This window comes from Sphingomonas sp. VDB2 (assembly GCF_047946695.1).
Classification (GTDB): Bacteria; Pseudomonadota; Alphaproteobacteria; order Sphingomonadales; family Sphingomonadaceae; genus Sphingobium; species Sphingobium bisphenolicum.
Window position 1 is genome coordinate 791,371 of record NZ_CP159616.1, and the last position, 53,088, is coordinate 844,458.

Here is a 53,088-nt window from a genome sequence, read left to right on the forward strand (position 1 = left end):
ATCAAATGGTTCGCGGAAGAAGGCCGCCGCGTCGATGGCGGCATCGTGCCCGCGCCGGAGGCCAATCGCCGCATATTGGTCATGAAAGAGCCGGTGGGGGTATCGGCGGCGATCACGCCGTGGAATTTTCCCGCCGCGATGATTACCCGCAAATGCGCGCCGGCTTTGGCGACCGGTTGCCCGGTGGTGGTCAAGCCATCGGAGCTGACCCCCTTCACCGCGCTGGCGCTGGCGAAGCTGGCGGAGGAAGCCGGCATCCCGGCGGGTGTGTTCAATATCGTCACCGGCCTGCCGACGGCGATCGGCGGGGCGCTGACCGCCAGTCCGGTGGTGCGCAAATTGTCCTTCACCGGATCGACGCGGGTGGGGTCGCTGCTGATGCGGCAATGCGCCGACACGATCAAGCGGGTGAGCTTCGAGCTGGGTGGCAATGCCCCGTTGATCGTGTTCGACGATGCCGATGTGGACATCGCCGTCGCCAGTGCGATGGTCAGCAAATTCCGCAATGCAGGCCAGACCTGCGTATGCGCGAACCGCATATTGGTGCAGGACGGGGTCTACGACCAGTTCGCCGAGAAGCTGGCCAGGGCGGTGTCCGCGCTGAAGGTCGCGCCGGGCGACATGGCAGGCAGCACGATCGGCCCGCTGATCAACGTCGCCGCCGTCGAGAAGGTGCAGGCGCATGTCGAGGATGCGTTGTCGCATGGTGCGACTTTGTTCGCGCGGGCGGCCAATGATGCGACGGGTGCCCGGTTTGCGACGCCGGTCATCCTGACCGGGGCGACGCGGGACATGCGGCTGGCGCAGGAAGAGACGTTCGGGCCGGTCGCACCGCTGTTCCGCTTCACCCATGAGGAGGAAGGGATCGAGCTGGCCAACGCCACCAGCTATGGCCTGGCCGCCTATTTCTACACCGAAAATCTGCATCGCGCCTTCCGCGTGGCGGAGCGGCTGGAGGCCGGGATGGTCGCGCTCAACAGCGGGGCAATCGCCATGGAGGTCGCGCCGTTCGGCGGGGTCAAGATGTCGGGCCTGGGCCGCGAAGGCGCGCATGCGGGGATCGAGGAATATCTGGAAACCAAGGCGTTCCATATTGCGGGGCTTAAACTCTAAGCCCCGCCCAATTCATCATACAAAGCGCCCTTCGACATTCAAACGGGACAAGTGGCTCGTTTGAACAGGGCGAACGGAGTGATTATGTCCGCCATCAATCGCAACTATGCCATCTCCGTCATTCCCGGCGACGGGATCGGCAAGGAAGTCATGCCCGAGGGCATCCGCGTGCTGGAACGTGCGGCAAGCCTCTATGGCTTTTCGATCGAACAGAAATGGCAGGATTTCGCCTGCTGCGACTATTATGCCAAGCACGGCCAGATGATGCCCGACGACTGGAAGGCGCAGATCGGCAATCCCGACGCGATCTTCTTCGGCGCGGTCGGCTGGCCCGATACGGTGCCGGATCATGTCTCGCTCTGGGGATCGCTGCTCCAGTTCCGGCGCGAATATGATCAATATGTCAATTTGCGCCCCGTTCGGCTGATGCCAGGCGTCCCCTGCCCGCTGGTGGGGCGCGAGCCGGGCGACATCGATTTCTGGGTCGTGCGCGAAAATACCGAGGGCGAATATAGCTCGGTCGGCGGCAAGATGTTTCCCGGCACCGACCGGGAGATCGTGATCCAGGAGACGGTGATGACCCGGCACGGCACCGACCGGGTGCTGCGCTACGCCTTCGAACTGGCGGCGACGCGGGATCGCAAGCATGTCACGTCGGCGACCAAGTCCAACGGCATCGCCATCACCATGCCCTGGTGGGACGAGCGGGTGGAGGAGATGGCGAAACACTATCCGACCGTCACCCATGACAAATATCATATCGATATTTTGACCGCGCAGTTCGTGCTGAACCCGGACCGCTTCGACGTGGTGGTGGCGTCCAACCTGTTCGGCGACATCTTGTCCGACCTTGGCCCGGCCTGCACCGGCACGATCGGGGTGGCGCCGTCGGGCAATATCAATCCGGACCGCACCGCGCCCTCGCTGTTCGAACCGGTCCACGGCTCCGCGCCCGACATCGCCGGCAAGGGGATCGCCAATCCGGTCGGGCAAATCTGGTCGGCGGCGATGATGCTGGAGCATCTGGGCGAGGCGGACGCCGCCGCCGCGATCATGCGCGCAGTCGAGACGGTGCTGGCCGAGCCGGGCCTGCGCACCGGCGACCTGAAGGGCAAGGCGAATACCGAGCAGTGCGGCAGGGCTGTCGCCGACGCGCTGGCCTGACCGCTGCGAACGGACGCGGCAGAATATGCTGCGTCGGTTCCCGTTTAAAGCGGGCGAGGGTGCCTATTCGCCCCATATCGGGCTTTCGCCCTGCCGCATAAGGATAGGCTGAACTTCAGAACCACAATGGCGAGCCCCTAAGATGACGCTGCATTCCAATCGGTCCCTTCTGGACATCGACCGCGACCATCTGATCCATCCGGTCACTTCCTTCCGCGGGCATGAAGCGCATGGCGCGCTGCTGCTGGAAAGCGGCAAGGGGATGTGGCTGAAGGATATGGACGGCAAGGAGCTACTCGACGCCTTTGCCGGCCTGTGGTGCGTCAATGTTGGCTATGGCCAGGACAGCATCGCCGAGGTGGCGGCCGAGCAGATGCGGCGGCTGCCCTATGCGACGGGCTATTTCCATTTCGGCAGCGAGCCGGCGGTGCGGCTGGCGCAAAAGCTGGTGGACCTCAGTCCCGAGGGCCTGGACCATGTCTATTTCACGCTGGGCGGGTCGGACGCGGTGGATAGCGCGATCCGTTATATCACCCATTATTACAACGCGATCGGCAAGCCGGAGAAGAAGCAGTGCATCGCGCTGGAGCGCGGCTATCATGGGTCGAGCAGCACCGGCGCGGGACTGACGGCGCTGGCCAATTTCCACCGCGGGTTCGACCTGCCGCTGCGCTGGCAGCATCATATCGCGTCGCCCTACCCCTATCGCAGCGACTTGGAAGGCGACGATGCCGCGATCATCGCGCGGTCGGTGCAGGAGTTGAAGGACAAGGTCGCAGCGCTGGGCGCGGACAAGGTCGCCGCCTTCTTCTGCGAGCCGATCCAGGGATCGGGCGGCGTGATCGTGCCGCCGGTCGGCTGGCTCAAGGCGATGCGCGAGACCTGTACGCAGCTCGACATTCTCTTCGTCACGGACGAGGTCATCACCGGCTTTGGCCGCACCGGGCCGATGTTCGCGTGCGAGGCGGAGGGGGTGACGCCGGACCTGATGACTTTGGCCAAGGGGCTGACCGCCGGTTATGTGCCGATGGGCGCGCTGCTGATGTCGGGCAAGGTCTATGAGGGCATCGCCAATGGCGCGGCACCCGAGCTCGCGATCGGCCATGGCGCGACCTATTCGGGTCATCCGGTGAGCGCGGCAGTGGGGCTGGAAGTGCTGCGCCTCTATACAGATGGCGGCATATTGGCGAACGGGCAAAGGGTCGCCGCGCGCTTCGACGCGGGCATGGCGGGGTTGGTCGATCATCCGATGGTCGGCGATACGCGCGGACGGGGCCTGCTGGGCGCGATCGAACTGGTGGCGGACAAGGGGACGAAGGCGCGGTTCGATCCCGGCCTGAAACTGGCCGACCGGCTGTTCGCCAAAGCCTATGACAATGGCGTCATCTTCCGCGCCTTTGCCGACAATATCATCGGCCTGGCCCCTGCGCTGTGCGCGTCGGACGGCGAGATGGACGAGATATTCGCCCGCATCGCCAAGACGCTGGACGATCTGCTCGAAGAGGCGGATATTCGCGCGGCGCTGGGATAAGATAGACGGGGAGCAAGGCATATGTTGGGCGGACCCAGACTGGACAGGATCGACCTCAAGATCCTCACGCAGCTTCAGCAATCAGGCCGCATCACCAATGTCGAACTGGCCGATGCGGTCGGCCTGTCCCCCAGCCCCTGCCTGACCCGCGTCAAGCGGCTGGAGAAGGCCGGCTATATCACCGGCTATGGTGCGCATATCAATTTACACAAGCTGGGCGAATATCTGACCGTCTTTACCGAAGTGACGCTGACCGAGCATCGCGCGGGCGACTTTTCCCGGTTCGAGACGCGCATCCGCAAGCTGGACGAGATCGTCGAATGCCATCTGGTCAGCGGCGGCTATGACTATCTACTGAAATTCGTGACGCGCGGCGTGGCGCATTATCAGTCGATCATCGAGGGCATGCTGGAGAGCGACTACGGCATCGAGAAATATTTCAGCTATGTCGTCATCAAGTCGCCCTTCATCAAACATCATTATCCGATCCAGCATCTGTTCGGCGAGCAACGATAGGGCTAAGTTTCCAAGCATGACCGACATTGCCGACCTGATCGAACCGCTCGTCGCGTTCCGGCGCGACATTCACGCCCATCCCGAACTGGGTTTCTGCGAGCATCGCACCGCGGGTCGGATAGCCGAGCAACTGCGCGCGCTGGGGCTGGAGGTGCATGAAGGGATCGGCCGGACCGGCGTGGTCGGGGTGCTGCGCAACGGGACGTCTTCGCGCAATATCGGGCTGCGCGCGGACATGGACGCTTTGCCGATCCATGAACAGACCAACCTGCCCTATGCCAGCACGACGCCCGGCACCTTCCATGGCTGCGGCCATGACGGGCATGTCGCGATGCTGCTGGGGGCCGCGCAGCATCTGGCGCGGAGCCGCCATTTCGACGGCACGGTCAATTTCTTCTTCCAGCCGGCCGAGGAAGGCCAGGGCGGCGCGCGGGAGATGGTCAATGAAGGGCTGTTCGAGCGTTTCCCCTGCGACCGGGTGTTCGGGCTGCACAATTGGCCCGACCTGCCGGCCGGCACGATCGCAACGCGGCCCGGCCCGATCATGGGCGCGGCCGACAAGTTCGAGATTCGCCTGGAAGGGCGCGGTGGCCATGCCGCGATCCCGCAGGACACGCCGGACGCGATATTTGCTGCAGCAGCATTGGTGCAGCAATTGAACGCCATCGTGTCCCGCCGGATCGCGCCGACGGCGTCGGCCGTGCTGTCCATCACACAGATCCATGGCGGGCATACGCATAATGTGATCCCCGAACTGGTGACGGTTTCAGGCACCGTCCGCACATTCGATCCCGCGGTCCAGGATCGGATCGAGGATTCGATCCGACAGATCGTGGCGGGGGTGGCGCTGGCGGGCGAACTGACGGCGACGGTCGATTACCAGCGCTACTATCCCGCGACGATCAACGACGCGGAGGCCGCGCAGGAGGCGCTGGACGCCGCAGCGACGGTGGGCGTCGCGCAACTGGCGCCCGACCCGGCCTTCACCTCGGAGGATTTCGCCTTCATGCTCCAGGCGTGCAAGGGCGCCTATATCTGGCTTGGTCAGGCGAAGGTGGAGGGGTCCGCACCGCTGCATAATCCGCATTATGATTTCAATGACGACGTGTTGGAACTGGGTATCAGGCTGCATGTCGCGCTGGCGGAGCGGCATTTGGCGTTGGGTGACTAGAGCGCTGCGTGCCCCCGCGCAGGCGGGAACATCCGTAGACATTACAAGCTGAAGCCAAAGCCGATCACCGCCATGGTCGATTGCAGCGTATCGCCCTGAGCGCGAGCGAGGCGGCGGGTGCCGGCGAGCAGTCGTTCATGGACGACCGCCGTATAGATGTTGAGCTTGGGTGTCAGGCGGTAGCGCAGGCGCAGCGTCCCCTCCCCCTCCGTAAAGCCCGATTCCACGGCATCCACCGCTACCCCCTGCGCCGACCAGCCGACGCCGACGCGCGGTTCCAGATAGAGGCTGTCGGTGATCGGCAGTTGATAGACGATCTGCCCCTCGCCGGTCAGCCGGCCATTGTCCGACAGGAAGGCGTAGCTTTCCCAACTGAGGCGCGTGCCGACATTACCCTGTACGCCGATGATGGCGTGGAGGTCGCGCGGATGGGGGGTGAAATCCTTGCGCACGCCCACCAGCAGCGTCGCATTGCCGATAGTGCGGCCGTAGAAAAGCCGGGCCTGCACTTCGTCGATCTGGTTGCCGAGCGCCCCGCCGCCCTGCGTCACCAGCATCAACTGGTCGGTGGCGTTGCCGAGGGAGAAAGTGCCGTCCCACAGGAAAACATCGTCGCCCTTGCCGGCGCGCAATTCGATGAGATCGAAGCCGCCGCTGAGCGCCCATGCGCTGGTATCGTCCGCCTGCGCGGCGGCCGGCGACGCCATCACCAGCGCGCTCAGGAAGGACAAGCCCAGACAGGCGGTACGCAGCATCTACCCTTATCCGTTTTGCGGTATCGGGCAGAGACTAGACGGGCGGTACGGCGCGATTGCGCGAAGCGGGATGCCGGTCGCCGCGTTGATGACAAATTATTGCCGGGATGCGGCAGCTTATGCCGACATGACTTGCATTAGAACCAGAAGCGGATGCCCATCACCAGGCTGGTGGCGGACGCCCCCTCCCCCGCCGCGCGGGCGTAGCGCGCGGTGTCGCCAAGGCTGCGTTCCCAGTTGACGCCGATATAGGGCGCAAATTCGCGGGCGAATTCGTAGCGCAGGCGCAGGCCCAGTTCGATGGTCGAGAAGCCCGATCCGACGCCGAGTTCCGGCACGTCCTGCGCGGCGATATTCACTTCGGCGGCGGGTTGCAGGACGAGGCGCTGGGTGATGCGCTGGTCGTAGCTGCCCTCTACCCGCAGATAGGCGTCGCCCTTGTCGGAGAGGAAGGCCTGCGCTTCGACTTCGAACCAATAGGGGGCGAGGCCTTCTATGCCGATGGTGGCATAGGTGCGCTGGGGTTGGGGACGGAAATCCTGGCGGACGCCCGCGACGATATTCCACCAGGGATCGATCGCACGGCTATAGAGCGCCTGGAGTTCGGCCTGGTGCAGGCGGCCGCCGGCTTCACCCTCCCCTTCCGACTTGATGGCAAGGCGGTCGATGTCGCCGCCGATCCAGCCCTCGCCTTCCCAGGCATAGCCATCGCCGCCCTTTTGCGCGCGATATTCGAAGCGGTCGATCATGAGCTGGGAGAAAGTCATGCCGCCATTTTCCTTCGTCATGGCGGCGCGGGCGCGGGCCATGGTGGCGGGATCGTAGAGGGCATCGGCGGCGTGATCGGTGGGGACCGGAGGCGCGACGCCTTTGGGCACCGCGTCATCGGATGCGGGCATGGCGTGGCCGGCATGGGGGTTGGATGGTTCGGCTGGCGCAGGGGCGCTATGGCCGGCGTGCGGATCGGCGGGTTCTGCGGCGGCCGGTGCGTCTTCCGGCTGCGGCATCTGGTGCGCGCTATGGTCCATCTGGCTATGGTCCTGCGCGAAGGCGGGCGTAGCGGTGCTGGCGATCAGCAAGGTGGCGACGACCAGGGGCTTCATGCCGCATCCTCCGCGTGGCGAACGGTGACGACGCGCATCATCCCGGCGTGCATGTGCATCAGCATGTGGCAGTGGAAGGCCCAATCGCCCAGCGCATCGGCGGTGAGATCGAAGCTGACCTTGCCGCCGGGCAGGACGTTCACCGTATGCTTGCGCGGGTTGTGGAGCGGATCGTCGCCGGTCAGCAGTTGGAAGAAATGGCCGTGGATATGGATGGGGTGCGGCATCATCGTATCGTTGATGAGGGTGACGCGGACGCGCTCATTATGGCGGAAGGCGATCGGCTCAGCGCCGTCGGACAGCTTCACCCCGTCGAAGGACCACATATAGCGCTCCATGTTCGCGGTCAGGTGGATGTCGAGCGTGCGGGTGGGGGTGCGGACATCCTGATTGGGTTCCAGCGCGCGCAGATCCGCATAGGTGAGGACGCGATGGTTGACATCCTCCAGCCCCGTGGGCCGATCGGCGGTGCGATCGGCGGGCATGGCGGAAAGGGTCGCGACGCCCGGCCCCATCGGCACATCGGGCGCGACGGAGGGATCGAGCATCTTCATGGCGTGGCCGGACATGCTGTCATTGGCGGGCTGGCTGAGGTCGATCACGCCCCCCTGCCCCATGTCCATGCCCGCCATGTCCATGCCCATGTCCTTCATGGTCAGCAGCGGGCGTTTGCGCAGGTCCGGGATCGGCGCGACCATGCCCATTTGCGGCGCGAGGGTGGCGCGGACCAGGCCGGAGCGGTCGATCGCCTCGGCGATCAGGCCATAGGGTTTCGCTTCGGTCGGCTGGACGATGACGTCATAGGTTTCGGCGATGCCGATCTGGAACTCGTCGGTTTCGACCGGCTGGACATGCTGGCCGTCGCACTGGACCACGGTCATCGGCAGGCCAGGCAGACGGACGTTGAAATTGGTCATGGCAGACGCGTTGACGATGCGCAGGCGAACGCGCTCGCCCGGCGTGAACAGGCCGGTCCAGTTTTCCGGCGTGCCGTGACCGTTGATGAGGAAGCCGTAGGTGGAGCCGGTGACATCCGAAATGTCGGTGGGGTCCATACGCATCTTGCCCCAGTCCATCCGGTCCTTGAGGTTTTGATCCTTGCCCGCGAGCAGACCGGCGAGGGTCTGGCGCTGAAAATTATGATAGCCGCCCATCTGCTTGAGGCGTTTGAGCAGGACATGCGGATGGACCGGCGACCAGTCGGCCAGCACGATCACATGTTCACGCGTCGCCTGCACCGGATCGGGGCCGGCGGGGTCGATGACGATCGGCCCATAATGGCCCATCGCCTCCTGCATCCCCGAATGGCTGTGATACCAATAGGTGCCCGACTGACGGATGGGGAAATCGTAGGTGAAGGTTTCGCCCGGCCGGATGCCCGGGAAGCTGATGCCGGGAACGCCGTCCATCTGGAAGGGGACGATCAGGCCGTGCCAGTGGATCGACGTGTCTTCCTTGAGCGTGTTGGTCACCGCGAGCTGGACGCGCTGCCCTTCCTTCAGACGGATCAGCGGCGCGGGGACGGTGCCATTGATGGTGATCGCATGGGCGGAGCGGCCGCCGGTGCCGAAATGGCTTTCCCCCACGGTGAGCGCGATGCGGTCGCCCGACAAAATGCCGGGCGCGGGATGCAGGCCCGGCGTGCCACTGCGCGCCCAGGCGGGGAAAGCCCCCGCCAGGCTGAGCGCCGCGGCGCTTTTGAAAAGGGTGCGGCGATCGAGGGCGATGGATGTCGTCATGCCCTGTCATACGCGGACGGGGCGCTAAACCCTCAAAATTTCGGTCAGTTTCGCGCGGGCGCGATAGAGGCGGGTTTCGACCGCCTTTTCCGTGACGCCCAGCACCTGCGCCGCGTCCGCCTGGCTCATCTGCTCGATCGTGCGGAGGAGGAGGACGTCCCTGAGATTGGCGGGCAGGCCGGCGATGGCAGCGTTGATACGCGCGACTTCGCGATGGGAATGGGCGGCTTCCTCCGGCGTGGCGTCGGGCGCGGCGATATCGAGCGCGTCGTCGAGCGGTTTGGCGAAGGCGAAGAAGCGCCGCACCGTTCGGCGACGCGCCCAGTCGCGGCATTTGTTGAGCGCGATGCGCGCGATCCAGACGCGGAACGGGCGAGCGCCATCATAGCGGGCGAGCGCGGCGAAAGCGGCGACGAAGGTTTCCTGCGTGATGTCGAGCGCCTCATCGCCATCGCCGACATGGCCGCGAGCGAGGCGCCAGACGGCGTCGCGGTGGCGCGCCATCAACGCGCCATAGGCGGACTGATGCCCCGCCAGCGCGCGGGTAGCAAGCGTCCGGTCGTCGGGTTCGGAGTCGGCCGCACTCACCGGGCGGGCTGGGTCAGCGCCTTGACGATGGCGGCGTCGAATTGCGCCGCCTGATCGGGCCGCAGCACGCCGCGCATCGCGAAGATGTGCTGGAGCGTTTCCTTTTGCAGTTGCCCCATGACATGATGCGAGCGGTCGACCGCTTCCGCCACTTTGGGGCCATAGCCATGTTCGCCCTCGATCGCGGCGGCGAGCCGTTCATTGTCGGCGCGCATTTCCGCCTCCAGCGCTTCGCGCCGGGTAGCGAAGGCGGCTTCCAGTGCGTGAATGCGCTGTTCCTGCGCGGCGTCGAGCGTCATCCGCTGGTGCAGCAGGGCGTGGACTTCGCTTTCCACACGCGGCGTGGGTGCGAGCCAGGTGCGTGCGACCAGCACCGCCGCCAGCGCGGCGGCGAACGCGACCAGCGCGACCAGCGCATAGCGGCGGACGGTCACTGGCCGAGCAGGCGCGACGGCGCATAATCGGACATGCCGATCGGCATGGGTGCAGCCTGCGCCGGCGCAGCGGGCAGGATGCTGCCGGCCCAGCCGATGCCGATCGCGAGCAGGCCGGCGAGCGCCAGGCTGCGCCGCGCCGTCATCCGGTCGCGCCGTTCGGCAAGCCCGCCCATCACCGCGGCGTCCATGTCCGCAAGCCGCGCATCGGTCGGCATCGCGCGCACCGTGCCCAGCAACTGATCCAGATCGGTCATCATCATCTCCATCCTCATTCCCGCATACGCGCGGGGGACGTGCATCCCTCATGGCATGAGGCGTAAAAATTATGCGCATGGGGCGAGGGGTCCGGCAAGTCCATGCGTAAATCCCCCTGATACCCCCCTGTCCCACCCATCTGTTGGAGATGCCGATATGACCCGCCTGTTCCTGACCGCCGCCGCCGCTTTCGCCCTGACCCTGCCGGGCGTTGCGATCGCGCACAGCAAGCTTGTGTCGTCCACCCCCGCGGCCAATGCGACCGTGGCCAAGCCGACCAAGTTGAGCCTGACCTTTTCCGAAACCTTCCTGGCGCCGATGAGCGGCGCGGAACTCGTGATGACCGGGATGCCGGGCATGAGCGACCATCCCGCGATGCCGATCAAGGGTTTCAAGACCGCGGTCGACGGCAAGACCATGACCCTGACCTTCCCCCGCGCGCTGCCCGCCGGCAGCTATGACCTGAAATGGCATATCGTCGGCGCCGACCAGCATAAGATGGAAGGCGGCTACAGCTTCAAGGTCAAGTAAGCCGTCATGATCGAGGGGGTTTTGATCGGGGCGCGGCTTGCGCTGATGCTCGACCTTGCCCTGCTCATGGGCCTGCCGCTCTTCTGGTGGGTCATGGGCAGGGCGGGGCGGGGCGGGCTGTTGGTGGCGTTGGCCCTGGGCGGTATGGCGCTGTCTGCACTATGGCTGTTCGCCAGCGTCGCGGCGATGACCGGCGTGTCGATCCTGTCCCCCGATTGGCCGACGGCGGTCATATTGCTGACCATGACGCCGATCGGGCCGGTGCTGGCGGTGCGCGGTGGCGCGTTGCTGCTGGCGTTGTTGTTCGCAGCCGCCAGTCGCCCGCGTTTGACCGCGATCCCGGCAGCGGTAGCGGCCGCTACGCTGGCGTGGACCGGGCATGCCGGAGCGACGGAGGCGATGGCGGGGACGATCCATCGGGTCGCCGACGTGGCGCATATCTGGGCGGCGGCGGGATGGATCGGGGGGTTGGCGGTGCTGCTGCACGCCATTTTCACGCTGCGGCCGACCACGGCCGAGACGGCGCGCGTGGCCGCCATGCTGTCCCGCTTTGCCCTGATGGGGACGCTGATCGTCGCGACCTTGGTCGTGAGCGGTACGATCAATGGCGTGATGATCGTCGGCCTGGCGCAGTTGCCCGATCTGGTCGGGAGCCTTTATGGATGGCTGCTGGGCGCGAAGCTGGCGCTGTTCGCGCTGATGCTGGGGCTGGCGGCGGTCAATCGCTGGCGCCTGACGCCGGCGCTGGAGAGCGGGACGCCGCAGCGCGCGATCGCGCATCTGCGGCTGTCGCTGCTGATCGAAACAAGCGCGTCCATCGCCATTATCGGGCTTGTGGCCGTGCTGGGGACGCTCGATCCGATGGGGTGATCGCCATAGCACCGCGTATTCCCGCCTCCGCGGAAACAGCGGGCGCTTAAGGCTGCTCAGGCCGGGCGGTAGATGCAATAGACCTTCTTCACATGGACCTGGCTGTTCCAGCTACAGCTGGCGCCCTGTTCCACCAGAAAGATATCGCCCTTGACGAACGTGCCTTCCGCGCCGTCTTCGTCGACGAAGGTCACGCTGCCGTCGAGCAGATACATGAGTTCATAATGAGGGTAGAACATCGCGCGGCGATGATAGGGCGTGGAATCCCAGGTGCCGACCATGAATTCGCCGTCTTCCGATTTATAGTCGCCATGGTTGCGGCACTGCGGTGTCGGGCCGACAAGCAGTTCGGCGAGCGGCGCGCCCGACGGTTCGAGCGGCGCGTCGATATCGACCGGGATGATCGCGCCGTCGCCAGCAGGGCCGCCGGTGCGGCGCATGAACAGCAGGCGCGTCTCGGCGTCGGCCGTCCAGGTGCAAGCCGCGCCGTCGCGTAGGAGGAGGCTGTCGCCTTCGGCCAGAGCGATGGTCTTGTCTCCCTGTTCGATGCGCACCGCGCCCGACGCGACGATGATGAATTCTTCGGCCGGCATCTTTGCCACTTCGCCTGCCCCTTGCGGCAACGCGATGAGGCCCACGCTGATCGGTCCCTCCGCCAGCGACAGGTCGGTACGCGCGGTCAGGAAAGGATCGCCCGAAGTCGCGGCGGCGACGGTGTCGGCCGCCCAGGCGCGCAGGTCGATAAAGGAACGGGTGCGGGTCTGGGTTGCGGTGCTGGTCATGCCGGCCTTCCTTGGATGGGTCAGAAGGCGGCAGGATATCCGGTGTGCGCGGCACTATGCGCCAAGAGCGCGGCGCGTGGCCGTGCGCCCTGCCGTTTGCCGCGGGTTCGGCCGCTACAACTGCCGCAGAGCGCGCGCGGGGCGAACCGACATGAGCGGGATCGCGCCAGCGAGGCCAATGCCCAATGTCAGCAGCGCACCGCCGCCCAGCGTCGCCAGCACTATCGGCCAGTCGGGCGACCAGCTGAAGTCGAAGATGCGCACGATCACGAACCAGGCCGCGGTGGTACCGAGCGCCAGCGCAACCAGCGCCAGCATCGACGCGAGCAGGCCATATTCGAGCGCCTGTCCCGCCAATATCTGCCAGCGGGTCGCGCCCAGCGTCTTCAGGATGACGCTGTCATAGCTGCGGGCCTGGCGCGAGGCGGCGATCGCGCCGACCAGCACGGCGATGCCCGCGAGGATCGCGACCGAGGCGGCGGCAACGATCGCGCGCGACATCTGGGTCATGATCGTGCCGACCTGATCGATGACGTCGCCGACCGCGATCACCGATATGCCGGGGAAGGCCGACAGGAGCGCGCGGGTCATGCCGCCGTCGTGGCGCGCGTCCATGGTGATCGTCGCGGTCAGGCTGTGCGGCGCGGCGGCCAGCGCATTGGGCGAGAAGACGAGGACATAGTTGAAGCCCATCGTGTCCCAGTTGACCTTGCGCAGCGACGCGATACGCGCCGTGATCTCACGCCCCAATATGCTGACGGTCAGCGTGTCACCGATGCCGATATTCATGACCTTCGCCGCTTCCTCATCGAGCGAGACGAGCGGCGGGCCGGCATAGGCGCGCGGCCACCATTGGCCGGCGACCAGATCGCTACCCTGCGGCAGGGCGGTGCTGTAGGTGACGCCGCGTTCGCCGCGCAGGAACCAGGCGCCTTCGGGCAATGCCTTGAGGTCGGCGACCCGCTGGCCGCGATAGGCGACAATCGTGCCACGCAGCGATGGCACGATGTTGAGCTGCGCTTCGGGCGCCTGTTCGAGGGCGATGGCACGGAAGCGGTCGACCTGCGCCGACGGAATGTCGAGGATGAACTGGTTGGGCGCTTTTTCCGGCACGACATTACGGATTTCGCTGTCTAGGCTGGTCTGGATGCCCGCCAGCGTCACAAACAGGGTGAGGGCGAGGCCGAGCGCGACGATGAGCGCAGCGGTCTGCGCGCCGGGGCGGTGGAGATTGGCGACGGCAAGCCGCAGCAGCGGACGGCGCGGGCGCGGTGCCAGAAGGGCGAGGCGTCGCACCGCCCAGCCAAGACCAAGCAGCAGGAGCAGGACGGCTGCGGCGGCGCCCAGCACGGCAGCGGAGAAGAGCGGTTCGCGCGCGGTCAGCAGCGCGAGGGCGACGAGCAGCGCGCCAGCTCCGGCCATGGCGAGAAGACTGCGCCGATCGGTGCCACCGCGCATTTCGACGGCGCCGCGGAAGATGGCGGCGGCCGGCTGGGTGCGGGCGCGGCCGAGCGGCGGGACGGTGAAGAGGAAGGCGATGAGCAGGCCATAGGCGGCGCTGGTCAGTAGCGGCACAGGATGGAGGCGGAAGCCGGGGCTGACCGGCAGCACGTCGCCCGCCAGCGCGACGATCAGCGGCGGCAGCAGCGCGCCGACGATCAGGCCCGTCACGATGCCCAGCACAGCCACCGCGCCGACCTGCATCCGGTAGATGCGGCCGATGTCGGTCGAAGTCGCGCCCAGCACCTTCAAGGTGGCGATGCCGCCGCGCTTGGCCGCGAGATAGGAGGCGACGCCGTTGCTGACGCCGATGCCGGCAATGACCAGCGCGGCGAGGCCGATCAGCGACAGGAACTGCCCCATCCGATCGATGAAGCGGTTTGCGCCGGGCGCGGCGCGATCCCGGTCCTTGAAGGTCCAGCCGTCGGCATCGTGCGCCTTTTCCATGTCGGCGCGCACGGTCGGGGCGTCGAAACGGGGGGCGAGGCGGATGCGATATTTGGCGGAATAGAGGCTGCCGGGCTGGATCAGGCCGGTGCGGCGCAGGCCGTCGAGCGAGGCGATGGCGACGGGGCCGAGGGTGAATCCTTCGCCGAGGCGATCGGGTTCGTCGGCAATGATGCCGGCTATCGTGAAGCTGGCCGTGCCATAGCGCAACCGGTCGCCGGGGCGGACGTCCAGCCGATCCGCCAAGGCGTCGCCGATCAGGATCTGGTCGGGATCGAGCGGGCGGTACGTGGCATTGCGCAGGGTGAGCGCGCCATAGAGAGGATAGAGGGTATCGACGCCCTTGAGTTCAGTCAGGACGGCGGGCGGGGCGTTCCCCCTCCCCTGCCCGTCCCGCTGCGCCATGGCGCGCAGGCGGATGGTTTCGCTGAGCGTGCCAAGCTGGCGGAAGGCTTCCTTGTCGCCAAGGCGGGCTTCGCGCTGGGTCATGGCGATTTCGATGTCACCACCCAGCAGAGTGCGGCCTCGGTCGCTCAATTCCTGCGTGATCGCCGCAGTCAGGCTGCCGATCGCGGCGAGTGTCGCGACGCCCAGGAACAGGCAGAGGAAGAGCAGCCGCAGGCCGCGAAAGCCGATGTGCAGGTCGCGCCGGGCGATGCGCCAGCTTGCGCCCCAGCCGATGGCGTTCATGCGGCGCGATCCGACGCGATGAGGCCATCGCGCATCTCTACGATCCGGCCACAGCGCTGCGCCAACACCGGATCATGGGTGATGATGACCAGGGTCGCACCCGCCGCCTGCTGCCGTTCGAACAACAGGTCCATGATCGTCGCGCCGGTGGTGGCGTCGAGATTGCCGGTCGGTTCGTCGGCGAAGAGCAGGGTCGGGCGCGGCGCGACCGCGCGGGCGATGGCGACGCGCTGCTGCTCACCGCCCGACAGTTGCGCGGGATAATGGTCCAGCCGGTGGCCGAGGCCCACGGCGCGCAATTCGTCGGCTGCGCGATCGAAGGCATCGGCATGGCCCGCCAGTTCCAGCGGCACGGCGACATTTTCATGCGCCGTCATGGTGGGGAGCAGATGGAAGCTTTGCAGGATGATGCCGATGCGGCCGCGCCGGGCGCGGGCCAGCGCATCTTCGTCCAGCGCACCGAAATTGACGCCGCCCACGCTGACGCTGCCGCCGCTGGCGCGTTCGAGGCCCGACAGCACCGCCATCAGCGAGCTTTTGCCCGATCCTGATGCGCCCAGGATCGCCAGGCTTTCGCCGCGCAAGATGGTGAGATCGACACCCTTGAGGATCGCCACCGGCGCATCGCGCGTTCCAAGCGAAAGGGTGACATCCTGCGCGCGGATCGCGATAGTGGCGGGATCGATGGGCAAATGCATGAAGAAGGAGCGCTCCTTGGCGGGCAGGTGGATGCAATATGGGGCGTTGGCGTTGTTTGTCCAACTGGCGGTGGCCTGTTCGGACAAAACACCAGTCCCGCCCCCGGCGGGTAACGACCAGCCGGTCGCCAATGCCGCCGCCGCGGCGACACCGGCTGCCGATGAGCGGCTGATCGTCGCGTTCGGCGACAGCCTTTATGCCGGCTATAATCTGGATCAGGGCAAGGGATTGGCCCCGGTGCTGGAAGCGGCGCTCAAAGCGCGCGGGGTGAAGGCGCGGGTGGTCAATGCCGGCGTGTCGGGCGACACGACCGCGGCGGGCCTCACGCGGCTGGCCTTCACGCTCGACGGCCTGCCGCGCCAGCCCGACCTGGTGCTGGTCGGCCTGGGCGGCAACGATATGCTGCGCGGGCTTGCTCCCGCCGAGACGCGGACCAATCTGGACGCGATCCTGGCGGAACTGAAGAAGCGCGGCATCCCGGTGCTGCTGACGGGCATGATGGCGTCGCCCAATATGGGGCCGGACTATGCCGCAGCATTCAACCCCATTTTCCCCGATCTGGCGCGCAAATATGATGCGACGCTTTATCCCTTCATGCTGGACGGGGTGATCGGCGACCGGGCGCTGCAACTGCCCGACGGCATCCACCCCAATGACAAGGGCGTAACCGTCATCGTCGGCAAGCTGGCGCCGGTGGTTGCCGGGGCATTGCCATCGTGACGGAGCGGATCAGGGTCGGCCTGATCGGCTATGGCATGGCGGGGCGCGTCTTTCATGTGCCCCTGATCCGCGCCGCGCCCGCGCTGGAACTGGCGGCGATCGTCACCAGCCGGGCGGAAGAGGTCGCGGCGCTCGACCCGGCGATCCGTTGCATGGCGACGACGGGCGCGTTGCTGTCCGACCCGTCGATACAAGCGGTGGTGGTTGCGACACCGAGTGCAACACATGCCGCGATTGCAGCGGATGCGCTGCGGGCAGGCAAGCATGTGGTGGTGGACAAGCCCTTCGCCCTGTCGCTGGCCGAGGCGCGCGCGCTGGCGGCGCTGGCCCGGACGAGCGGGCGGCAATTGGCGGTGTTTCACAATCGCCGGTTCGACAGCGACTATCTGAGCGTCCGGGCCGCCATAGAAGAGGGCGCGATCGGGCGGGTGACGCATTGCGAATCCCATTTCGACCGTTTTCGGCCGGAGGTGCGGGATCGCTGGCGCGAGGATGGGTCGGCCGGATCGGGCGTATGGTTCGACCTGGGGCCGCATCTGGTCGATCAGGCGCTGGCGCTGTTCGGGCGTCCGCTGGCGGTGAGCGCCGACATCGTGGCGCTGCGCCCTGGATCGGTCGCGGACGATTGGGCGCAAGTGGTGTTGCGCTATGACGGGATGCGGGTCGTCCTGCACGCCAGCCTGCATGCGCCCGATGCCGCGGGCGGCGGCAGTCCGCGTTTCGCCGTGCATGGGGACAAGGGATCGCTGATCAAACGGCGGCTCGATCCGCAGGAGGGGCAGTTGATCGCCGGGATGCGGCCGGATGATGCCGGATGGGGCATCGACACCGATCCGGTCGAAGTGCATGACGGTGCCGGCGGGATGGCGCTGCGTCCGGCGGCGAGGGGATGCCAGGAACAATTTTATCGGCAGATGGCCGAGTCATGGGCGACTGGGAGCGCGCCGCCGATTTCGCTGGACGAGGCAGTGGCGGTGCAGGAAGTCATCGAGGCGGCGTTGTTGTCGGCGCGCGCGGAACGGGTGGTGACGCTGCCGCTGCCCTGAAGGACGGGAGAATAGAAATGGCTTTGCCCTTGCGAGTCGTGCTGTTGGCCGCTGCCCTGACGGCGCCTGTCGCCAGCGCGCGGTCGGACATGGCGCCAGTCGTCGCCATCGCGGATGGCGCGTTGCGCGGGGTGAACGAAGAGGGCGTTGTCGCCTTCAAGGGCATTCCCTTCGCTGCGCCGCCGGTGGGCGACCTGCGCTGGCGTGCGCCCCAGCCGGTCAAGCGCTGGCAGGGCGTGCGCGACGCCAGCCGCTATGGCCATGACTGTATGCAGCTCCCCTTCCCCAGCGACGCCGCGCCGCTCGGCACGCCACCGGCGGAGGATTGCCTTTTTATGAATCTGTGGAAGCCGCAGGGGCGGAGCGCCAAGCTGCCGGTGATGGTGTGGATCTATGGCGGAGGCTTCGTCAATGGCGGGTCGTCGCCGCCGACCTATGCGGGGGCGGCGCTGGCGCGGCAGGGCATCATGGTGGTGAGCTTCAACTATCGGCTCGGCCGCTTCGGCACCTTCGCTCATCCCGCGCTGACCAGGGCGGATGCGGACGGCGGACGGCAGGTCAATTATGGCTATATGGACCAGATCGCGGCGCTGCGCTGGGTGCGGGACAATATCGCGGCGTTCGGCGGCGACCCGGCCAATGTCACTATCATCGGCGAAAGCGCGGGCGGCATGTCGGTCCATGCGCTGTTGACGTCGCCGATGGCGCAGGGTCTGTTCCACAAGGCGGTGATCCAGTCGGGTGGTCCGATGCCGATGGGCGACGCCACGCTGGCGGGGGCCGAAGCGACCGGCGCTGCGTTCGGGCAGAAGAAGGGCATCGCGCCCAACGACCCGCAGGCGCTGGCGCAATTACGGGCGCTTCCCGCCGATGCCGTGGTCGACGGGCTGAATCTGGCCGCGCTTTTCGCGCCCGGCCCGCGAACCCATAGCAGTCCGATCGCCGACGGTCGGGTCGCGGTCGACAGCCTGGCTGCCTATCGAGCGGGCCGCTTCGCCAAAGTGCCGGTGATGATCGGCGCAACCAGCGACGATATTGGCGGGCCGACCGGGCCGATGGTGACGGGCGCCCGCACGATGGCGCGGATGTTCGCGCAACAAGGCGTGCCGACCTATCCTTACCGCTTTTCCTATGTCGCACAGGCGCTGCGGAACGCGGAGACGAAAGGCGCGGGCCATGCCAGCGAAATCCCCTATTTCTTCGATACGGTCGCGGTAAAATATGGGACCGCGACGACGGAGGCCGATCGGGGGATGGGGCGAATCGCCAGCCACTATCTGGTGAATTTCGTCCGCACGGGCGATCCCAATGGCGCCGGTCTGCCGCGCTGGCATCGTTACGATCCCGACACGCCGGCGATGATGGATATCGGCGCGCAGGATAGCGCCAAGGCGGTCACGAATCCTTGAGATCGAGGCGTACGCCAACGTGCTATCACAACCAATTGATCGTGCTTTCAGAATCCTTGCAGCGTGTTATCGGACTGTCATCAACGTGTGATCGGATTGCACGGCTTGTCTCCGACTCGTATCATTTAACGGCTTTTTTGCTCCGAACCGAGCGGCTAACCCCTCTAATCCCTCAATAAAATCCCTAAAGCCGCGTCGCCCCAAGGCCAACCCTATGGTTAGAGGTTTGATGGCTGCCAGCTGGCTCCAATCCGTTTCCCTTGCGGCATAGCCCATGGTTGTCTTTTGATGCACCGCCACAGAGGGAGGACGCCTCCTTCGCCATACTCTCTCCCCGGTTTGACTTTGACGAGCAATTGAGCGCATAAAACGCGAACCAATTTATCGTCATGATTCGGGTATGAGGGGCGCCATGTCGTTTACCGTGAACACGCTGCGCAACGTCACGACCGCTTGCCAGCAAATGCGCGATCATATCAAGACGATCGTGTTCCGTCCCGATGCGCACAAGACCCTCGATATCACCTTCGGCCCCACTGTGGCCGCGGAGCTGATCGGGCGCACGCCGGAGGCCCTGGCCAAGGCGGAAGCCAAGGGGCGCCTGCCGCAGCCCAAGCAGCTGCCCAATGGCCGCCGCTTCTACACGCTGGAAGACCTGACCCAGATTCGCGAAGCCCTGGGCATCCATGTCGGCAAGCAGCCGGACGAGGATGCGGTCGTGCTGGCGGTGCAGAATTTCAAGGGCGGCGTCGGCAAGAGCACGATCACCAAACATCTGGCCGATTATCTCGCGCTGCATGGCTATCGCGTGCTGGTGATCGACTGCGATCCGCAGGCATCGACCACAACCATGTTCGACATCCAGCCCGAAACGCTGATCGACGACGACCAGACGCTGGGCGCGTTTCTGTCCCCGCGCAGCACCTTCAGCAACTTCGCCGAAACCATCCGCGACACGCCCTGGCCGACGATCAAGATCGTGCCGTCCAGCCTGGGATTGCAGGATGCGGAATGGGATTTGACCTCCACCCTGCGCGAGGGCGGGCAGGCGGTACGTGAGAGTCTGCAGGCGCTGCGTATCGGCATCGCCAGCGTAACCAAGGATTTCGACGTCATCCTGCTTGATCCGCCGCCAGCCATGGGCTTCCTCGGCCTCAACGTTATGGCCGCCGCGACCGGGTTGCTGATCCCGGTGCCGGCGCGCCAGCTCGATTATCTGTCGACCATCCATTTCATGGACACGATCGCAGACAATATCGAAATCCTCGAACAAAATGGCACACCGGTCAATTACGGCTTCATCCGCGTAGTGTGTTCGACCTTTTCCCCCAGCAAGCCTGGCGAGAACGACATGTGGCGCATCATGCAGGCGACCTATGCCGGGCTGCTGCTGGGGCAACCGATCCTCGCGTCGGAAGAAATCAAGAATGCGACACAGGCGTTCCGTTCCATCTATGAATCCAGGCCGTCAGCCTCGCACCAGACCTATACGCGGTGCCGCGACAATCTGGACGCTGTGTTCGGTGAAGTCGAACAGCAGATTCGCCAGCAATGGTCGTCGACCAGCCTGACCGGCACCGACGCCGGTGTGAGTGTGGCGGCATGAGCCGGCGGTCCCTGATCAGCGAAGCGCTGGCCGCCGTCGCCAATGAACCGACTCCGCTCGCTCCTACCGAAGCGGACGCCACAGCGGCAGCGGCAGGGCGCGTCAATTTCACCAACAAGCGGCTGGAAGCCTTCGGTGAGGCGGCGCGGATCGTGAAGCGGCCGACCATAAGGTTGAAGCCGGCGGAATGTTCGATCTGGCCGGGCAATGCGCGCGACTACACGCTGCTGGACGAACATCGTCTGCGCAGCCTGATCGATTCGATTCTGGCGGAAGGCGGCAACCGTATTCCCGCGGTGGTGCGGCGCACGCCCAACGGCCCCCTGCCCTATGAGCTGGTCACGGGAACGCGGCGGCACTGGGCCATCAGCTGGCTCAACAGCAATCATTATCCCGATATCGATTTGATCGCGATCATCGAGGATCTGGACGATGAAGCGGCCTTCCGCCTCGCGGATATAGAAAATCGCGAGCGGGAGGATATTTCCGACCTGGAACGTGGCCTGAATTATAAGGCGGCGGTCGATCGCTTCTATGGCGGCGTCCAATTGCGGATGGCCGAGCGGCTGAAAATCTCCAAGTCGCAGCTATCGCGCTATATTGCGCTGACGGACATCCCGCCCTTCCTGGTGAGCGCCTTCCATTCGCCGATGGATTTGCAGGCCAAATATGGCGAGAAGCTTCTGCCGCTGCTGCGCGATCCGGCAAGCCGGACGAAGCTGGAGGCCGCGGCTGATCAGATCGCTTCCGAGCAGAGCTTCCGTCGATCGGGGGATGAGCAGCCGATCAGCGGCGTCGAAGTGATGGGACGGTTGCTCAAGGCCGTAACCGTGAAGGGCCGCGTGCAAAAGGCGTCCATTGCAGCCGGCAATGGCAAGGCGATCGGCGAGGTGGTGAAGGATCAGCAGAAGATATTGACCCTGTCGCTGACGCCATCCGATCTGTCGACCGATGCGATATTGGAAGCGTTGCGTCCTGTGATCGACGCGGCGCGCATCCGCAATGCGAAACGACGCTGAAAAGCTGGCCATATACGGACGAAAAGCTGAAAATAGAGGAATAATCTTTATATTTCAGAATGTTATGTTAATTTCCCCCCGGGGGGACAGCGGGAACGGGATGGCATGGTGGGGAATGAGGGCGAACTCAAGACGGCGCTGAGGGAGCGCAAGGTCCAGTTCGAAATGTTCTTCACCCTGCCCGATTTCAGCGATATTTCGCTGCGTGATTATCAGGAGACGATGCAGCGTCCCTTCTTCAGCCTGTCGAAGCGCAAGCGGGTGAAGCCGATCGAATATGTCAGTCCCGACAAGTCGGTGACCGTCCATGTCTCGGCCAATCCGACCTACGGCATGGCGACGATCTGGGACGCGGATATCATGATCTATCTGGCGTCGCATCTGAACGAGCTGCGCGAGCGGGGATTGAATGATCTGTCGCCCGTCATTCGCCTTCAGCCCGGCGACCTGCTCAAGCGCATCTGTTGGGGCACCAGCGGCCGGGCCTATGAGCGGTTGGTGAGTGCGCTCGACCGGTTGCAGGCGACGACGATCAAGACCAATATCCGGGCCAGCGCCAAGAGCCGGGAAACGACCTTCTCCTGGATCGACAGCTATACCCACCTGGTTGACGAGCGGACGGAACGATCGCTGGGTATGGAAATCACCCTGTCCAAATGGTTCTTCGACGGGGTGATGGACAAGCGCAATGTGCTGGCCATATCACCGCTCTATTTCGAGATCACCAGTGGGCTGGGCAAGTGGCTCTATCGTGCGTCGCGCAAACATGCCGGCGGTAACGGCGCCGACGGCTTCGTCATCGGCTTCGAAACCTTGCACCAGAAGAGTGGCAGTGAGAGCAGCTATCCGGTGTTCAAGCGCAAGCTGCTCGACCTCGCTCGCGCTAACGAATTGCCGGACATAAGCCTGGAAGTCGTCAATCCCGATAGCACGAAGCCCAAGATGCGGATGGTGATGCGCCGACATATGGCGGAACGGCTCCGTGCCGGACGCAACGGCCCCCTCCCCTCCCCGCCTGCGCCCGATACGGGCGACGGCGACGAGATGATCGATCCCCGCCAAGCCATGAAGCTGATCGCACAGGCGGCTGGCGGATTGCGCAGCCCCGGTGCGGACAAAAGCAAGGCGCGTCGCGCAGCGACTGCGAGCGGACGTGCCGGCGAGATATTGGACGCCGAGGTTCATGCGGCGATCCGCAGCGATTTCCCCGGCTGGGACTATGACGAGTTGATGCGGCGTTTCGATGCCTTTCTCGGCGCCAATCCGCATGAACTGCCACGCAATTATTCGAAGCGGTTCTACGGCTTCGTAAAGGAACATCATCGGCGCAACAAATATAAGCTGCGTTCCTGATTGTCGCCCGTCAACGTGTTTTCAGAATCATATATTCTTCGCATTTGATCCTCCAACGGTGTGGCGGCGCATTGGCCTGCCGGGGTCGACCTGGATCAATAATCCGAGGAAAAGCGTGCGTCCTGGCATAAGGCTAAACAGCAGCCGGACAGAGGCGCGTTGATGCGATCATCGATCTGCCCGTGATTCTGAAAACACGATGGTCGATTGATACGCACGCGAGAAGGCCCCTTCCCTGTCCGAGCGTTTCCGATGGGATCGACATTTTACGAACTTGCCAGGCATGAATATGGGTCTGTCCTAAGTGACAGATGTTCATCATGCCCCGACATGGCGTTCCGACGTGTTTCTGGATATGGATACCATCGACCGAGCAGGTGCAGCAACCTGCCGCCGCATCGATCCGTCGAGCAGGATCGAACGTTCCCGAAATTGGCCTGCGAATCGAAACCGTCCCGGGGGTGGAGGCAGCCTGTATATTTGGTGACAACCGCCCACGCCATCTAGAATTCGGCTCGGATGGAGAACAAAAACGGAAACTTCGAATGGTGGCCGTAGGAGCGGCTCTGGGCGCGATTCCGCTTCCGGCATATAATCCTATGCCTATGGCTGCAAATGGCGCTCAGCGGGCTTCTGGCGAGGTCGTTTTTTCAGACGTCCGACCAAAGATCCACGGCTTGCGGATCGGCCAGCGGATCCGGCGATGCTGCAGGGTGGCGAATATGGGTCACCGGGATGGCATAATGGCGGTAGCTGCTCTGCCCCGTGCGCTCCACGAGCAGTCCGGCGTCGGTCGCGATGCTCAGCAATTTGATCGCCCCGGCCGAGGTCACGCCGAGTTGGCGGATGACGAGCGTGCTGCTGACGACGGGCCGCGACATCGCAAGCATTAGCACCTCCTTCAGGCGACCGGGCCGACGGCGTGATGCGATATAGGTCGCAGCTCGCTCAGCATAGATACGCAGTCGCGCTTCCTGATCGAGATGGTTCCGGGCGCCCAGCGCAATGGCCTGGAGCCAAAGGCGGTCCAGTTGGGACTGCCCAGCGATTTTCCAGGCGGCGCCGCTGACTTGAAAGCCCAGCGCAACGAGGCCGCCGAAGGATGCATCCCACCGGCCCGGACCGTTGCGATCACCGATCAGGAAACTGGCGACAATATCCCCTCGACCGATCGGCGCGCGTCGCCGCCATGCCAGCGCCAGATGGGCGCTATGGATCAGAGGAGGGGCGGGGGGCAAGGCGGCCGCTTCCGCCTGCCATTGCGCCACGCGCGGCCGAATGTCCGCGATCGACAGGCCGGGCGTCGCCCATCGGCCGGCGCTGGCGGGCGCATCATCCACGCCCAGCCAATCGAGCAGGCCGATGCTGTCGGTGCGTAGCGTGTCGAGCGTCACCGGCGCGCCGACGGCCTGCCGCCAATGGGTAAGATCGAAGGGTGCGCCGCCGATGCTGCCACGGCCATCGACGGTGAATGCGTTTGCCTCAACCGATGTGGAGTCGATCCACGCCAGGGCCTGGCGTTCGGCAATGAAGCATCGTATCTTCCAAGGGCGGCGTACCGGACTGAGCCGCCGTCTCTCCTCGATCCGCGCCAGCGCAGCCTGGGCGTCGGCATAAAGGGATAGAAGAGGGGTATCGCTCTCCATCCCATGGTGGAGATATCTGTCAGACGACGATTCATCCATAAATATAGATATCCATAATATATTGATGCAAATCAATTACATAGCGGAATATATTAAACGATAATGGCGTTTAGGCTAGTCCAGTCCTACATTCGATCGGGGCGATCGCCAATCCTCCATCTTTCGAACAGATTGGCGCAGGCGCCCGACCCGCCTATGCCGGGGCATGTCCATCGCCATCCTTTTGGCCATTCTCTATGCCGCGCTGCTGTTCGGCGGCGCTGCATTGGCCCACCGCTATCGCGCCCGGTTGAGCGGATCGCGCTGGCGTATCCATGCCTATGGGCTGGCGCTGGCCGTCTATTGCACCAGCTGGACCTATTTCGGTGCGGTCGGGAGTGCGGCGACGGGCGGGTGGGACTATCTGCCCATCTATCTCGGACCGGTACTGGTGATGGCGCTGGGCGGGCGTTTCCTGCGCCGGCTGCATGTCGAGGTGCATCGCGACGGCGCAACCTCGATCTCCGACTTCATCGGGTCTCGCTTCGGCAAGAGCCGCGCGATCGCGGCGCTGGTCACGATCATCCTGCTGTTCGGCACCATTCCCTATGTCGCGCTGCAATTGCGGTCGGTCGCCTTCAGCTTTGCGCTGGTGTCGCATACGCCCGAGAGCACGGCGCCACTGATCGGCGCGTCGGCCGCGCTGGCGCTGTTCGCGATCCTGTTCGGCGCGCGCCGCTATCAGGTGGCGGGGCAGAATGAGGCGATCCTGTTCGCGGTGGCGACGGAGTCGGTGTTGAAACTGGTGGCGCTGTTGCTGGTGGCAGGTCTGGCCGGATGGCTGCTGTGGAGGATTCCGACAGCGCAAGTGGGAACGGGGATCGCCGTCTTTCGCAGCGGCTTTTCGCCGGGGCGGCTGGATGGCGATTTCATCGTCACGACGCTGCTGTCGATGCTCACGATCATCTGCATGCCGCGGCACTTCTTCGTCAGCATCATGGAGGCGCGGGGAGCCGACGACATATTGCGCGCGCGCTGGGGGTTCATCGCCTATCTGCTGGTGACGGTGCTGGCGGTGTTGCCGATCGCTGCCGCGGGCCTGGCCCTGTTAGGCGAAGGAAGCGCGCCGGATCTGTTCGTCCTCAGCCTGCCGCAGCATTTCGATTTTCTGGGGCTTGCGCTGCTGGTCTTCTTCGGTGGCCTCTCGGCGGCGATGGCGATGGTGGTGACGGAAGTCGTCGCGATCTCCAGCATGATCTCCAATGATCTGTTCGCGCCGATCCTGCTGCGTCGCGCCACCGGCCGCGCGCATATGGGCGAACGACTGCTGTGGATAAGGCGCAGCGCGATTGTCGCGCTGGTCGTCGCCGCCACCCTCTACGCCATGGCGACGCCGTCGACGACCCGGCTCGCTTCGGTCGGGCTGATCGCTTTCGTCGCGATCGCGCAATGCGCGCCCGCGCTGATCTTCGCCGTCTATCGGCCCCACAATGACGCGATGGCGGGCGGGGCCGGGTTGGCGACCGGCTTTGCGATCTGGATGGGAACATTGTTCCTGCCGGCCGTAGATCTGCTACCCAACTGGCTCGACCGCTGGAGCGGCGTGAACGCAGTCACGCTCGGCACGGTCATCAGCCTGGGTGGCAATCTCCTGGCCTATATGTTCGTGTCCGCGCGCGGAGTGGGCGCCGCCGCCTTGGTCCGGCAGCGGGGTATCGCACCGATCGGGACGATGGCGGCGCTGGGCGACCTCGTGACGCGCTTCGTCGGGAGCGAAGCGGTCGCCGACGCCTTTGGCGGCCAGCATCTGGAAGAACGGCCGATCGATCGCAGCAGCGCGCGCGCGGCCGAACGGTTGATCGGCAGCGTAGTGGGGGCGTCCTCCGCCCGCGCGATCATGGCATCGGCCATTTCAGGACAGGGCATGGGCTTTGCCGACGTGGCGCAGATGCTGGATGCGTCAGGCCAGTCGCTGCATTTCTCGCAGGGTCTGCTTGCCGCGACGTTGGAAAATATCGATGTCGGCGTCAGCGTGATAGACCGCGATCTCCGGCTGGTGGCGTGGAACAGCCGCTATCTCGACCTATTTCGTTACGAACATGGAATGATAAGAGTGGGGGTGCCGGTCGCAGAGCTGATCCGCTTCAATGCAGAACGGGGCGATTGCGGTCCCGGCGAGGTGGAAGATCATGTCACCCGGCGCCTCGGTCACATGCGCAGCCGCAAGCCGCATAGTTTCGAGCGGCACCGCACCGATGGTCGCGTCATCAAGACGGTCGGCGGGGCGATGCCCGATGGCGGCTATGTCATGAGCTTCACCGATATCACCATCGAGGCGCAGGCGCGGGCCGCGACCGAGACGGCGCGGCGTGATCTGGAACGGGCGGTAGCGCGGCGGACGGCGCAACTGTCCGACGTCAATGCTCAGCTGGCGGAGGCGATGGCGGACAAGACGCGATTCCTAGCGGCGGCGAGCCATGACCTGTTGCAGCCGCTCCATGCCGCGATGCTCTTTTCCGCCGCGTTGCGCCGACGGCTGGACGAGTTGGAACAGGCGATGCTGGCGCGGCTCGACCGATCGATCGAGGCCGCCAACGACCTGTTGCGCGCGCTGCTCGACATATCGAAGCTGGACGCGGGCGGGATCACGCCGCAACCGACTCGTTTCGCCGCGCGGACGATACTGGTCGATGTGGTCGAAAGCCTGCGGCCATTGGCGGCAGAGAAGGGGCTGTCGCTGCGTGTGGGGGCAGGGGATGGCTGGGTGGAGACGGACCGGTCGCTGCTGCGGTCGATCGTCCAGAATTTCGTAAGCAACGCGATCCGCTATACCGAACGAGGCGGCATCGTCGTCGCGGCGCGGCGACGCAGCGGGCATATGCGGATCGAGGTGCGCGACAGCGGCATCGGCATCGCGCCCGACAAGCTGGACATCATCTTCCGCGAATTCGAGCGGCTGGGGCGTGGGAGCGAGAATGGCATCGGCCTGGGGCTGGCGATCGTGGAGCGCTCCGCCGCGCTGATCGGCGCGAAGGTGGGCGTGTGGTCGCAGGAGGGCAGGGGGAGCTGTTTTGCGATCGGCCTGCCGCGGATCGAGGCAGTAGACGCGAGGCCATTGCCGCCCGAGGGAGCGGTGACGCGGGAAACGAAGTGCCTGCGGCTGTTGGTAGTGGATGACGACAGCGCCAATCGCGCGGCTATGCGCGCTGCCCTGGAGGCCATGGGCCACACATGCATGACGGCATCGGGATATGGCGAGGCGCTGGCCGTGACCGGGACCCTTGACGGCGCGCTGGTGGATTTTGCGTTGGGCGACGAGCGTGACGGGATCGCGCTGATCGAGGCGCTGCGCGGACAGCGCCGGAATCTGCAGGTAGCGCTGGTGACGGCGGAGCAGGGCGTACATATGCTGGAGCGGGCGCGGGAGCGGGGCATTGCGATATTGGCCAAGCCGCTGGGCGGGGCGGTGCTGGACCAGTGGATCGCCGGTCTGGGACAGGACGGACCAGGTTCAGTATGAACGGTCCTGTCAAAGACCGCGCCGAGCGACTTGATGCGCGACATAGACGGCAACGCCTGTCTTTGACGCCATAAAGAAGAAGGGGTGAACGGGAATGGAGGCGCTACCGGCCCGCACCCAGACCCAGCGCGCGCGCGGCCAGCGCTGCCTGGGTGCGGTTTTGCACGCCCAGTTTGGCGAGGATCGTGGTCATGTGCGACTTGATCGTGGATTCCGCGACGCCCAGATCAAAGGCGATCTGCTTGTTGAGACGACCATCGAGCACGCCCAGCAGGACGCGCAACTGGGTGGGGGTAAGCGCGGCGACCTTGTCGGCCATGGCGTCCGTTTCGCCGGCGGGCAGGGACGGCGGGCTTTGGCCGCCGAGCGCCGCGGCGATCGCTTCCTCCATGACCGATAGCGGCTGGTCCTTGCCGATGAAGCCGACCGCGCCATAGCGGCGGGCTTCGGGCGAGGCGATCTGCGCCTCCGCGCTGGAGATGACGAGAATGGGGACGGAGGGGCGTTCGGCATGGAGCAGGGCGACGCCCGAAAATCCGGCCGATCCAGGCATTTTGAGGTCGAGCAGGACGAGCAGCAGGTCGCTGGTCGCGATTGACACCTCGACGGCGCGGTCCAGCGTCGCGGCTTCGATGATGCGGGCCTTGGGCGCGACCGCTTCCACCGCCATGACCAGGGCCTGACGAAAGAGCGGATGATCGTCCGCCACCAATATCGCGCCGTTTGTCGTCAGCGTCGGGCTCCTCTCCGAGCGGCCATCTGGCCGATCTGCCACCGCCCGGAATAGGGACTTGCCCCCGAGCGGGGCAAGTTCTTTCGATCAGGCGTTGGCGAGTTGGCTGTCGGCGATCAGCTTGTCGACCACTGACGGATCGGCCAGAGTCGATATATCGCCCAATGCGCCGGTTTCCCCTTCCGCGATCTTGCGCAGGATTCGGCGCATGATCTTGCCCGATCGGGTCTTGGGCAGCCCTGGGGCGAACTGGATGATGTCGGGCGTGGCGATCGGTCCGATTTCGTTGCGGACCCAGGCGACCAGCAGCTTGCGCAATTCGTCCGACGGCTCCTCGTTCGCGTTGAGCGTCACATAGGCATAGATGCCCTGGCCCTTGATCGGGTGCGGCATCCCCACGACGGCGGCTTCGGCGACCTTGGCATGGGCGACCAGCGCGCTTTCAACCTCCGCCGTGCCCATACGGTGGCCCGACACGTTGATGACGTCATCCACCCGGCCGGTGATCCAATAATAGCCGTCCGCGTCGCGACGGGCGCCGTCGCCGGTGAAATAGCGGCCCGGATAGGTGGTGAAATAGGTCTGGAAGAAACGCGCATGGTCGCCATAGACGGTGCGCATCTGGCCTGGCCAGCTTTTGGCGATGCAGAGATTGCCTTCCGTCGCGCCCGCCAGCTCCTTGCCTTCGGCATCGACCAGCAGCGGGTGGACGCCGAACAGCGGCGTCGTGGCGGAGCCGGGCTTCAGGTCGGTCGCGCCGGGCAGGGGGGCGATCAATATGCCGCCGGTTTCCGTCTGCCACCAGGTGTCGACGATCGGGCAGCGGCCTTCGCCGACGATGCGATGATACCATTCCCAGGCTTCGGGATTGATCGGTTCGCCGACGCTGCCCAGGATGCGGAGGGACGCGCGGCTGGCGGCCTGCACATAGGCGTCGCCTTCGCGCATCAGCGCGCGGAGCGCAGTGGGGGCGGTGTAGAATATCGACACGTTCCACTTGTCGCATATCTGCCAGAAGCGGCTATGGTCCGGATAGTTGGGGACGCCTTCGAACATCAGGGTGGTCGCGCCATTGGCGAGCGGACCGTAGACGACATAGCTGTGGCCGGTGACCCAGCCGATGTCGGCGGTGCACCAATAGACCTCGCCGGGGCGATAGTCGAACACATGTTCGTGCGTCATCGACGCCCAGAGCAGATAGCCGCCGGTCGTGTGCAACACCCCCTTGGGCGTGCCGGTGGAGCCGGAGGTGTAGAGGATGAAGAGCGTGTCTTCGGCGCCCATGGCTTCGGGCGCATGGTCGGTGGCGGCGGCGTCGCGGGCGGGGCCGTAGAAGAGATCGCGGCCTTCCACCATATTGACGTCGGCGCCGGTGCGCTGGACGACGATGACCTTTTCGACCGAACTGCAATGGGCGAGCGCAGCATCGACATTGGCCTTGAGCGCCACCCGCTTGCCGCCGCGCAGCCCTTCGTCGGCGGTGACGACCAGGCGGGAGTTGCAGTCGCGAATGCGGCTGGCGAGACTGTCGGGGGAGAAGCCGGCGAAGACGATCGAATGAACCGCGCCGATGCGGGTGCAGGCCAGCATGGCGAAGGCGGCTTCGGGGATCATCGGCAGATAGAGGGTGACCCGGTCGCCGCGCCGGACGCCATGGCTTTTGAGCACATGGGCGAAGCGGCAGACTTCCTCATGCAGCTGGGCGTAGGTGATGACGCGGCTGTCGGCGGGATCATCCCCTTCCCAGATGATCGCGGGCTGATCGCCGCGTGTCGCCAGATGGCGGTCGATGCAGTTGGCGCTGACGTTGAGCTGGCCGTCGGCGAACCAGCTAATGCCGAAATCGGATTCGTTGAAGCTGCTCTCGTCGACTTTGGTGAAGGGCGTTATCCAGTCGAGCCGCTGTGCCTGTTGCCGCCAGAATGTGTCGGGATCGGACGCGGCCAGCGCATGCATGGCGGCGGCGGTCGAGGCGGTGATGCGGGCGTCGGCAACCAGGGCAGTGGGGACGGGGTATAGCGTTTCGCTCATTTGTCGAGAACCTCTCCAGCTCTTTGCCCTAGCGTAACGCATGAACACAGGACCGGCATCCTCGACCAAAGTCGGACGGCCTTCCCACCATGGTCCGCCTTCTCCGCGCCCCTGCATCGTCCGCATGATGCAGCCATGGCCGGATCGCCACCAACCCCGCAGAGACGGGTCGATCCGGCGGGAGAGGATATATGGCGCGACCCCCGTCGGCGCAGGCGATGATCGATGGATATTGGCGGCGTAGCGCTGCGATCGGCGCGTTGGCCGCCGCCATCGTCGCCTGGCCGGATGCCATGGCGCAAACCCGCGCGAGGCGGAACTGGAGGTGCGGTTGAACCAGCTGGAGGCAGCGGTGACGGCGCTGAAGACCGAATTGACGCGGGCGCGGACCGACCAGCAGGCGTCGGCGCACATGGCCCAAAAGGCCGACGATCGCGTCGCCGCGCTGGAGGATGAACCGGCGACGGACGGTTTTCAGGTCGGTGGCACGACTTTCAGGATCGGCGGATTCGTCAAGATGGTGGGCAGCGCCACCCGTTATGACGACGGCGCGGTGCCGGGCGGCGCGCTGGGCAAGGAATTCTACCTGCCGCAGCAGATTCCGGTGGGCGGCCGGAGCAGCCGCGACATGATCGGTCATGCGCGGCAGAGCCGCTTGTTCTTCGAGACGGAGACGGTGGTGGGCGCAAAGGCGCTCAAGAGTCATATCGAGTTCGACTTCGGACTGGCCACGGCGCCGGTCGGGGCGCAAAGGGCGACCAATCCCTATACGCCGACGCTGCGTCGCGCCTTCTTCACCTATGGCGACTGGCTGGTGGGACAGGAATGGACGGCTTTCCAGAATCCCGCGCTGCTGCCCGAAACGACCGATTATGTCGGGCCGATGGAAGGGACGGTCTTCGTCCGCCAGATGGTCGCGCAATATCGCCGGCCGCTGGGCGACGGCCTGTCGCTTACCCTGTCGGCGGAGAATCCCCAGACCGAAACCGTGACGCCGGCCGCCGCGGACCTGGTCGATCATGACAATGACAGGATGCCCGACCTGGTGGCCAAGCTCGCCTATAAGGGGGCGGGCGCGGAATGGCATGTCGCCGGTCTGATGCGGACGCTGTCGGTGGACGATGCGGGTGCGGGCGGCAGAGCGATGGGCTGGGGCGTCAGTGGTGGGGCGCGGATCGATTTCGGGCCGCAGGGGCGGCATGATCTGCGCGTTCTGGCGACCTATGGCCGGGGGATCGGCCGCTATCTGGGACTGGGTGCGGTGGCCGACGCGGTCCATGATCCGGGACAGGCCGGCAGGCTGGGGCTGGCCAAGAATTTGTCGGGCTATGCCGCGGTGAAACTGGGCTGGAGCGACGGTCTGCGCTCCACCTTCATGGCGGGCTACCATCGCGCTATCTATCCGTCCGATTTTGCGGTGCCGGGGTTGGCGGACCGGACGGCTTACAGCCTAGCCGGCAACCTGTTCTGGACACCGGTCGAGCATCTCGACCTCGGCATCGAATATCGCCATGCTCAGCGGGACGTCGTCAGTGGCCTCAGTGGCCAGATGGACCGGCTTGAGATGGCGGCCAAATATACATTCTGACTTAGGTTTACGCGATTTCACCTGACGGGAAATCGCTTTTGAAAGGAGAGGGGCTTATGGCGACGACCTGTGACGACGGTCAGCCGAAACATCATGCGGCGAGCCAGAACGAGAAACTCGTCATCGCGGCGTCCTCATTGGGGACGGTGTTCGAATGGTATGATTTCTATCTCTACGGGCTGCTGGCCACCTATATTTCCGCCCAGTTCTTTTCGGGCGTGAACGAGATGACCGGCTTCATCTTTGCGCTGGCGGCGTTCGCGGCGGGTTTTGCGGTACGGCCGTTCGGGGCGCTGGTGTTCGGGCGGATCGGCGATCTGGTCGGGCGCAAGAATACCTTCCTCGTCACCATGGGGATCATGGGCCTGTCGACTTTCGCGGTGGGCCTATTGCCCAGCTATGCCAGCATCGGCGTGGCGGCCCCCATCATCCTGCTCATCATGCGGCTGGCGCAGGGGCTGGCGCTGGGCGGCGAATATGGCGGGGCGGCGACCTATGTCGCGGAACATGCGCCGGAGGGGAAGCGCGGGCTTTATACCAGCTGGATCCAGACGACCGCGACCTTCGGCCTGTTCGCGGCGTTGCTGGTGGTGATCGGTTTCCGCTTTGCGTTGGGTGAAGAGGCGTTTGCGGCCTGGGGATGGCGTCTGCCGTTCCTGATTTCGATCCTGCTGCTGGGCGTGTCTATGTGGATACGCTTGCAGCTCAACGAAAGCCCGGTCTTCCAGAAGATGAAGGAGGAGGGCACGACGTCCAAGGCACCGCTGACCGAAGCGTTCGGGCAATGGGGCAATCTGCGCTGGGTCATCATCGCGCTGCTGGGCGCGGTCATGGGGCAGGCGGTGGTCTGGTATGCCGGGCAATTCTACGCGCTGTTCTTCCTGGAAAAGACGCTGCGGGTGGATGGGGCAACGGCCAATATCCTGATCGCCATCGCGCTGGCGCTCGCCACGCCCTTCTTCGTGTTCTTTGGCTGGCTGTCGGACAAGATCGGGCGCAAGCCGATCATCCTGGGCGGGTGCGCGCTGGCGGCGATCACCTATTTCCCGCTGTTCGGGGCGCTGACGAGCGCGGCCAACCCCGCCCTGGCGACGGCGCAGGCGTCCGCGCCGGTGACGATCCTGGTCGACCAGGCGCAATGTTCGTTCCAGTTCGATCCGGTGGGCAAGAACAAGTTCGACGGATCGAGCTGCGACATCGCCAAAACCTATATGGCCAAGACTGGGATTAGCTATGCCAATGTCGAGGCGCCTGCGGACACTCCGGCGGTTGTCAGGGTCGGCAGCGCCAGCTTTGCCGTGCCCGATCCCAAGGTGCTGGCGGGCGCGGAGAAGGGGGCGGCGATCGCGGCTTTCCAGGGCCAGTTGAAGGCGGGGCTGGCGCAGGCGGGCTATCCGGCCAAGGCGGACAGTGCGCAGATCAACAAGGTCGCGGTCGTGGCGATCCTGTGGGCGCTCGCGATGCTGGTGACGATGGTGTATGGCCCGATCGCGGCGATGCTGGTGGAGCTGTTCCCCAGCCGCATCCGTTACACGTCGATGTCGCTGCCCTATCATATCGGCAATGGCTGGTTCGGCGGCTTCCTGCCCACCACCGCCTTCGCCATGGTCGCGGCGACCGGGGATATCTATTACGGCCTCTGGTATCCGGTCGTCATCGCGGCGGCGACGGTGGTCATCGGGCTGTTGTTCCTGCCGGAAACCTTCCGCCGGAATATTGACGACTGAGACGGCGAGTTGGACAATTGAAATGAAAAGAGCGGCGCCCACAAGCGCCGCTCTTTTCATTATATATCAATTACTTATAATTCTTCCGGCCAATAGAGGCGCATCGGATTGTCGACCAGCAATTTGCGCTGAAGTTCGACGGTCGGCGCGATGCGCGGGATCATGTCGACCAGATGGCCGTCGTCCGGGATAGCGTCCTGCATATTGGGGTGCGGCCAGTCGGTGCCCCACAGGACGCGGTCCTGATAGTCGGCGACCAGCGGTGCGACCGCGTCGGCGAAGGCGTTCCAGGGATCGCCAGCAGGATCGAGCCGGTCGGGGCAGGTGGCCTTGAACCAGATGTCGTCGCGGCTTTGCAGGAAGGCGCGGAAGGCCTGCATGTCGGCGCCGTCCGGCCCCTGGGTCACATCGGGGCGGCCCATATGGTCGATGACGAGGGGGACGGGGATGGCGTCCATGAAGGGGCGTAGTTCTTCGAGGATGTCGGCTTCGAAATAGATGACCACGTGCCAGCCCGCAGGCAGGCGCTTGGCGACGTCGAGGAACTTGTCCTTGGGTGCGTCGTCGACCAGGCGCTTGAGGAAATTGAAGCGGATGCCGCGGATGCCGCCATCATGGAGGACGGCGAGATCGGCATCGGAAATGGCCGGATCGACCACGGCGACGCCGCGCGCCTTTCCGTTCGCCTTTGCGATGGCGTCCAAGGTCGCGCTATTGTCGGTGCCGTGGCAGCTCGCCTGGACGATGACATTGCGGGCGAAGCCCAGATGGTCGCGCAATGCGAACAACATGTCCGGGCCGGCATCTTCGGGCAGATATTTCGCCTTCGCGCTGAAGGGGAAGTCCGCCATCGGGCCAAAGACGTGACAATGGGCGTCGATCGCGCCGGCGGGGGGCGTATAGAGCGGCTTGGAGGGCGCGCCATGCCATGAGGTGATGCGGGTCATTGGTTCCAACTCCGTTCGCCCAGAACATACCGAAGGGCTTGTCTTATAAAAAAAGTGCCGCCCTTCGACAGGCTCAGGGCGAACGGCACTAGTGCGTTCAGGAAAAGACGATGCCGTCCATGAGTTTGCGGGCGGTGCGCAGCATGGCGGCGCTGGTGACGGTGCCGCTATCGTCCAGTTCCATGACGCAGGTCGTTTCGCCGGTCGGATGTTCGACCGAGAGCGTCTTGCGATTGCCGTCGGGGATCGATGCGACCTCGAAGGCGGGCGAGCCTTCGATCAGGCAGGCGGTGGCGACGCTGACCGCGCCCAATACGCCGATGGAGGCATGGGCGCGATGCGGGATGAAGCTGCGCACCGTGACCGCGCCGCCGTTGCGGGGCGGGGCGACCAGCATCATCTTGGGCACCGACTTGTCGGTTACGTCGCCCAGGTTCATGCGCTCGCCGACGGCAAGGCGGATTTTTTCGATCCGGGCTTTCAGCGCCGTATCATTGTCCAGCGTGTCACGGTCTTCGTAGCCGGTGATGCCGACATCTTCCGCTTTCATGACGACGCAGGGCATCCCGTTGTCGATCAGGGTTACGCGCACGCGCTCCACTTCGTCGAAGGCGTTGCCGGTGGGAAGAAGGGCGCCGCAGGAGGAGCCGGCGGTGTCGCGAAACTCCAGCGGGACGGGGGCGGCGCTGCCGGGGACGCCGTCTATCTTCGCATCGCCGTCATAGCGGACTTTGCCGTCGGGGGTTTGCACCGTGCCGATGGCGATCTGGCCGGTATTTTCCATGAAGATGGTGACGCGGGTTTCGCCCTGTTGCGCAGCGACGAGGCCCCGTTCGATCGCGAAGGGGCCGATGCCGGCGAGAATGTTGCCGCAATTCTGCGCGTCGCTGACCACCGCCTTGTCGACGAAGACCTGGAGGAAGAGATAATCGACATCGACGCCGTCGCGCTGTGACTTTTTCACGACCGCGACCTTGCTGGTCAGCGGATCGGCGCCGCCCATGCCGTCGATCTGGCGCGGGTCGGGCGAGCCCATGACGCGCAACAGGAAGGCGTCGCGGGCGGCGGTGTCGGCGGGCAGGTCCTGGGCGAGGAAATAGCCGCCCTTGGAGGTGCCGCCGCGCATCCATAGGACGGGGGCAGAGGGGAGGGCGCTCATTTACCACCCCCGTTCGGGCTGAGCGAAGTCGAAGCCGTCACCTGAGCGGAGCGAAGAGCTTCACTGCGTTCAGCCGAGCCCTTCGACAGGCTCAGGGCGAACGGGTTTGCATGCACTCTCTCGTCACACATATTTCAGGCCCATTTCTTCCAGACGCGGGCGCATATTGTAGATGTCCAGACCGAGTTCGCCGGCGGCCAGGCGGACGCGCTTGGCTTCTTCGGCGGCTTCGCGGGCCTGCGCCTTTTCGAGGACCGCAGCGGCGTCGGCGCGGGGTACGATGCACACGCCGTCATCGTCGGCGATCACCACGTCGCCCGGATTGACCAGCGCATTGGCGCAGATGACGGGGACGTTGACCGATCCGATCGTGTTCTTGACCGTGCCCTGGGCATGGACCGCCTTCGACCAGACCGGGAAGTTCATCTGGGTGAGGTCGCGCACATCGCGCACGCCCGCGTCGATGATAAGGCCACGGCAGCCGCGCGCCTGGGCCGAGGTAGCGAGCAGGTCGCCGAAATAACCGTCGGTGCAGGGGCTGGTGGGAGCAAGGAGGAGGACGTCGCCTTCCTTCAACTGCTCGATCGCGACATGGACCATCCAATTGTCGCCGGGCGCGGCGGAGATGGTGACGGCGTTGCCGGCGATGCGCGCGCCGGTGTAGATCGGGCGCATGTACGAGGCGAGCAGGCCGGTGCGGCCCTGCGCTTCATGGACGGTGGCGACGCCGCATTTGGCGAGGCCGTCGACGACGGAAAGGTCCGCCCGTTCGATATTCTGGACGACGATGCCGGACATGCTGACCTTCTCCTTATCATGGCGGCGCACGGACCAAGCTGATGGTAGGGCGGCGCGGGACAGGATGGTGGCTGGACCCGTTCGGGGAAAAGGGCAAAAAGGAAATCTGGCCAAGCCATTAGTTTTCACTAAATATGGCAATGTGGACTGGACCGACATCAACCTTCGTCACCTGCGCGCAACCGTGGAAATCGCGGAGCGCGGAACCATGAATGCGGCCGCCGCGGCGGTAAACCTGACCCAGCCGGCGATAACCCAGGCGCTGGCCCGATTCGAAGCCATGCTGGACGTGCCCTTGTTCGACCGGCGCCATGACGGGATGACGGTGACCGATGCGGGCGCGCTGCTGGTGCCGCGTTTCCACGCCGCGCTGGACCATATCGCCAGCCCGCATGTGACGATGGCGCGGTTCCGCGCGCTGATCGCGCTGGCGGATGCGGGCAGTTACCCTGCGGCGAGTGCCGCGACCGGCCTGTCGATTCCGTCGCTGCATCGGGCGGTCAACGATCTGGGGCTGTCGCTGCGGCGGCCTTTGGTGCGGCGGCGGGGCAAGGTGGTGATGCTGACCGATGCCGGTGTGCGGATGGCGCGCGCCTTTCGCCTGGCGCGGGTGGAGTTGATGGCGGCGCTGGCCGAACTGGCGGCGCTCAAGGGGCATGAGACGCGCAGCATCGTGATCGGCGCGATGCCCTTGTCGCGGGCGCGGGTGTTGCCCGCAGCGGTGTCCCGCTTCCTGCGGCGGCGGCCGGGGGTGCGGATCACCATATTGGAAGGATCGCGCACCGAGCTGGTCGAGCCGTTGCGCAACGGGGCGATCGACATGATGGTGGGGGCGTTGCGCCAGCCTTTGCTCGAGTCGGATTTCGAGCAGGCGGCATTGTTCGACGACCGGCCGGTGGTGATCGCGCGGGCGGGGCATCCGCTGGCAGGGACGCGGCCCAGCATGGCGGATCTGGCGCGCTATCCGTGGATCATCGCGGCGTCGGGCGCGCCGCTGCGCGAAAGCTGGGAGGCGTTGTTCAGCGAGCAGGGCATCGCCCTGCCGGTGGTGCCGATCGAGTCGGGATCGGTCATGACGATCCGGCAATTGCTGATCGACAATGATTTCCTGACCCTGTTGTCGCCCGACCAGGTGACGGTGGAACTGGAGGCGCGATGGCTGTGCCGGATCGACACGCCGGTCACGCCTGCCAGCCGATCCATCGGCGTCACCACGCGCGCATCCTGGCGCCCGACAGTGGTGCAGGGGGAGTTCATGGCCGATCTGGAAGCGGTGTCGCAGGGATAAGGTGGAAGGCATGTTTAGCGCCAGCTAATGGCCCTGTGGCTGTTCCGATTTGCGGTTGGGCGCTCTGGCGGGCAGGTTTTCGCGCATGACGACCGATATCATCCTGATCGGATTTGGCGAGGCGGGCAGTGTGTTCGCGGCGGCGGGGGATTGGCGGGCACGGGCCTGCGCCTATGATCGCGATCCGGCGCGGGGCGATGTCATGGCGCAACTGGGCGTCCGGTGCAGTGCCGGTCTGGGTGATGCGGTGCGGGACGCCGGGCTGGTCGTATCGCTGGTGACGGCGGACCAGGCGCTCAACGTTGCGCGCGATGTGGCGACGTTGCTGCCTGCGGGCGCGATCTTCTGCGACATGAACAGCGTCGCGCCGCAGACCAAGCAGGCGGCGGCGGCGCTGATCGAGGCGGCGGGCGGTCATTATGTCGATGTCGCGGTGATGGCGCCGGTCGATCCGGCGGGTGTGGATGTGCCGTTGCTGTTGAGTGGGTCGCTTGCCGGGGACGCGGAAGCGCGGCTGCGGGCGCTGGGCTTTGGCAGGACGCGCGTCGTGGGCGCGGATGTGGGACGGGCGTCGTCGATCAAGATGATCCGGTCGGTCATGGTCAAGGGGATCGAGGCGCTGACCGCCGAATGCGTGCTGGCGGCGGAAGCGGCCGATGTGCTGGACGAGGTGCTGGCGTCGCTGGATGCGAGCGAGAAGGCGAAGCCTTGGGACGTGCGGGCGGATTATAATCTCGACCGGATGCTGGTGCATGGCACGCGGCGCGCGGCGGAGATGGAGGAAGTGGTCAAGACGCTGGATGGCCTTGGCACGGGCGCTGCGATGACGCGCGGCACGGTGGCGCGGCAGGCGGCGATCGGCGCACTGGGCGTGAAGGCGCCGCCGGAAGGGTTAGACGCGAAGATCGGGGTGATTTCTTCCTCGGTCGTGCCAGCAGGGCGCGAGGCCGCGGAATAGGATGTTGTGCTCCCGTGCAGGCGGGAGCCTAGTCCCGCCGTCCGAACTAGGTTGAAACGAGGCACGTGCCTCGTTTCAACGCCTGCGCGGGAGCAGGTAGTGCTGGAGGTGGGGTGGATGGATTAGGACTGGAGATAAGAGCGGATGAGCCTGATTATCGATTGCCACGGTCATTATACCGTTCTGCCCAAGGGGCATGACGCCTGGCGCGAAGAGCAGAAGGCCGCGTTCAAGGCCGGGACGCCGTGCCCGCCCTATCCCGAGATCAGCGACGCGGAAATTCGCGAGACGATCGAGGCGAACCAGTTGCGTCTGATCAAGGAGCGCGGTGCGGACCTGACGATCTTTTCGCCGCGGGCTTCGGCAATGGCGCCGCATGTCGGGGATGAGGCGGTCGCGAAGGAATGGGCGATCCGCTGCAACGACCTGATCGCGCGCGTCGTCGGCCTGTTCCCCGAAACCTTCGTCGGCGTGTGCATGCTGCCCCAGTCGCCCAAGGCCGACATGAGCAACAGCATTGCGGAACTGGAGCGTTGCGTCACGGAGCTGGGCTTCATCGGCTGCAACCTCAATCCCGATCCGGGCGGCGGGCATTTCACCCATCCGCCGCTGACCGACAGATATTGGTATCCCTTCTACGAGAAGATGGTCGAGCTGGACGTGCCGGCGATGATCCATGTGTCGGGCAGCTGCAATCCGGCGATGCACGCGACCGGCGGCTATTATATCGCCGCCGACACCATCGCCTTCATGCAGCTCCTCGAAGGCGATCTGTTCAAGGATTTCCCGACGCTGCGCTTCATCATCCCGCATGGCGGCGGCGCGGTGCCCTATCATTGGGGGCGCTATCGCGGTCTGGCCGACATGCTCAAGAAGCCCGACCTGTCGACGCATCTGATGAACAATATCTTCTTCGACACCTGCGTCTATCACCAGCCGGGCGTGGACCTGCTGGCCGACGTGATCGAGAACAAGAACATATTGTTCGGGTCGGAAATGGTCGGCGCGGTGCGTGGTATCGACCCGACCACCGGCTTCTATTTCGACGACACCAAACGCTATGTCGACGCGTTGGAGATTAGTGACGAGGAACGCGCTGCGATCTTCGCGGGCAATGCCCGTCGCGTCTTCCCGCGCCTCGACGCCCAATTGAAGGAGAGGGGACTATGATAACAGAAGATCCCAAGCATCAGGATATTCACGAATATCTGGCCGAGATGGAGGATATTCCCGGCACCCGCGTGTTCACGGCGAAGCGCGCGCGGCAGGGCTATCATCTGAACCAGTTCGCGATGAGCCTGATGAAGGACGAGAATCGCGCGAAGTTCAAGGCGGACGAGCGCGCTTATCTGGACGAATGGCCGCTGACCGAGGCGCAGAAGCTGGGCGTGCTGGCGCGCGATTATAACAAGTGCCTGGACCTGGGCGGCAACGTCTATTTCCTGTCCAAGTTGTTTTCAACTGACGGGATTCCGTTCGCCGAAGCGGTCAGCACCATGACCGACATGAAATTCCCGGAATATCGCGAAATGATGATGCGGGGCGGCCGATCGCCCGAGGGCGTACGGTCGATCAAGGCCAATGAAGCGGCGGCTGCCGCCAAGAAAGAGGATCGCTGAGATGGCGCGGATTACTGCTGGCGTGGCGTCGAGCCATGTGCCGTTGCTGGGCGTGGCGTCCGACTTCAACAAGGATCGTGACGATTATTTCGGGCCGATCTTCGCCGGCTACGACTGGACCCGCGCATGGGAAGAGGCCGAAAAGCCCGATGTCGTCATCCTGGTGTATAACGATCATGCCTCCGCCTTCGACATGAAGATCATCCCGACCTTCGCGATCGGCTGTGGCGAACGCTACAAGTCGGCGGACGAGGGCTGGGGGCCGCGCGCGGTGCCGGACGTGGAGGGGCATCCAGACCTCGCCTGGCACATGGCGCAGAGCCTGATCCTGGACGAGTTCGACATGACCATCATCAACGAGATGGACGTCGATCATGGCCTGACCGTGCCGCTTTCCATGATGTTCGGCAAGCCCGACGCCTGGCCGTGCAAGGTCGTGCCGCTGGCGGTCAATGTCGTCACCTATCCGCCGCCATCGGGCAATCGCTGCTGGGCGCTGGGCGAGGCGGTGCGCAAGGCGGTCGAAAGTTTCCCCGAAGACCTCAACGTCCAGATCTGGGGCACGGGTGGCATGAGCCACCAGTTGCAGGGGCCGCGCGCGGGGCTGATCAACAAGGAATGGGACAATCGCTTCCTGGACGGGCTGGTCGGCGACAGTGACCATCTGCGCCGCATCCCGCATATCGAATATCTGCGCGAAACCGGCAGCGAAGGCATCGAAATGGTGATGTGGCTGGTGATGCGCGGGGCGCTGGGCAAGAAGACCCGCGCGCTGCATCGCCATTATCATGTGCCCTGCTCCAACACTGCGATCGGCCATATGGTGCTGCGCCCCGACAATGGCGAAGGGCTGGACATGACCGGCAGCGACGTGACGGCGATCGCGGCGGAATAGCTAAGTTAAGCCCTTCCCGTTGCGGGGAGAGGGCAGGGTAGGGCGATTGCGTCAACGATCGCTTCTGCCTTCGAAAATCGGGCGCGGCTCGCTTCGCTCGCACCCACCCTCGAACAGAGTCACGTGCCTCTGTTCAACCCGTCCCTTAAAAGGGAGGGGCTTATTATGGAGTAGTTTCCCATGCGTATTGCCCTGGCCGGTGCCGGCGCCTTTGGCGAAAAGCATCTCGACGGCCTCAAGAATATCGACGGCGTGACTGTCACCTCGATCATCGGTCGCGAGCTGGAAGCGACGAAGAAGGTCGCGGAAAAATATGGCATCGGCCATGTCACCACCGACCTCAATGAGACGCTGGCGCGTGACGATGTCGACGCGGTGATCCTTTGCACGCCCACCCAGATGCATGCGGCCCAGGCGATCGCCTGCATGGACGCGGGCAAGCATGTGGAGGTGGAGATTCCGCTGGCCGATAGTTGGGCCGATGCGCAGGCGGTACTCAAGAAGCAGGAGGAAACCGGCCTCGTCTGCATGGTCGGCCACACGCGCCGCTTCAATCCGTCGCACCAGTTCGTCCACAACCGTATCAAGGCGGGCGAATTCAATGTCCAGCAGATGGATGTGCAGACCTATTTCTTCCGCCGCAAGAATATCAATGCGAAGGGCGAGCCGCGGTCCTGGACCGACCATCTGCTGTGGCATCATGCCGCGCATACGGTCGACCTGTTCGCCTATCAGGCGGGCAAGATCGTGTCGGCGCACGCCTTGCAGGGGCCGATCCACCCGGACCTGGGCATCGCCATGGATATGTCGATCCAGTTGAAGAGCGAGACGGGCGCGATCTGCACCCTGTCGCTGTCGTTCAACAATGACGGGCCGCTCGGCACCTTCTTCCGCTATATCGGCGACACCGACACCTATATTGCGCGCTACGACGATCTGGTGAACGGCAAGGAAGAGACGATCGACGTCAGCCAGGTCGCGGTGTCGATGAACGGCATCGAATTGCAGGACCGCGAATTCATCAGCGCCATCCGCGAAGGCCGCGATCCCAATTCGAGCGTCGCCAAGGTGTTCGACTGCTATCGCGTGTTGGGCGAGCTGGAAACGCAGCTCGCGGGTTAATGCGGAATCCCTTCGGGGTCGCAAGGAAGGGCGCGGCGGGACAACCCGCTGCGCCTTTTTTGTGTCACGCCGTCAGCAGCGGATGCGCCATGCGCAGGTCGTCGAGCAGGCTTTCGATCAGCGCGATGTCCTGGAAGCTGCCGGTCGGCGTCGCGTTCCAGTTGCAATGGGGATGGGTAGCGGGACTGTAGAGCCGCAGCGGACCGATCGCCTTGCGCCAGTGATGCTTGCTCTTGCCATGGTCGCGCAGCAGCCGGGCCACCAGCAGGTCGATGAGCTTGTCCGCTGTCATGGCTGCGCATGTAGGGCCGCGGCCGGCCGCGTCAACCTGTCCGCGCAGCGCGATAGGCGCGGGGCGGCTGGCCGATATGGCGGGCGAAGAAGCGCGAGAAATAGGCCGGGTCTTCAAAACCGATGGCGTAGGCGATTTCGGCCACCGACAACTGGGAGTAGAGAAGCAGGCGGCGCGCCTCCAGCAGGGCGCGATCGTCGAGCATCTGCGCAGGAGAACTGCCCGCAACCCGCGCGCAGGCCTGCCGCAGCGCGGTGAGGCTGGCGCCGAGTGCTTTGGCATGATCCGATACGGGTTCGCGCTGGCGGAAGCGCTGCTCGATCCGTTCGCGCAGGCGCGCGACCAGCGCGGCCTGGCGCGCGGTGCCGGCTTGGGTCGTTTGCGCCAGTGTCGCGTGGCGTAGCGCGAATACCATCAGCGACAGCAGCGCGGATTCGACGGCGGCGCGCTGGCCGGGACCGGACCAGCCCAGTTCCTGCGCCATGCGGGTGATGCTATCCTGCGCGACGCCGCCGTCGCCGGTCGATAGGGGGACGGCATGGGGACGGGCGAAGAGCGGGGCGAGATCGGCATCGCGGGCGATCAGGTGGCGCAGATAGGAATCGGCGATGGTGGTGACATGGCCGCGCGATTCGCTGTGCCAGGTGAAGCCATGGACGATGCCGGCCGGGATCAGCAGCAGGCAGGGTGCGTCGAAGCTGACCTGCGCCGCTTCGGCCTGCATCGCGCCACCGCCCTGCGCGATCAGGATGATATGGTTGAGGTCGCGATGGACATGCGGGCGGATCGTCCATTCGCTGGGGCGGGATCGATCATCCAGGCTTTCGACATGGACGAAGCCCTCCGCCACGCTGCGCTGTGGTTCGCCGTAAAGATAGAAGCTGGGGACGGGGGCGGTCGTCATGATGGATCGTCCATCTATGCGCCCGGCCCCACCTGTCCGCAAGCCGTCAGGCCGGGCGCGGGCGCAGCATCGCCAGCAGCGCCGCCCCGACCAGCGAGCCGAGCGCCATGACGAGGGCGACGGCGGGCAAGCCGAAGTCGAGCGTGAACAGGAAGCCCGCCAGGATCGGTCCGAGCGCCGCGCCGCCCCGGCCGACGCCGATGACGATGCCGGTCCCGCCGGCGCGCACGGCGGTAGGGAAGGACTGGGCGACCAGCGCATAGAGGCCGACCACCGCGCCATTGGTGAAGAAGCCGGCGCAGGCGGCGACCAGGCTGAGACCGGCGAGCGTCGTCTGTCCCTGACCAAAGACCGTCACCAGACATGTGGAGGCGACCATCGCCACCATGACCAGCCCGCGGACCGGCAGCCGCCAGCTAAGCGCGCCGAGCAGCAGCGAGCCGGCAAGACCACCGACATTGGCCCAGACCAGCACGCCCCCCGCCGCCGATGGCGCAAAGCCCATGTCCACGACGATCTTGGGCACCCATTTCAGGATGAAGTAGAAGGTCATGATGTGACAGAAATAGGCGAGCGTCAGGAGAATGGTGGTGCGCGCCAGGCCGGGGGCGAACAGAGACGCGAAGGCCGGCCTGGTCGCGGTCGGATCGGGCGCGGGGAGGGCGGCGGCCGGGGCGTGGCCCATGCGGCCGAGCAGGCGGTTGATCCGCGCCAGCGCGTCTTGGGGCCGCTTCTGCAACAGGAAGCCGATCGATTCGGGCAGCAGCCAGAGCGAGACGGGCAGGAAGACCGCCGTGACGATGCCGCCGAACAGGAAGATGTCGCGCCAGTCGCCCGCGATCAGCAGGTGCGAGGCGACCGATCCGCCCAGGATCGCGCCGACCGGATAGCCCGCCGCCATGATCGCGACGGCCAGGCTGCGGGAGCGGGCGTTGGACAGTTCGGCGACCATGGCGTTGGTGCAGGCGAGCATCCCGCCGATGCCGAGACCGGTCAGAAGGCGGATGAACGAGAGCGACACCACATCCCACGCCTGGGTCGCGCCTGCCATGCCTGCGGCCATGACGACGAGGCAGCCCAATATGGTGGGGCGGCGACCGATGCGGTCGGCGACATTGCCGAGCAGAACCGATCCGACCGCCATGCCGATCAGTTCCATCGACAGGACGAGGCCCAGCGCGGCGCGATCGATCCCCCATTCCCTGGCGATGCCGGGCGAGGCGAAGCTGATCGCCAGCACATCGAACCCGTCAAGTGCGTTCAGCAGGATGCACAGGATGATCGCCGCGATCTGGAGCCGGCCCATGGGGGCTTCGTCCAGCCTGTGCCTGATGTCAGTCATGGGCGATCCTGTCCTGTCGTTTTTACGTTGGTGTCAGCCGACCGCGAAAATGTCTAGCGCGACATGATCCTTGTAGCGGGCGGCGGTGCAGAGGAAGACGGTGCGGCCGAGCCAGGCATGGGAGCCATCGCTCGCGACTTCGAAGCGCGGGGTGGTGCGAAAATAATAGAGGGCAGGGTCCACCACCTCCCCCGCCGCGATGCGGGCCAGCACCGGCGCGGGGCCGTGGCGATAGCCGGGATTGATGACCGAGATGATCGCGCCGTCGTCGGCCTGCAATGAATAGCGCGCCAGGATGTCGGCGGTGCCGTCCGCCCGGATCGATTGCCAGTCCGCGCCGCCGGGCAGCACCTTTCCGGTAAGGCGCGGCCCGTCCACGCTGCCGCCGGTGATGGGGATGACCCGTTTGCGCACGCCATCGACCATGCCCAGTTCCTGCGGCGCGCCGATGAGGACGCGCAGGCGCATGGCGAGGCTGAGCGGCGGGGTCGCGAGCGGGCCGGGTTCAGCCGCGGCAAGCGGGGTGGCGGCGCCGGCGAGGGCCAGGCCGGGCATGGCCTTGAGCAAGCCGCGGCGGTCCATGTCCCTTGTCATCCTCTTCTCCTGTTTCGTAGTGCGTGCCTGCCAGGGGGCTTGCCTGTTCGGATTGTGGCTGGTCCGGACGGGGATGTGGGAAGATGAGTGTCAGATCGGAAAGTGGCCGGGCTGGGTTTCCATCGTGATCCAGCGCAGGTCGGTGAAGCTGTCGACACCGGCGCGGCCGCCGAACTTGCCATAGCCCGACGCCTTGGTGCCGCCGAAGGGCATCTGCGCCTCGTCATGCACGGTGGGGCCGTTGATGTGGCAGATGCCGGACTGAATCTGGCGTGCGACCCTGAGCCCGCGTGCAGTGTCGCGGGTGAAGACCGAAGCGGACAGGCCATAGTCGGTGTCATTGGCCAGCGCGATGGCATGGGCCTCGTCACGGGCATGGATGATGCCGACGACGGGGCCGAAGCTTTCGTCACGGAACAATTTCATGTCCGGGGTGACGCCGTCGATGACATGGGCGGGCATCAGGACACCACCGCCCCCGTTCAGAACGTCGCCACCGTTGAGCTGCGTCGCGCCGGCCGCGAGCGCATCGTCGATGAGCGCGCGGACATGGGCGACGGTCTTCCTGTCGACCACCGCGCCGAGCGGGGTCTTCCCCTCGCGCGGGTCGCCGACCGCCATGGTGGCGACCTTGGCCCGGAATTTTTCCGCAAAGGCGTCGGCGATGGCATCGACCACGATGATCCGCTCGGTCGACATGCAAATCTGGCCCTGATTCATGAAGGCGCCGAAGGCCGCGGCCTTGACCGCCTCGTCGAGGTCGGCGTCTTCCAGCACGATCAGCGGCGCTTTACCGCCCAGTTCGAGCAGGACGGGCTTGAGATGTTCCGCACAGCGCCGGGCGATGACCTTGCCCACGGCGGTCGAGCCGGTGAAATTGACGCGGCGTACGGCCGGATGATCGATCATCGCGCCCACCACGTCGCCGGCGTCCTGCGGGGCGTTGGTGATAAGGTTGACGATGCCGCCGCCAAGGCCGGCCTCCACGAAGGCCGCGACGATGAGACCGTGGGTGCGCGGGCAATGTTCGGACGCCTTGAGCACGATCGTATTGCCGCAGGCCAGCGGTACGGCGATGGCGCGGGCGGCGAGGATGATCGGGGCGTTCCATGGCGCCATCGACAGCACGACGCCGGCAGGCTCGCGGATCGCCATGGCGAGACAGCCGGGCTTGTCGGACGGGATGACCTCGCCGCCGATCTGGGTGGTGAGGGCGGCCGCTTCGCGCACCATCGAACTGGACAGCATCAGGTTGAAGCGCGCCCAGCCTTCGGTCGCGCCGATTTCTGCCATCATCGCATCGACGAAGTCGGCGGCCTTGGCGTCCAGTGCATCGGCGGCCTTCATCAACGCTGCGCGGCGTGCGTTGGGGCCAAGGGCGGACCAGGCGGGAAAGGCGGATTGCGCGGCATCGACCGCCGCGATCGCATCGTCGAGGCTGGCGGCGGCAGCGATGGTGGCGACTTCACCCGTTACGGGATTGACGCGCTCGAAGGTCGCGGCAGCCGCGCGCTGCTCCCCGCCGATGACCAGGGCGATTTCCGATACAGGCATATCCGACTCCTTATTATCGTTATGATAGATAGCGATGCAGATAGCTATCAGCAATAGCATTCATGGCATTCACCCGATTGGTATGAACTTGGGCAGGCGGGCTGCGTTACCCTCTCGCCCTTGGCTTGCAGCGGTCCATGTGGGACAAGCGGCGGCAGGGTCGCACAACAGGAAGCAAGACAGAAAGATGACGCCTTGGTCGATCGACAGGATGATGCGGACCGCCCGTAGCGCGCTGGGGGCTTTGGCGTACGCCATGCTGGCGCCTGCCTCACTGGGCGCCGCGGAACCCGCGCCGTTCGAATTGCCCGGTCCGGCGCTCGATATATTGGTGATGCGCGGCGACCAGAGCCTGCCGATCGCGCAGGTGCCCAGCCTGTCCGAAGGCGACCGGCTGTCGATCGAGGCGGACCTGCCCGCCGACCAGGGCGCGCGCTTCATCCTGGTGTCCGCCTTCCTGCGGGGCGCGACCAATCCGCCGCCCAGGGATTGGGTCCGGTTCGCCGAGACATGGAAGAAGAAGGACAAGGACAAGGCGCTGGTGCTGACCGTGCCCAAGGGCGCGCGGCAGATGGTGCTGTTTCTGGTCCCCGACACCGGCGGGGCCGAGGGTGTGCTGTCCGACGTGGTCCGCGGCAAGCCGGGCGAATTCGTGCGCGCGACGCAGGATCTGAACCAGGCGTCGCTCGACCGGTCGCGGCTGGATGCCTTCATGGCGGCGATCAAGGCGCAGGAAAACAGCCATCCCGAATATCTGCGCAGCGTCGCCCCTACGCTGGCGCGCAGCCTGGCGATGAAGCTGAACGAGGATTGCCTGTCCAAGGTGGTGGAGATGCAGGCCGCCTGCCTGCTCGACAATCGCGAGGCGCTGGTGCTCGCCGACGTCCATAGCAGTTCGATCGCCGAAACGCTGACCGGGGCGCCCACCGACCTCGCGCTGCAACTGGCCGCGACGCGCGAGGCGGGCTATGGCTTCTACAGCCCCTATATCGGCGTGGTCCGCGACATCGCGAAGATATTCGGCGCGTTCAGCAGCCCGCAATTCGACTATCTGCCGACCCTGAGCGTGCGCAAGCCGGAGGGCATGGCGCTGCTGCTGAACGCCGCGCCATCCTTCCAGAAGCCCAAGTCGGTCATGGTCGTGGCCATGCCCGCGATCGAGGCGGACAGCCCGCCGCGCCTGCGCCGCAGCGGCGATGCGCCGGTCTGTGCAGCGCGCGCGGGTACGGTGCTGCCGGTCGAGGGCGCGCCGCTGATCTTCTCTACTTCCTATGCGCGCGAGGTGAAGCTGGCGCTGAAGACGGCATCTGGCGAGACGATCGAATTGCCGCTGGAGGCGCGCGCCGACCGGGGCGGCTATGTGCTGACCGGCGGCGACTTGCCCCCGGCCTTCAAGGGAACGGTGGAAGGCCATCTTTACGGTCGCTGGGGCTTCGACCGGTTCGAAGGGCCGGACTTTACGTTGCAGATGCCCGATGCGGGCGGATGGGCGGTCGAGGGCGATACCGCCGCTCTGGTCGTCGGGCGCGACAATGGGCTGGTGCTGAAAGGCGGCGCGCCCGCCTGCGTCGAGAGCGTCATGATGCGGCAGGGAGACGGCGCGCTCCGGCCGGTGGAATGGAAGGTGCAGGGGCGCGACGCGCTGGCGCTGACGGTGCCGCTCGCCGATCGCAAGCCGGGCGCGATGAGCATCGAGGTCAAATATCAGGGCGTCGCCCAGCCTGCCGCGATTGCGTTGCGCAGCTATGCGCAGGCGAGCCGGCTGGACGGGTTGCTGCTTCATGCCGGGGACAAGGCGGCCTTGCTGTCCGGGCAACGGCTGGACCAGGTGGACAGCGTAGACGTGAACGGGCTGCTGCTGCGGCCGGACGGGCTTGTGCGCGACGGTGAAGTGGACCGGCTGCGGCTGGTGGCGCAGGGCGATGGGGTAGCGGCCGATGCCGGCAGCGAGGCAATGGCGCGGGTCAAGCTGCGCGACGGGCGGAGCGTGAACCTTGCCCTGACGGTGGCGTCGGCGCGGCCGCAAATAGGGCTGCTCAGCAAGGACATCAGCCTTGGTGCGCCGCCCGCGAACGGCAAGGCGCTGGCGCTGGGCGGCGACAATCTGCTGCCGGACAATGGCCAGCTCGTCTTTTCGGTGCGGGCGGGCGAGGGCACGAAGCTGAGCGCCAGCGACGCGATCGAGGTCGCGCCGGTCGCGGATGGCGCGCCGATCCGGCTGACCGCCGCCAACGGCCTGCGGCTGGAAAGCGCCAAGGTGATGGTCGCCACGCTGAATCCCAGGGCGATGGCGCCGTCCCTGTTCGGGCCGCTGCGCTTTCGCCTGTTGCGCGGTGGCGAGGCGAGCGACTGGCAACCGCTGGTGACGCTGGCGCGACTGCCGCAGATCGAGGCGGTGGCGTGCGAGGCGAAGGCGGACGGCTGTACGATCACGGGGCGCGACCTGTTCCTGATCGATGCGGTGGGCGCGACGCCGACGCTCGACCAGGCGGCGCAGGTAGCGCATGGCTATACCGGCTCGGCGCTCAAGGCGCCCACGCCGCGGGACGGCAAACTCTATCTGCGGCTGCGCGATGCGCCCGACAGCGTAGTGACGCTGCCCGCAGCCTGATCGGGCGGCGGATAGTCCATTCATCCTGGGGAGTGCCGGCGATGGCATGGCATGGTGCAGGCGAAAATCTCCTATTCATCTGCACAGGGTCGGTTGAATCGTCCAAATAAGCTGCTGCCCCGGCCATGGGCGTGCGCGCCGCGGCGGGGCATCATGCCTCCCAATTCCGAAGGACATGGAGAGGATCATCATGAAGACGCAGGTCGCTATCGTGGGCGCCGGGCCGGCCGGGCTGATGCTGGGGCATCTGCTGCGCGCCGAGGGAATCGACGCCGTGATCGTCGAGCGCGCGTCGCCCGACTATGTGCTGGGCCGCATCCGCGCCGGCGTGCTGGAGCGCACCACCACCGACCTGATGGATCAACTGGGCCTTGGCGCGCGGATGCATGCCGAAGGCCTGCCGCATGACGGCTTTCACCTGGCCGATGGCGAGCGGCTGATCCGCATCGACATCGGGGCGCTGACCGGCAAGCAGGTGATGGTCTATGGCCAGACCGAAATAACGCGCGACCTGATGGAGGCCGCGCCCGAACGCGGGCTGGAGGTCATCTATGACGCCGCCGACGTGGCGCTCCACGATGTTGATGGCGACGCACCCTATCTCACCTATAGCAAGGACGGCGCGACCCATCGGATCGATGCGCAATTTCTGTGCGGCTGCGATGGCTTTCATGGCCCCTCGCGAAAGGCGATCCCGGCGTCGGTCGCAGCCGTCTACGAGAAAGTCTATCCCTTCGGCTGGCTCGGCATCCTGGCGGACGTGCCGCCGTGCAACCATGAACTGATCTACGCCAATCATGAACGCGGCTTCGCGCTCGCATCGATGCGGTCCGAAACGCGCAGCCGCTATTATGTGCAGGTGGCGCTGGAGGAGAAAGTCGAGGACTGGTCCGATGACCGGCTATGGGACGAGCTGGCGATCCGGCTGGGGCCGGAAGCGGCGGCGCATATCACCCGTGGCCCGGCGCTGGAAAAGTCGATCGCGCCGCTCCGCTCCTTCGTGTTCGAACCGATGCGCCATGGCCGACTGATGCTGGCGGGCGACAGCGCGCATATCGTGCCGCCTACGGGAGCGAAGGGACTGAACCTGGCCATGTCCGACGTGCATTACCTGTCGCAGTCGCTGATCGCCTATTTGAAACGTCATGACAGCGACGCGGTGGCCGGCTATTCGGACAAGGCGCTGGCCCGCGTCTGGAAATCCGAACGCTTCTCATGGCAATTGACGAAGCTGATGCACCGCTTCCCCGATAGCGATGCGTTCGATCGCCGGATGCAGGTCGCCGACCTCGACTATATCGCCTCCTCGGTCGCGGCGCAGACGACGATCGCGGAAAATTATGTAGGATTGCCTCTATAGTATGACTGCTCTTCCCACCCGCTCCATCGGTCCTTTCAAGGTTTCGGCCATCGGCCTGGGTTGCATGAACCTGTCCCACGCCTATCTGCCGCGTCCCGATGCGGCGACGGCGGAGCGGTTGCTGCGCCATGCGCTCGACGTCGGCGTGACCTTTTTCGACACTGCGGCTCTTTATGGCTTCGGCGCGAACGAGGAATTGCTGGGCCGGACGCTGATGGACCGGCGGGGGGAATTCACCCTGGCCAGCAAATGCGTGCTGGGGGAAATTGACGGCAAGCGCGGGCTGGACGGATCGCCCGGGGCGATCGCGCAGGTGCTGGAGGATTCGCTACGGCGGCTGCGGGTCGATCATATCGATCTCTATTATCTCCATCGGCTCGACCCGAAGGTCCCGATCGAGGAGTCGGTCGGCGCGCTGGTCCGCGCCAAGGAGGCGGGCAAGATCGGCGCGATCGGCCTGTCCGAAATGTCGGCCGCGACGCTGCGTCGCGCCCACGCGGTGCATCCGATCGCGGCGATGCAAACCGAATATTCGCCCTGGACCCGCAATGCCGAAGTGGCGGTGCTGGAGGCCTGTGCGCAGCTGGGCACCGGTTTCGTCGCCTTCTCGCCGGTCGGGCGCGGGCTGCTGGCGGGCAATCCCAATGCGGCGAACCTGCCGCAGGGCGATATTCGGGCGTCCATGCCGCGCTTCCAGCCGCCGCATCTGGCGGCGAATCTGGCCCTGGTCGATGATCTGAAAGCGCTGGCCGATCAGGCCGGATGCACCGCGGCGCAACTATGCCTGGCCTGGCTGCTCGCCAAGGGCGACCATGTCGTGCCGATTCCCGGAACCACCGGCATCACCCATCTCGACGAGAATCTGGCGACCCTGGCGCGTGAATGGCCGGACGACCTGATTGCAGCGGTCGAGGCGCTGTTCCCGTTCAGCGCACCGTCCGGCCCGCGCTATTCGCGCGAGGCACAGGCGCAAGTCGATACCGAATGCTGGGCGGGAGAGCCGCTGGCCTGAACCGAGCGCGATTCTCTTGTCCTTTCAGCGGGTTGATTCGCGAAGGCTAAGGGCGTGCGGGGCAAAATGGGGGGCGTAGAGCGGGGAAAGCCGTTCCACGCCCTTTTGCCTATCAACGCGTGAAAAAGCGCGGAAATCCCCGTTATTCTGGGCCTTTTCGGGGATCATTCCCAAGCGCCGACATAGAAAACTCACAAAGCGCGCTTTTTTCCGGTTGACCGACTCAGATGCCTCCCCTAGTTGGCCTCTCACCGGACGGGACGACGCCACTGCGGCGCTGAACCAGACGGTCGCCAACATAGACGGGACGCACCTCCCTCGGAACCAGTTTCGAGGAAGAATGGCTGTCCCTCTTTAGTTGTCGG

General features: G+C 65.3%; 45 protein-coding genes (1 of these 45 only partly in view). 25 read left to right on the plus strand and 20 right to left on the minus strand.

Annotated elements, in window-relative coordinates; genetic code table 11:
- The 5 genes from ABT375_RS22045 to ABT375_RS22065 form a co-directional block, all read left to right on the plus strand.
- On the plus strand, positions 1-1,113 hold the 3' portion of the coding sequence (locus ABT375_RS22045) for an NAD-dependent succinate-semialdehyde dehydrogenase (RefSeq protein WP_416465314.1). 351 nt of this gene lie to the left of the window's left edge; only the last 1,113 of its 1,464 coding nucleotides appear in the window; the start codon falls outside the window, past its left edge; its stop codon occupies positions 1,111-1,113.
- 84 nt (positions 1,114-1,197) lie between these two features.
- Positions 1,198-2,277 carry a tartrate dehydrogenase gene (locus ABT375_RS22050; RefSeq protein ID WP_416465316.1) on the plus strand — a complete coding sequence of 360 codons (1,080 nt, stop codon included), beginning with the start codon at positions 1,198-1,200 and terminating at the stop codon, positions 2,275-2,277.
- Positions 2,278-2,419: 142 nt separating this feature from the next.
- On the plus strand, positions 2,420-3,808 hold the full coding sequence (locus tag ABT375_RS22055) for an aminotransferase class III-fold pyridoxal phosphate-dependent enzyme (protein WP_416465318.1): 1,389 nt from the start codon (positions 2,420-2,422) through the stop codon (positions 3,806-3,808).
- A 21-nt stretch (positions 3,809-3,829) separates the two neighbouring features.
- Entirely contained in the window at positions 3,830-4,324 is a 495-nt protein-coding gene (locus ABT375_RS22060; RefSeq protein WP_066855158.1) for an Lrp/AsnC family transcriptional regulator, read from the plus strand.
- Between the two features lie 16 nt (positions 4,325-4,340).
- Positions 4,341-5,495, plus strand: a complete 1,155-nt coding sequence (locus ABT375_RS22065) for a M20 aminoacylase family protein (RefSeq protein ID WP_224550892.1) — start codon at positions 4,341-4,343, stop codon at positions 5,493-5,495.
- 41 nt (positions 5,496-5,536) lie between these two features.
- On the opposite strand, the gene ABT375_RS22070 is transcribed toward ABT375_RS22065, so the two are convergent.
- The 6 genes from ABT375_RS22070 to ABT375_RS22095 form a co-directional block, all read right to left on the minus strand.
- Positions 5,537-6,250 carry a copper resistance protein B gene (locus ABT375_RS22070; RefSeq protein ID WP_416465321.1) on the minus strand — a complete coding sequence of 238 codons (714 nt, stop codon included), beginning with the start codon at positions 6,248-6,250 and terminating at the stop codon, positions 5,537-5,539.
- A gap of 137 nt (positions 6,251-6,387) precedes the next feature.
- Complete coding sequence (locus ABT375_RS22075) at positions 6,388-7,353, minus strand: copper resistance protein B (protein WP_416465323.1); 966 nt, start codon at positions 7,351-7,353, stop codon at positions 6,388-6,390.
- The gene (locus ABT375_RS22080) at positions 7,350-9,092 is read right to left on the minus strand and encodes a copper resistance system multicopper oxidase (RefSeq protein ID WP_416465325.1); all 1,743 of its coding nucleotides are present in this window, start codon (positions 9,090-9,092) and stop codon (positions 7,350-7,352) included. Before ABT375_RS22080 ends, ABT375_RS22075 begins: the two co-directional genes overlap by 4 nt.
- A 24-nt stretch (positions 9,093-9,116) precedes the next feature.
- Positions 9,117-9,680: an RNA polymerase sigma factor gene (locus ABT375_RS22085; protein WP_261937040.1), complete on the minus strand. Its 564-nt coding sequence runs from the start codon at positions 9,678-9,680 to the stop codon at positions 9,117-9,119.
- Entirely contained in the window at positions 9,677-10,114 is a 438-nt protein-coding gene (locus ABT375_RS22090) for a periplasmic heavy metal sensor (RefSeq protein ID WP_416465327.1), read from the minus strand. The genes ABT375_RS22085 and ABT375_RS22090 overlap by 4 nt, the downstream gene beginning before the upstream one ends.
- On the minus strand, positions 10,111-10,377 hold the full coding sequence (locus ABT375_RS22095; protein WP_416465329.1) for a hypothetical protein: 267 nt from the start codon (positions 10,375-10,377) through the stop codon (positions 10,111-10,113). The genes ABT375_RS22090 and ABT375_RS22095 overlap by 4 nt, the downstream gene beginning before the upstream one ends.
- Positions 10,378-10,528: 151 nt before the next feature.
- On the opposite strand from ABT375_RS22095, the gene copC reads away from it, so the two are divergent.
- A complete protein-coding gene (gene copC, locus ABT375_RS22100; protein WP_224550898.1) occupies positions 10,529-10,903 on the plus strand; it encodes a copper homeostasis periplasmic binding protein CopC in 375 nt (124 codons plus the stop codon).
- A 6-nt stretch (positions 10,904-10,909) separates the two neighbouring features.
- Positions 10,910-11,773, plus strand: coding sequence for a copper homeostasis membrane protein CopD (copD, locus tag ABT375_RS22105; protein ID WP_416465331.1), 864 nt, complete (start codon positions 10,910-10,912; stop codon positions 11,771-11,773).
- A 56-nt stretch (positions 11,774-11,829) separates the two neighbouring features.
- Here copD and ABT375_RS22110 read toward each other — a convergent pair whose 3' ends face one another.
- The 3 genes from ABT375_RS22110 to ABT375_RS22120 form a co-directional block, all read right to left on the minus strand.
- Positions 11,830-12,555, minus strand: coding sequence for a cupin domain-containing protein (locus ABT375_RS22110; RefSeq protein ID WP_416465333.1), 726 nt, complete (start codon positions 12,553-12,555; stop codon positions 11,830-11,832).
- Positions 12,556-12,669: 114 nt separating this feature from the next.
- Positions 12,670-15,192, minus strand: a complete 2,523-nt coding sequence (locus ABT375_RS22115) for an ABC transporter permease (RefSeq protein WP_416465335.1) — start codon at positions 15,190-15,192, stop codon at positions 12,670-12,672.
- A complete protein-coding gene (locus ABT375_RS22120; RefSeq protein WP_416465337.1) occupies positions 15,189-15,890 on the minus strand; it encodes an ABC transporter ATP-binding protein in 702 nt (233 codons plus the stop codon). Before ABT375_RS22120 ends, ABT375_RS22115 begins: the two co-directional genes overlap by 4 nt.
- On the opposite strand from ABT375_RS22120, the gene ABT375_RS22125 reads away from it, so the two are divergent.
- From ABT375_RS22125 to ABT375_RS22150, 6 genes are all read left to right on the plus strand, one after another.
- The gene (locus ABT375_RS22125; RefSeq protein ID WP_261937045.1) at positions 15,889-16,611 is read left to right on the plus strand and encodes an arylesterase; all 723 of its coding nucleotides are present in this window, start codon (positions 15,889-15,891) and stop codon (positions 16,609-16,611) included. The genes ABT375_RS22120 and ABT375_RS22125 overlap by 2 nt on opposite strands.
- A complete protein-coding gene (locus tag ABT375_RS22130) occupies positions 16,608-17,657 on the plus strand; it encodes an oxidoreductase (RefSeq protein WP_416465339.1) in 1,050 nt (349 codons plus the stop codon). The genes ABT375_RS22125 and ABT375_RS22130 overlap by 4 nt, the downstream gene beginning before the upstream one ends.
- Before the next feature lie 17 nt (positions 17,658-17,674).
- Complete coding sequence (locus ABT375_RS22135; RefSeq protein WP_416465341.1) at positions 17,675-19,066, plus strand: carboxylesterase/lipase family protein; 1,392 nt, start codon at positions 17,675-17,677, stop codon at positions 19,064-19,066.
- A gap of 412 nt (positions 19,067-19,478) precedes the next feature.
- The gene (locus ABT375_RS22140) at positions 19,479-20,672 is read left to right on the plus strand and encodes an AAA family ATPase (protein WP_224550905.1); all 1,194 of its coding nucleotides are present in this window, start codon (positions 19,479-19,481) and stop codon (positions 20,670-20,672) included.
- Entirely contained in the window at positions 20,669-21,691 is a 1,023-nt protein-coding gene (locus ABT375_RS22145) for a ParB/RepB/Spo0J family partition protein (RefSeq protein WP_261937048.1), read from the plus strand. The genes ABT375_RS22140 and ABT375_RS22145 overlap by 4 nt, the downstream gene beginning before the upstream one ends.
- 105 nt (positions 21,692-21,796) lie before the next feature.
- Entirely contained in the window at positions 21,797-23,044 is a 1,248-nt protein-coding gene (locus ABT375_RS22150; RefSeq protein WP_416465343.1) for a replication initiator protein A, read from the plus strand.
- A 650-nt stretch (positions 23,045-23,694) separates the two neighbouring features.
- Here the strand turns inward: ABT375_RS22150 and ABT375_RS22155 are convergent.
- Complete coding sequence (locus ABT375_RS22155; RefSeq protein WP_416465345.1) at positions 23,695-24,690, minus strand: helix-turn-helix domain-containing protein; 996 nt, start codon at positions 24,688-24,690, stop codon at positions 23,695-23,697.
- A 205-nt stretch (positions 24,691-24,895) separates the two neighbouring features.
- On the opposite strand from ABT375_RS22155, the gene ABT375_RS22160 reads away from it, so the two are divergent.
- Positions 24,896-28,189: a PAS-domain containing protein gene (locus ABT375_RS22160; protein WP_416465347.1), complete on the plus strand. Its 3,294-nt coding sequence runs from the start codon at positions 24,896-24,898 to the stop codon at positions 28,187-28,189.
- 103 nt (positions 28,190-28,292) lie between these two features.
- Here ABT375_RS22160 and ABT375_RS22165 read toward each other — a convergent pair whose 3' ends face one another.
- On the minus strand, positions 28,293-28,901 hold the full coding sequence (locus ABT375_RS22165; RefSeq protein ID WP_416465907.1) for a LuxR C-terminal-related transcriptional regulator: 609 nt from the start codon (positions 28,899-28,901) through the stop codon (positions 28,293-28,295).
- Between the two features lie 108 nt (positions 28,902-29,009).
- Positions 29,010-30,953, minus strand: coding sequence for an acetate--CoA ligase (gene acs / locus ABT375_RS22170; RefSeq protein WP_416465349.1), 1,944 nt, complete (start codon positions 30,951-30,953; stop codon positions 29,010-29,012).
- A 331-nt stretch (positions 30,954-31,284) separates the two neighbouring features.
- On the opposite strand from acs, the gene ABT375_RS22175 reads away from it, so the two are divergent.
- A complete protein-coding gene (locus tag ABT375_RS22175; protein WP_416465350.1) occupies positions 31,285-32,541 on the plus strand; it encodes a DcaP family trimeric outer membrane transporter in 1,257 nt (418 codons plus the stop codon).
- A 56-nt stretch (positions 32,542-32,597) separates the two neighbouring features.
- Positions 32,598-34,268, plus strand: a complete 1,671-nt coding sequence (locus ABT375_RS22180; protein ID WP_416465352.1) for an MFS transporter — start codon at positions 32,598-32,600, stop codon at positions 34,266-34,268.
- Positions 34,269-34,342: 74 nt separating this feature from the next.
- Here the strand turns inward: ABT375_RS22180 and ABT375_RS22185 are convergent, their stop codons facing one another.
- The 3 genes from ABT375_RS22185 to ligK form a co-directional block, all read right to left on the minus strand.
- Positions 34,343-35,215, minus strand: coding sequence for an amidohydrolase family protein (locus ABT375_RS22185; protein WP_261937055.1), 873 nt, complete (start codon positions 35,213-35,215; stop codon positions 34,343-34,345).
- Between the two features lie 97 nt (positions 35,216-35,312).
- Positions 35,313-36,374, minus strand: coding sequence for a 4-oxalomesaconate tautomerase (locus ABT375_RS22190; RefSeq protein WP_416465354.1), 1,062 nt, complete (start codon positions 36,372-36,374; stop codon positions 35,313-35,315).
- Positions 36,375-36,497: 123 nt separating this feature from the next.
- Positions 36,498-37,172 (minus strand): 4-carboxy-4-hydroxy-2-oxoadipate aldolase/oxaloacetate decarboxylase, encoded by a 675-nt coding sequence (gene ligK, locus ABT375_RS22195; protein ID WP_224551227.1) that lies wholly within the window; start codon positions 37,170-37,172, stop codon positions 36,498-36,500.
- Positions 37,173-37,314: 142 nt separating this feature from the next.
- On the opposite strand from ligK, the gene ABT375_RS22200 reads away from it, so the two are divergent.
- From ABT375_RS22200 to ABT375_RS22225, 6 genes are all read left to right on the plus strand, one after another.
- Positions 37,315-38,460: a LysR substrate-binding domain-containing protein gene (locus ABT375_RS22200; protein ID WP_416465356.1), complete on the plus strand. Its 1,146-nt coding sequence runs from the start codon at positions 37,315-37,317 to the stop codon at positions 38,458-38,460.
- Positions 38,461-38,545: 85 nt separating this feature from the next.
- Positions 38,546-39,418: a DUF1932 domain-containing protein gene (locus tag ABT375_RS22205; protein WP_416465358.1), complete on the plus strand. Its 873-nt coding sequence runs from the start codon at positions 38,546-38,548 to the stop codon at positions 39,416-39,418.
- A gap of 144 nt (positions 39,419-39,562) precedes the next feature.
- A complete protein-coding gene (locus ABT375_RS22210) occupies positions 39,563-40,588 on the plus strand; it encodes an amidohydrolase family protein (RefSeq protein ID WP_224551231.1) in 1,026 nt (341 codons plus the stop codon).
- On the plus strand, positions 40,585-41,037 hold the full coding sequence (ligA, locus tag ABT375_RS22215; protein WP_224551232.1) for a protocatechuate 4,5-dioxygenase subunit alpha: 453 nt from the start codon (positions 40,585-40,587) through the stop codon (positions 41,035-41,037). The genes ABT375_RS22210 and ligA overlap by 4 nt, the downstream gene beginning before the upstream one ends.
- A gap of 1 nt (position 41,038) precedes the next feature.
- Complete coding sequence (locus ABT375_RS22220) at positions 41,039-41,932, plus strand: class III extradiol dioxygenase subunit beta (protein WP_416465360.1); 894 nt, start codon at positions 41,039-41,041, stop codon at positions 41,930-41,932.
- A 180-nt stretch (positions 41,933-42,112) separates the two neighbouring features.
- On the plus strand, positions 42,113-43,054 hold the full coding sequence (locus tag ABT375_RS22225) for a Gfo/Idh/MocA family oxidoreductase (protein WP_416465362.1): 942 nt from the start codon (positions 42,113-42,115) through the stop codon (positions 43,052-43,054).
- A gap of 64 nt (positions 43,055-43,118) precedes the next feature.
- Here the strand turns inward: ABT375_RS22225 and ABT375_RS22230 are convergent, their stop codons facing one another.
- From ABT375_RS22230 to ABT375_RS22250, 5 genes are all read right to left on the minus strand, one after another.
- Entirely contained in the window at positions 43,119-43,346 is a 228-nt protein-coding gene (locus ABT375_RS22230) for a hypothetical protein (protein ID WP_224551235.1), read from the minus strand.
- Positions 43,347-43,377: 31 nt separating this feature from the next.
- Positions 43,378-44,250, minus strand: a complete 873-nt coding sequence (locus ABT375_RS22235; protein ID WP_261937060.1) for a helix-turn-helix domain-containing protein — start codon at positions 44,248-44,250, stop codon at positions 43,378-43,380.
- Between the two features lie 46 nt (positions 44,251-44,296).
- Positions 44,297-45,592 carry an MFS transporter gene (locus ABT375_RS22240; RefSeq protein ID WP_224551237.1) on the minus strand — a complete coding sequence of 432 codons (1,296 nt, stop codon included), beginning with the start codon at positions 45,590-45,592 and terminating at the stop codon, positions 44,297-44,299.
- A 33-nt stretch (positions 45,593-45,625) separates the two neighbouring features.
- Positions 45,626-46,186 carry a DUF3237 domain-containing protein gene (locus ABT375_RS22245; RefSeq protein ID WP_416465365.1) on the minus strand — a complete coding sequence of 187 codons (561 nt, stop codon included), beginning with the start codon at positions 46,184-46,186 and terminating at the stop codon, positions 45,626-45,628.
- A gap of 90 nt (positions 46,187-46,276) precedes the next feature.
- Complete coding sequence (locus ABT375_RS22250; protein WP_416465367.1) at positions 46,277-47,740, minus strand: aldehyde dehydrogenase; 1,464 nt, start codon at positions 47,738-47,740, stop codon at positions 46,277-46,279.
- A gap of 187 nt (positions 47,741-47,927) precedes the next feature.
- On the opposite strand from ABT375_RS22250, the gene ABT375_RS22255 reads away from it, so the two are divergent.
- From ABT375_RS22255 to ABT375_RS22265, 3 genes are all read left to right on the plus strand, one after another.
- Positions 47,928-50,351, plus strand: coding sequence for a hypothetical protein (locus tag ABT375_RS22255; protein ID WP_416465368.1), 2,424 nt, complete (start codon positions 47,928-47,930; stop codon positions 50,349-50,351).
- Between the two features lie 190 nt (positions 50,352-50,541).
- Complete coding sequence (gene pobA, locus ABT375_RS22260; protein ID WP_261937064.1) at positions 50,542-51,711, plus strand: 4-hydroxybenzoate 3-monooxygenase; 1,170 nt, start codon at positions 50,542-50,544, stop codon at positions 51,709-51,711.
- Between the two features lies 1 nt (position 51,712).
- Positions 51,713-52,723, plus strand: a complete 1,011-nt coding sequence (locus tag ABT375_RS22265; protein WP_416465370.1) for an aldo/keto reductase — start codon at positions 51,713-51,715, stop codon at positions 52,721-52,723.
- Positions 52,724-53,088: the final 365 nt, after the last annotated feature.

Bases quoted from the DNA above. Each gene is read 5' to 3' on its own strand.
- ABT375_RS22050 (WP_416465316.1), top strand. From the start codon at position 1,198: ATGTCCGCCATCAATCGCAACTATGCCATCTCCGTCATTCCCGGCGAC.
- ABT375_RS22055 (WP_416465318.1), top strand. From the start codon at position 2,420: ATGACGCTGCATTCCAATCGGTCCCTTCTGGACATCGACCGCGACCAT.
- ABT375_RS22060 (WP_066855158.1), top strand. From the start codon at position 3,830: ATGTTGGGCGGACCCAGACTGGACAGGATCGACCTCAAGATCCTCACG.
- ABT375_RS22065 (WP_224550892.1), top strand. From the start codon at position 4,341: ATGACCGACATTGCCGACCTGATCGAACCGCTCGTCGCGTTCCGGCGC.
- ABT375_RS22070 (WP_416465321.1), bottom strand. From the start codon at position 6,250: ATGCTGCGTACCGCCTGTCTGGGCTTGTCCTTCCTGAGCGCGCTGGTG.
- ABT375_RS22075 (WP_416465323.1), bottom strand. From the start codon at position 7,353: ATGAAGCCCCTGGTCGTCGCCACCTTGCTGATCGCCAGCACCGCTACG.
- ABT375_RS22080 (WP_416465325.1), bottom strand. From the start codon at position 9,092: ATGACGACATCCATCGCCCTCGATCGCCGCACCCTTTTCAAAAGCGCC.
- ABT375_RS22095 (WP_416465329.1), bottom strand. From the start codon at position 10,377: ATGATGATGACCGATCTGGATCAGTTGCTGGGCACGGTGCGCGCGATG.
- copC (WP_224550898.1), top strand. From the start codon at position 10,529: ATGACCCGCCTGTTCCTGACCGCCGCCGCCGCTTTCGCCCTGACCCTG.
- copD (WP_416465331.1), top strand. From the start codon at position 10,910: ATGATCGAGGGGGTTTTGATCGGGGCGCGGCTTGCGCTGATGCTCGAC.
- ABT375_RS22110 (WP_416465333.1), bottom strand. From the start codon at position 12,555: ATGACCAGCACCGCAACCCAGACCCGCACCCGTTCCTTTATCGACCTG.
- ABT375_RS22115 (WP_416465335.1), bottom strand. From the start codon at position 15,192: ATGAACGCCATCGGCTGGGGCGCAAGCTGGCGCATCGCCCGGCGCGAC.
- ABT375_RS22125 (WP_261937045.1), top strand. From the start codon at position 15,889: ATGAAGAAGGAGCGCTCCTTGGCGGGCAGGTGGATGCAATATGGGGCG.
- ABT375_RS22120 (WP_416465337.1), bottom strand. From the start codon at position 15,890: ATGCATTTGCCCATCGATCCCGCCACTATCGCGATCCGCGCGCAGGAT.
- ABT375_RS22135 (WP_416465341.1), top strand. From the start codon at position 17,675: ATGGCTTTGCCCTTGCGAGTCGTGCTGTTGGCCGCTGCCCTGACGGCG.
- ABT375_RS22140 (WP_224550905.1), top strand. From the start codon at position 19,479: ATGTCGTTTACCGTGAACACGCTGCGCAACGTCACGACCGCTTGCCAG.
- ABT375_RS22145 (WP_261937048.1), top strand. From the start codon at position 20,669: ATGAGCCGGCGGTCCCTGATCAGCGAAGCGCTGGCCGCCGTCGCCAAT.
- ABT375_RS22150 (WP_416465343.1), top strand. From the start codon at position 21,797: ATGGTGGGGAATGAGGGCGAACTCAAGACGGCGCTGAGGGAGCGCAAG.
- ABT375_RS22155 (WP_416465345.1), bottom strand. From the start codon at position 24,690: ATGGAGAGCGATACCCCTCTTCTATCCCTTTATGCCGACGCCCAGGCT.
- ABT375_RS22160 (WP_416465347.1), top strand. From the start codon at position 24,896: ATGTCCATCGCCATCCTTTTGGCCATTCTCTATGCCGCGCTGCTGTTC.
- acs (WP_416465349.1), bottom strand. From the start codon at position 30,953: ATGAGCGAAACGCTATACCCCGTCCCCACTGCCCTGGTTGCCGACGCC.
- ABT375_RS22180 (WP_416465352.1), top strand. From the start codon at position 32,598: ATGGCGACGACCTGTGACGACGGTCAGCCGAAACATCATGCGGCGAGC.
- ABT375_RS22185 (WP_261937055.1), bottom strand. From the start codon at position 35,215: ATGACCCGCATCACCTCATGGCATGGCGCGCCCTCCAAGCCGCTCTAT.
- ABT375_RS22190 (WP_416465354.1), bottom strand. From the start codon at position 36,374: ATGAGCGCCCTCCCCTCTGCCCCCGTCCTATGGATGCGCGGCGGCACC.
- ligK (WP_224551227.1), bottom strand. From the start codon at position 37,172: ATGTCCGGCATCGTCGTCCAGAATATCGAACGGGCGGACCTTTCCGTC.
- ABT375_RS22205 (WP_416465358.1), top strand. From the start codon at position 38,546: ATGACGACCGATATCATCCTGATCGGATTTGGCGAGGCGGGCAGTGTG.
- ABT375_RS22210 (WP_224551231.1), top strand. From the start codon at position 39,563: ATGAGCCTGATTATCGATTGCCACGGTCATTATACCGTTCTGCCCAAG.
- ligA (WP_224551232.1), top strand. From the start codon at position 40,585: ATGATAACAGAAGATCCCAAGCATCAGGATATTCACGAATATCTGGCC.
- ABT375_RS22220 (WP_416465360.1), top strand. From the start codon at position 41,039: ATGGCGCGGATTACTGCTGGCGTGGCGTCGAGCCATGTGCCGTTGCTG.
- ABT375_RS22225 (WP_416465362.1), top strand. From the start codon at position 42,113: ATGCGTATTGCCCTGGCCGGTGCCGGCGCCTTTGGCGAAAAGCATCTC.
- ABT375_RS22230 (WP_224551235.1), bottom strand. From the start codon at position 43,346: ATGACAGCGGACAAGCTCATCGACCTGCTGGTGGCCCGGCTGCTGCGC.
- ABT375_RS22235 (WP_261937060.1), bottom strand. From the start codon at position 44,250: ATGACGACCGCCCCCGTCCCCAGCTTCTATCTTTACGGCGAACCACAG.
- ABT375_RS22240 (WP_224551237.1), bottom strand. From the start codon at position 45,592: ATGACTGACATCAGGCACAGGCTGGACGAAGCCCCCATGGGCCGGCTC.
- ABT375_RS22245 (WP_416465365.1), bottom strand. From the start codon at position 46,186: ATGACAAGGGACATGGACCGCCGCGGCTTGCTCAAGGCCATGCCCGGC.
- ABT375_RS22250 (WP_416465367.1), bottom strand. From the start codon at position 47,740: ATGCCTGTATCGGAAATCGCCCTGGTCATCGGCGGGGAGCAGCGCGCG.
- ABT375_RS22255 (WP_416465368.1), top strand. From the start codon at position 47,928: ATGACGCCTTGGTCGATCGACAGGATGATGCGGACCGCCCGTAGCGCG.
- pobA (WP_261937064.1), top strand. From the start codon at position 50,542: ATGAAGACGCAGGTCGCTATCGTGGGCGCCGGGCCGGCCGGGCTGATG.
- ABT375_RS22265 (WP_416465370.1), top strand. From the start codon at position 51,713: ATGACTGCTCTTCCCACCCGCTCCATCGGTCCTTTCAAGGTTTCGGCC.